Here is a 57,671-nt window from a genome sequence, read left to right on the forward strand (position 1 = left end):
TGCAGGAAATCATCGAACGCCCAGGCCGACAGGTCCCACAGTTCGTGGTGCATGAACTCTTTCGAAACGATGCCGCGATTGAACACGGTCGGTGCGCCCGGACGATCGCCTTCGCAGTTGGAGACCAGTGGAAAATCCACTTCGATCACTTCGGCACCGGCGGCCTCAAGGGCCTGACGGGCCTGTTTCCACAGATCGATTACCGAGGCGCGGGTGTTGATGCGCTGCCCGGTCGGGCCGCCGATGCCCGGTGCTTCGCTGGTGCCGGCCTCGGGGTCGGCGTTGATGTACATGCGCGGTACGCCCAGACGTTTGCCGGCCAGTGCATCACTTTTCACCGCGAGTTCGAGATAGGAAGCAGGGCGAACCGAGGCGACGCTCGGGATCGGCACCCAGGGTTGCAGGCGCCACAGATCGCCTCGGGTGTCGGTGTCTTCGGCGACCACCACATCGAGCACTTCCAGCAGGTCAGCCATGGTGCGGGCGTACGGCACCACCACGTCCATGGTCGGCGTCAGCGGCCAGTTGCCGCGTACCGAAATCACCCCGCGCGATGGCGTGTAGGCGCACAGGCCATTGTTGGATGCCGGGCCGCGACCGCTCGACCAGGTTTCTTCCGCCAGACCGAATGCCGAGAAGCTTGCAGCGGTGGCGGTACCGGCACCGTTCGACGAGCCGGAAGCGAAGGGAGCCGTCAGGTAGTCGGCGTTGTAAGGGCTTTCGGCACGGCCATAGACCCCGCGCTGCATCCCGCCATTGGCCATCGGCGGCATGTTGGTCTTGCCCAGGCAGATCGCGCCGCCCGCACGCAGGCGTTCGATGGTGAACGCGTCGCGCTGGGCCACCAGATCGGCGAAGGCCGGGCTGCCGGACGCGGCGGTCAGGCCTTTGACCAGATAACTGTCCTTGGCGGTATAAGGGATGCCGTCCAGCGGACCGAGGGTTTCCCCCTTGGCACGACGGTCGTCCGAGGCCTGCGCTTCTTTCAGTGCGTCAGGGTTACGCACGATTACTGCGTTCAGGGCAGTGGCGGTATCCGGGCCGTCAAAGGCGTCGATGCGCGCCAGGTAGGCCTGCACCAGTTCAACCGCCGTGGTCTGGCCGGATTCGAGCGCCGCGCGCAATTGGGCAATGGAAACTTCAGTGACTTCGATCATGCTGTTACCGCCGACAGGTTCGCTAAAGGGTGGTTGATCATTGTTATCGTCGAAAGATGTCAAAGATTCTTGATGGGCGAAACTCTACCCTGAAATTTGCCCAATGGCATGCATAAAGTCGATAAATATCGGTTAATTTCATCGGAAAAACTCACCCGGCGTTTCACCGAACTGTTGGCGAAACGCCGCGATAAACGCTGACGTCGAGTCGTAACCGCAGGCCAAAGCCACGTCGGTGACGCGTTCGCCACGTTCCAGCGGCGTCAGCGCCCTCAACAGACGCAGGCGCTGACGCCAGGTGCGGAAGGTCAAACCGGTGTCGCGCAGGAACAGCCGAGTCAGAGTTTTCTCGGTTACGCCGAATTTTTCGCTCCAGTGCGCCAGGGTGGTCTGCTGTTCCGGATGTTGCTCCAGACTTTGATAGATCTGGCGCAAGCGACTGTCCTGCGGCAATGGCAGCATCAGATCGATGGGCGGGGCATCGGCCAGTTGATCGAGGATCACCTGGGCCAAACGCCCGTGCGGGCCGCTCTGGTCATACTCGACAGGTATCTGACTGAAGGCCCGAATCAGCTCCCGCAAAAGATCACTGACGCCGAGTACATGACAACGCTCGGGCGCCCAGTTGGCGACACTGCAATCAATGTAAAGGCTGCGCATTTCCGTGTGCGGCGAACTGAATACCCGATGCGGCACGCCCGCCGGAATCCACACCGCCCGTTCCGGTGGTGCGACGAAACGACCGACGGCGGTTTGCACTTCGAGCACGCCCTGGATCGCGTAGGACAACTGCACCCACGGATGACTGTGACGGCGGGTCAGCGCGCGATTGGGCAGTGATTCAGTGCGCCCGTACAGCGGACGCGGCAGGCTGGGTAACCCGGGAATGCTGCGTCTGACGCTCTTGTCGTGTCCTTTTGGCGGCATCTGTGGGTTCTTCGGCGTTAGTCGGTAATTTCCAGTCACGTTAGAGTCGCTTCCACGTACTGGCAACCCCCGGATGAACAAACCATGACGCGCCCACGCTTTTTGCCCGACAACTTCACCCTGACCCTGATCGGCGTGGTGCTGCTGGCCAGCTTCCTGCCCGCCAGCGGCCAGGTCGCGACCGGTTTCGGCTGGCTGACCAACATTGCGATTGCGCTGCTGTTTTTCCTGCACGGCGCCAAGCTGTCGCGGGAATCGATCATCTCCGGCGCCGGCCACTGGCGCCTGCATTTGCTGGTGTTCGGTCTGACTTTTGTCCTGTTCCCGCTACTGGGTCTGGCGCTCAAGCCGCTGTTGTCACCGCTGATCGGTGATCAGCTGTACATGGGCATGCTTTACCTGTGTGCGCTGCCGGCCACGGTGCAGTCGGCGATTGCCTTCACTTCGCTGGCGCGGGGTAATATTCCGGCGGCGATCTGCAGTGCGGCGGCGTCCAGTCTGTTCGGGATTTTCCTCACGCCGCTGCTGGTGACGCTGCTGCTCAACGTCCACGGCGACGGCGGCTCGACCCTCGACGCGATCGTGAAAATCAGCGTGCAATTGCTGCTGCCGTTCATCGCCGGTCAGATCGCTCGGCGCTGGATCGGCGCCTGGGTCGGTCGCAACAAGAACTGGCTGAAATTCGTCGATCAGGGCTCGATTCTGCTGGTGGTCTACGGCGCGTTCAGCGAGGCGGTGAACGAGGGTATCTGGCACCAGATTCCGGTGATCGACCTGCTGGGGCTGGTAGTGGTCTGTTGCATTCTGCTGGCGCTGGTGCTGTTGGCGTCCACGCTGCTGGGCAGGGCATTTGGTTTCAGTCAGGAAGACCGCATCACCATCCTGTTCTGCGGCTCGAAGAAAAGCCTGGCCACCGGTGTGCCGATGGCGCAGGTGTTGTTTGCCGGGAGCACGATCGGTGTGCTGATTCTGCCGCTGATGCTGTTCCATCAGATTCAATTGATGGTTTGTGCGGTGCTGGCGCAGCGCTATGCGAAACGCCAGGAATCGGTGCCTGAACTGATGGCCCAGGTCGATCCTTGATCCAGGCTTCTGACGCTAACCCGTTCCGGAATACTTGACTGCCGCCGCTGCCCGCGACGGCACGTTGAGCACCCGCAACAACGACGAAACATGAATCCGCACCGTGAACGGCGAAATATCCAGTTCACGGGCGATTTCCTTGTTGGTTTTGCCCTGGGCGATCAGCCTTAATACCTCTTGCTGACGCGGGGTGAGGGGGGTGCCGGTGTCCAGCGGCAGCAGGCCGGACGGGGCGAATTTCACCAGAACCTCACCTTCACGAATCGCCCGGATTGCCTGACCGATCTCGTCGGGGGCGATGTTCTTGCCGATAAAACCATCGATACCGGCGGCCATGACTTCGCCGATCAGCACTTCGTCATCGACCATCGACACCACGATCAGCGTGGTTCTCGGCAGGCGCCGACGCAGTTCCGCGAGCTGGCTGACACAGGTCAGTCCGGGAAAACGCAGGTCGAGGATCAAGGTGTCGGGCTCATCGCCGGCCGGCAGCAGGGCGAGCACGGTGTCGAGGTCGCCGGCTTCTTCGATCAGGGCGTCGGGCAGCAAACGCTGGACAGTGCGCAGCAGCGCTTCGCGAAACAACGGGTGATCGTCGGCTATGATGATTCGGCACGCCATGGCAAAACCCTCCCTGGGTCAGCATTTCTCACGGCATGCACCTTAGCACCGGGCGAAGGGTTTGCCTGTTGATTCGTGTTGTTTATGACGACTGCCGCACAAGGACGTTCCGCCATGAAGTTCGAAAAGAACACCGAGCTCGACCAGGCCAATCTGCGCATCATCATCGCCAGCATCGCGCTGGTTTACATGGCCGTGCTCGGTTTCCTGCCGGGCCAGCGCTTCGATACTTACCTGCCGGTGGTCACCTACATTGCCCTGTTTTTGCTGGCCTCCGTTGTGCTGCGCCAGGCCATCGTGCGCTGGCCGGGGCATTATCCGGCGCGGCGGATTTTCGGCATGCTCCACGATTACACCGGCACCAGTTTCGGGCTGGTGGTCGGCGGCGAGGCGGCGCTGCCCATCTACGCCGTCATGGTCTGGGTCAATCTCGGCAACGGCATGCGCTACGGCTCGCGCTACCTGGCAATCGCCACGGTGCTGGCGTTGGTGGCGCTGTTGGCGGTCTATCGATTGACGCCGTACTGGCAAGCGCAACCGTTCATGGTGTTGATGCTGATGATCACCAGCACGGTGATTCCGGTGTATGCGCACCTGCTGCTGGAGCGCACGCGCAAGGCATCGGAAGAGGCGGTGGCTGCCAATCTGGAAAAATCGCGTTTCCTGGCCCAGGCCAGTCATGACCTGCGTCAGCCGATCCACTCCATCGGGTTGTTTACCGCGTGTCTGCGTGAGTCGCGGCTGGGCGAAGAGGAGCGGCGGCTGGTGGACAGCATCGACCGTTCGCTGCTCAACGTGTCGCAGCTGTTTCGCTCGATTCTCGATCTCTACACCCTCGATAACGGGCGGATTCTGCCCCGCCTGCAGACGCTTGAACTGGGCGAGTGGCTGGCGGATCTGATCCGCCAGAACGCCGAAGCCGCACGTTGGGCGGGTGTGGAGTTACGCTTGCGGCGCTGTGAACATTGGGTGCGTACCGATCCGGCGTTGCTCGCGACCATGGTCCAGAATGTGCTCTCCAACTGCTTCAAATACGGTGCACACCGGCCGGTGCTGATCGGTGTGCGCAAGCGCGGCGCGGGACTGGCCATCTCGATCTATGACCGCGGCAACGGGATCGCCGAAGAGCATTTGCCCAAGGTGTTCGAAGAGTTTTATCGGGTTCGCCAGCTGCGTGACAAAGACGTTGAAGGCGTGGGCCTGGGGCTGTCGATTGTCCGGCGTCTGGGGCAGTTGATCGGTGTCGATGTCGCGATCCGCTCACGGCTGGGGCATGGCACGGCGGTGACCTTGCATGGGCTGCCGCTGGCGCCGCCGCAGATGCCGGTCAATCGAGAGGAGCCTCGGCAAATCGGGTTGCTGACGGGGTTGAAGGTGTGTCTGGTGGAGGATGATCGCAACGTTCTGCTGGCGACTTCAGCGTTGCTCGAGCGTTGGGGTTGCGTCGTGCAGGCCGAGCTGAGCGGGCAGGGTCTGGTCACGGACTGCGACATCATCGTTGCCGACTATGACCTCGGCTCCCACAGCACCGGCATCGAGTGCATTGATGAGGTTCGTCGTCAGCGGGGTCATGCGGTACCGGCCATGATCATCACCGGGCATGACATCGAAAAAATCCAGGCGGCTCTGCATGATCGGCAGATCGCCATTCTGTCCAAGCCGGTACGCCCGGCCGAGCTGCGCGCGACCTTGCGTGCGCTGCGCGACCGGCAGACCGAAGCTGTCAGCGCTTACACAGATAGTCCTGCGTGATGGTGGTTTGCAGGCAGTTGTACTGGCCCATGGTGCGGCAGATGTTTTTCTCCGAGCCTGATACTTCGGCGCTCTTGTAGCCCCAGACCTTGCAACGGCCTTCAGCTGCGGCCAACCCTTGAGCGGCGGAGGTTTGCCCGCTTTCGAACTGGCCCAGTTCATAGGAAACCTGGACAACGCCATCGGTCTTGCTGCCGCCGGTGGCTTCCCATTGTTTGGGGGTGGCGCAGCCAGTGAGCGCTACGGCCGCGAGGGTGAGGGTGGCGATGAGTGTTTTCATGATCGAGCGGAATCCTTTACCGGGTGAGAGGAGGCACTAAGACGGTTTTTCTGCGCCGGATTACTGGTACGGAATCGGCGACGCACCTTTGGGCAGGCAGGACAGCGGAGGCGTCATGATGCCCATGCTGGCCACCGCGATGATCGCGCCGCTGGGCAGCTCGCAGTTGTATTCGCCGGCGGCGGTGTAGGCGGTGTAGTAGGTCAGCGTGCTGTCATTGCGGATGTTGCCGATCCTGGTGACCGGTTGGCCGATGACGGTCTGGGCGCGTTCGCGCATGCTGTCTTCGGTGGGTTTGGCGGTCTGGCAACCGCTGGCGCCGAGAAGCAGGGTAGCGAGGACTGTGATCCTGGCGAGGCTGGCGTGTAGTTTCATGGTGTTTCTTCCTTGGTGTTGTTGTTTTTCCAGGCACAACGATCCCGCGCACTGCGCAGCGGCAATGTTGGGGAGTGTCGGGGGTTGCGAGGGAATATAACGCCAGGGAACGGGGTGGTCGATTAGCACAAATGTGCTAGTGCGGCGCAACCAGCGGCAGGCTGGTTGCGCCGATAGCGGTTATTGAGGGCTGTTGAACTGGTCGGAATAGCTGCCGCTCATGAGGGCGGAAGCCACCTGGTCCGAACCGACGCCTGCGCGGGAGTAGGCGAGTCGGCTGGCACCGACCTTGTCTGCGCCATCGGCGGCGAGCGCACCTGCGTCGACGTGGTCCGCGCCGTCAGAAGCAACGGCGCCAGCGCCAACGTGATCTGCGCCGTCAGAAGCAACGGCACCTGCGCCGACGTGATCCGCGCCGTCAGAAGCAACGGCACCTGCGCCGACGTGGTCCGCGCCGTCAGAGGCAACGGCACCTGCGCCGACGTGGTCCGCGCCGTCAGAGGCAACGGCACCTGCACCGACATGATCCGCGCCATCAGAAGCAACGGCACCCGCGCCGACATGATCCGCGCCGTCAGAAGCAACGGCACCCGCGCCGACATGATCCGCGCCGTCAGAAGCAACGGCACCTGCGCCAACATGATCCGCTCCGTCAGAGGCAACGGCACCTGCGCCGACGTGATCCGCGCCGTCAGAAGCAACGGCGCCCGCGCCGACGTGATCGGAACCATCAGAGGCAACGGCACCTGCGCCAACATGATCCGATCCATCGGAAGCCACCGCTCGCGCACCCACATGATCCGCCCCATCCGACGCCAATGCCTGCGCCTTCGCAGCCCAGACATTGGGCACTGCCACCGTTGCCGCAACTGCCAGGACGAGGCCCGGCCAAAGCGTGTGCTTCATGATTTTCTCCACGCCCCATCAGCCACACAGCAACCGAGCTTTATCCGTCATTCGATCTTTGATCATTGACGGAAGGCTCGTCGGCCCGGGGTCAACCAGATTGGTGAGTGGCACAGGGCACCGCAGGGTGCACGGGTGTCGATGGTTTACAGGAAATCTGGACAGCCAGCTGAAAAGTATAGTTCGCCCTTGGCGGGAGGCAGGCTTACGGGCCGTGAAAGCGATAGTCGGTTAACTTCCTTGCAGGGCAGCGCTAGAAAACAATCAGTCTAAAAACCGCGTAGCGCAATGCAGCGTGTTTGCTAGGCTTAAGCATGTAGGCGAAGACGCAGACTGATGCGCAAGCGGATAGCGAGGAAGCGTTGGGCGCGTTCCGAAGGGTACACGGTTAGAAAGAACCCCGCGCTGGGTTCCAGCCCTTATGCCGTGTGAAGCAGCAGAGCACATTGCCTGTACTGTGGGAGTCCTGAGAAACCTCGTAAGCCAGAGACCAGCACTGGCCGCCTACTCGAACACCAAAGCCCGCCTCATGCGGGCTTTGACGTTTTCGGGCTTTAGATGCTGGCCAGCGCCTGCGCCAGATCCGCACGCAGGTCCTCGATATCCTCGACGCCCACCGACAGACGCACCAGGCTGTCACCGATGCCAAGCTTGGCACGGGTTTCGGCCGGAATGGTCGCGTGAGTCATGATCGCCGGGTGCTCAATCAGGCTTTCCACGCCGCCAAGGCTTTCGGCCAACGCAAAGATCTGCACGTTCTCCAGGAAGCGCCGCGCGCCCGCCAGATCACTGTTCAGATCCAGTGAAATCATTCCGCCGAAACCACGCATCTGACGCTTGGCCAGTTCATGCTGCGGGTGAGATTCCAGGCCCGGGTAGTAGACGCGTTTGACCTGCGGCTGTTGCTCCAGCCAGCGCGCCAGTTCCAGTGCGTTGCTGCAATGACGCTCCATACGCAGTGCCAGGGTCTTCACGCCGCGCAGAGTAAGGAACGCGTCGAACGGGCCGGAGATGGCGCCAACGGCGTTCTGCAGGAAGCCCAGGCGTTCGGCCAGCGCAGGATTGTCACCGACCACCGCGATCCCGCCGATCACATCGGAGTGACCGTTCAGGTATTTGGTGGTCGAGTGCAGCACGATGTCGAAACCCAGTTCCAGCGGACGCTGGATCCATGGACTGGCGAAGGTGTTGTCGGCCACGCAGATGATCCCGCGCGCCTTGCAGATGCGCGCGATGGCGGCGAGGTCGGACAGGCTCAGCAGCGGGTTGGTCGGGGTCTCGACCATGACCATGCGCGTGTCGTCCTGCAGCGAGGTTTCGAACGCCGACAGATCGGCCAGATCGACGTAGCTGAAACGATGCCCCGCACTGCGCTGGCGCACCTTGTCGAACAGGCGGAACGTGCCGCCATACAGGTCATTGCCGGAGACGATGTGCGAGCCGGCGTCGATCAGTTCGAGTACGGTGGAAATCGTCGCCAGCCCGGAAGCGAAGGCAAACGCCTGGGTGCCACCCTCCAGATCCGCCACGCAACGCTCCAGAGCAAAACGCGTCGGGTTGTGCGAGCGGCCGTAGTCGAAACCCTTGTGCACGCCGGGGCTGTCTTGCAGGTAGGTGGAGTTGGCGTAGATCGGCGGCATCAGCGCGCCAGTGGTCGGGTCCGGCGTTTGCCCGGCGTGGATCACGCGGGTGGCGAAGCCTTGTTGACGGGCGTTCTTGTCGTGCTGGCTCATGCCAGGGATCTCCGTAATTGATTGAGCATGTCGACGCGAGTGATCAGGCCGTGGAAGCCTGAAGCGTCGGCGATGATGGCCACCAGGCCGCTGCTGAGCACGGTTTCCAGTTCAGCCAGCGTGGCGCCGGGGGCGAGGGTTTGCAACTTGTCCGTCATCGCGCTGGAAACGGGTTTGCTGAAGAGCGAGGCGTCTTCGTGCACGCGCACCAGAATGTCCGATTCATCGATCACGCCGACCAGTTGCTTGCCATCTACCAACACCGGCAGTTGCGAAACGTCTGCCAGGCGCATGCGCTGGAACGCGGTCATCAGCGTATCGTCCGGTCCGACGCTGACGACCTTGCCGTCTTCGAAGCGACGGGCAATCAGGTCGCGCAGGTCGCCGTAGCGTTTGCGCTGCAACAGGCCCTGATCGGTCATCCACTGGTCGTTGTAGACCTTCGACAGGTAGCGGGTGCCGGTGTCGCAAACGAAGCTGACCACGCGTTTCGGCTCGGTCTGCTCGCGGCAGTAACGCAGCGCGGCGGCGAGCAGGGTGCCGGTGGACGAGCCGCCGAGAATGCCTTCGGCCTTCAACAGCTGGCGCGCGTGATCGAAGCTTTCTTCGTCGCTGATCGAGTAGGCGCTGCGCACGCTCGACAGATCGGTGATCGAAGGGATGAAGTCCTCGCCGATGCCTTCCACCGCCCAGGATCCGGCGGTGCCCAAGTGCTTGCTGCGGCTGTATTCGGCCATTACCGAACCGACCGGATCGGCCAGGACCATTTCCAGATCAGGTTGTACGCGTTTGAAAAAACGGGTCAGGCCGGTCAGCGTGCCGGCCGAACCGACACCGACCACGACGGCGTCCAGGTCATGCTCGGTCTGGGCCCAGATTTCCGGCCCGGTGCTGCACTCGTGGGCCAGCGGGTTGGCGGGGTTGTTGAACTGGTCGGCGAAGAAGGCGCCGGGAATGTCTTTGGCCAGACGCGCGGCGACATCCTGGTAATACTCGGGATGGCCTTTGCCGACATCGGAGCGAGTGATGTGCACTTCGGCGCCCATGGCCTTGAGGTGCAGGACTTTTTCGGTGGACATTTTGTCCGGCACCACCAGCACGACGCGGTAGCCTTTGGCGCGTCCGACCAGGGCCAGGCCCAGACCGGTGTTACCGGCGGTGGCCTCGACAATCGTGCCGCCGGGTTGCAGGCGACCGTCGCGTTCAGCGGCGTCGATCATGGCCAGGCCGATGCGGTCCTTGATCGAGCCGCCGGGGTTCTGTGATTCGAGTTTGAGAAACAGGGTGCAGGGACCGGTATCGAAGCGGGTGACTTTTACCAGCGGCGTATTGCCGATCAGCCCAAGTACGGCAGGGCGTGAATCCTTTGACATCTCTTCACCTCTTTGTGGTGTTGATCGCGTTCCATTCGCGGGGAAAAAGCTCGCGTGCAACATAGGCCCAGACCTGAGCTGTCGCAACCTTTAAACGGCCGTAAATGCTGCCATTTCGATCTAACGATAGAACGAAATCAGCGAGGGGAAGGAAGTGACTTGCAGGGTTTATACGCAGGCGTCATCGAGTATTGAAAGGGCGTCTTCAGCGTTCAACAAACGCAGAGACAAGCGCAACAGGCCGGTGACCACCGCGCGCGACCGGACACCAACGTTTGCAATGCCGGTCGATACGCGATTAATATACGATCCATATACAATTCGTATCGGATATTGCCATGGGCATCGTAAAGATTTCAGAGGACATGCACGAGAATCTGCGCATCTCCAGCAACGCACTCAGCCGTTCGATCAACGCGCAGGCTGAACACTGGATGCGCATCGGCATGCTCGCCGAGCTGTATCCCGACCTGGATCACCATGCCATTTGCCGGTTGCTGATTCGCGCCGAACAGTCGGGCGGTCTGGATCTGCAGCAAGTCTGCGCATTGGCCGATGCCGCGCAGAATGCCTCGGTCAAAGAGGCGGCCAAGGCATGAGAAACCCGATCAAGATCAACACCCAGGCCGAAATCGCCCAATCCCGGGTGGCTGCGCAGTTGGCTGCTGAAGTACTGGCGATGCTGGTGCCGCACGTCAAGGCTGGCGTCACCACCGATCAGCTCGACCAGTTGTGCAACGACTACATCGTCAATGTGCAGAAGGCGATTCCGGCCAACGTCGGTTATCACGGCTTTCCGAAAACCGTCTGCGCGTCAGTCAACGAAGTGGTCTGCCACGGCATTCCGTCGAAGCGCGTGTTGAAGGACGGCGACATCGTCAATCTCGACATCGCGGTGATCAAGGACGGTTGGTTTGGCGACACCAGCCGCATGTACGTGGTCGGTGAGCCGACGCCCGAGGCGCGGCATCTGATCAAGACCACTTACGACGCCATGTGCGCGGGCATCCGCGTCGTGCGGCCGGGCGCCACGTTGGGTGACATCGGTCATGCGATCCAGACGCTGGCGGAAAAAGAAGGGTTCAGCGTGGTGCGCGAATATTGCGGGCACGGGATCGGCAAGGTTTATCACGATGAACCGCAGGTGCTGCATTACGGTTACCCGGAGCAGGGGCTGAAATTGAAGGCGGGGATGATTTTCACCATCGAGCCGATGCTCAATGCCGGCAAGCGGCATGTGAAGAGCCTGGCGGATGGCTGGACAGTGGTGACGAAGGATCAGTCGTTGTCGGCGCAGTGGGAGCACATGGTGGCGGTGACGGAAGACGGGTTTGAGGTGTTGACAGCCTGGCCCGATCAGATCGAAGGGTATCCGCCAATTAACTGACTGGTGCAAGACTTGTGGGAGCGAGCTTGCTCGCGAAGGCGTCAGCATATTCAGTATTGATGTTGAATGTGCCGGCCTATTCGCGGGCAAGTCGAATCGTCGCACCGCCGCTCCCACAGGATTGCGTTGTTTTCTGAAGACCTTAGTGGGATCCGGCGGCCTTGTTGAGGTCGCTTTCGGCCCATTCGGTGTAGACACATGCATCCGCCGTCGCCCAGCGAACCCGCACCGGATCGCCAGCCTTCAACGGCATTCCGGCTGCCGATAGCGCCTTGACCGTCATGGACGTGCCACCCGATGTGACCACGCTGCAAGTCTGACTTTCACCCAGAAACAACACCTCGACCACCTTCGCCGAAACCTCATTCCAACCCGCCGCCAGTGGCTCGTCATTCGCTTGCTGCACGCTCAACGCCAACGCCTTTTCCGGGCGCACCATCAGCAAAACATCCTGCCCGGTCTGCAATCCGGCCGTCAGGCGAATCGAAAGCGACTGCCCCTCGAAACTCGCCGCCGCATTACCCTGCGCCTTGAGCTTGAGAAAGTTCGAGTTGCCCAGAAACGACGCCACAAACGCATTCGGCGGGTTCTGATAAAGGTCATAACCGCTGCCGAGCCCGACAATCTTGCCGTGACTGAAAATTGCGATGCGCTGGGACAGGCGCATGGCTTCTTCCTGGTCGTGGGTCACGTAAACGATGGTGATGCCGAGGCGACGGTGCAACTGACGCAGTTCATCCTGCAAGTCCTCACGCAGCTTCTTGTCCAGCGCACCGAGCGGTTCGTCCATCAACAGAATACGTGGCTCGTAAACCAGCGCCCGTGCAATGGCGACCCGCTGCTGCTGGCCGCCGGACAGTTGCGAAGGGCGGCGATGGGCGAATTGTTCCAGTTGTACCAGTTTCAACATCGCATCGACGCGCTTGTCACGCTCGGCAGCCGCGAGTTTGCGGATCGTGAGAGGAAACGCGATGTTGTCGCGTACCGACAGATGCGGGAACAGCGAATAGCGCTGGAACACCATGCCGATGTCGCGCTTGTGCGGCGGCACGTTCACCAGCGACTGGCCGTTGACCAGGATCTCGCCGCTGCTCGGGGTTTCGAAGCCGGCGAGCATCGACAGCGTGGTGCTTTTGCCCGAGCCGCTGGAGCCGAGGAAGGTCAGGAACTCGCCGTCCCTGATGTCCAGCGAGATGTTGTCCACGGCCGCAAAATCGCCGTAGTGCTTGTTCAGGTTGCGCAGGCTGACCAGGGGTTTGTCGTTCTGCTGGGATGCGTCTTTGATCACGGCACTCATGTCGTACTCCTGGCGCTCAGGCGCTGATTTCGTTGCGCCGGCGCAAAGCGGCGGCGATCACCATGACCAATACCGACAGGCCGATCAGCAGCGTCGAGGCGACGGCGATCACGGGCGTCAGGTCCTGGCGCAGGGTGGTCCACATTTTCACGGGAAGGGTTTGCAGGGTCGGGCTGGCCATCATCACGCTGAGCACCACCTCGTCCCACGAAACCAGGAAGGCAAAGAGGGCGCCGGCGACCATGCCCGGACGAATCGCCGGGAAAGTCACCTTGAACACCGCTTGCAGGCGTGACGCGCCGCAGATTACCGCCGCGTCTTCAATCGACTGATCGAACAGCTTCAGCGAGTTGATGATCGAGATGATGGTGAACGGCAGCGCGACGATCACATGGCTGACGACGAAGGCGAACATCGTCCCGGTGTAGCCGAGCTTGAGGAACAGCGCGTACACCGCCACGGCGATGATCACCAGCGGCACGATCATCGGCAGGGTGAACAGGCCGTAGAGCATTTCCCGGCCGGGGAAGCGTCCACGGACCAGCGCAAAGGCAGTCGGCAAACCGAGGGCGACGGCGCAGATCGTGGTCAGCACGGCGACCTTGAGGCTGGCCAGCGCTGCGCTCATCCAGTCGGCATTGGAGAAGAACTGCACGTACCATTTCAGCGTCCAGCCCGGCGGCGGGAACACCAGCCACTGCGACGAACCGAACGACAGCAGGACGATGAACACGATCGGCAACAGCAGGAACAGGCCGATCAGCCCGGTGGTGAAATACAGGCCGAAGCGCATCCGGCGACTCATGGCATTGGGCGTCAGGAGCATGTCGGTTTACCTCGCGTGACTGGCGCCAACCGGGGATTCCGGCTGCAGCTTCAGGTAGACGTAAAACAGCACCAGCGTGATGACGATCAGCAATGCGGCGCCGGCGCTGGCCAGGCCCCAGTTGAGGAACGACTGCACCTGCTGAATGATGAACTCCGGCAGCATCATGTTCTGCGCCCCGCCCAGCAGTGCCGGGGTGACGTAGTAACCGAGCGACATCACGAACACCATCAACCCGCCGGACGCCAGGCCCGGCCGGCACAGCGGCAGGAACACCCGGAAGAAGTTGGTCCAGGGGCTCGCGCCGCAGATCGAGCCGGCCTGCAGGATCATCGGGTCGATGGCCTGCATGGTCGCCTGCAACGGCAGCACGATGAACGGGATCATGATGTAGCTCATGCCGATCACCACGCCGGTCAGGTTGTGCACCATTTCCAGCGGCTGATCGATGATGCCCAGCGCCATCAGCGCCTTGTTGATGACGCCCGAGGCCTGCAACAACACCAGCCAGGAATAGGTGCGGGCGAGGAGGCTGGTCCACATCGACAGCAGCACGATGTTGAGAATCCAGCGGCCCCAGCCGCGCGGCACCAGAGTGATTGCCCAGGCCAGCGGGAATCCAAGTAGCAGGCTGAACACCGTCACCAGTCCTGCCACCGAGAAGGTGTTGAACAGCACCCGTGCGTACGCCGAGTTGGCGAACAGTTGTTCGTAGTTGCCAAGGCCCGGCACCGGTTCCAGCACGCCGCGCAGCAACAAGCCAATCAGCGGGGCGAGAAAGAACAGACCGAGGAACAACAGCGCCGGCGCGAGGTTGCCGGCGCCGCGCCAGCGTTGCTTGAGGGACGGGGCTTGCGCCATGGCACTCGCCTTTTTGCCTTCAGCCTGGCCGGCAGCGCTCGTGGCGCTCCCGGTGGCAGTGGAGGGACGGGACGCGGTGGCCGCCATTTTCATTTGACCAGCCATTCGTTCCACCGTGTCGCGATGGCCGGACCGTTCTTGGCCCAGTACGCGAAATCAAGAGTGATCTGATCCTTAGCGTAGGCAGTCGGCAGGTTCGGGGCCAGCGTCGAGTCCAGACGCTGCACGCTGTCGACGTTGACCGGGGCGTAGGCGGTCAGGTTGGAGAAGTCCGCCTGGCCTTTGGCACTGCTGGCGCTGGCCAGGAACTTCATCGCCGCGTCCTTGTTTTTCGAACCCTTTGGCACGACCAGAATGTCGGCCATGACCAGGTTCTGTTTCCAGCTCACGCCGACCGGTGCGCCGTCTTCTTGCAGAGCGTGAATCCGGCCGTTCCAGAACTGGCCCATGCTCGCTTCACCGGAAGCCAGCAGTTGCTGCGACTGCGCGCCGCCGCCCCACCAGACGATGTCTTTCTTGATGGTGTCGAGTTTCTTGAAGGCGCGATCCAGGTCCAGCGGGTAGAGCTTGTCGGCCGGCACGCCGTCGGCGAGCAGAGCCAGTTCAAGCACGCCGGGGCTCGGCCATTTGTACAGGGCGCGTTTGCCGGGGAAAGTCTTGGTGTCGAACAGCGCGCTCCAGTCCTGCGGCTTGTTGGCGCCGAGTTTGCCCTCGTTATAGCCGAGGACGAAGGAGAAGAAGAACGAGCCGACGCCGTAGTCGCTGACGAAACGCGGGTCGATCTTGTCGCGCTGGATCTGTTTGAAATCGAGGGGTTCGAGCAGGCCTTCGGACGCAGCACGCAGGGCAAAATCGGCTTCGACGTCGACCACATCCCATTGCACGTTGCCGCTTTCGACCATGGCCTTGAGTTTGCCGTAGTCGGTCGGGCCGTCCTGCACGACGGTGATGCCGCTGGCCTTGCTGAACGGATCGGCCCAGGCCTGTTTCTGCGCATCCTGGGTGCTACCGCCCCAGCTGACAAAGTTCACACTCTCGGCGGCCATCGCGGCCTGGCCGGTCACGCTCAGCAGTCCCGCAAGAAAGATCGCGGTTGCAGCTTTGTTCAACACCATTTTTACGCCCTCATTGTTGTGTTTTTGAGCGGGCTTGCGTTGTTGCCCGCCTGTCGGGAGCAGTAGCTGGACGGTTTTTCAGGTCGTCCGGTCTATGGAATATCATATTATGGTATTCCAAACTTTGTGCAAGCACTTTGCCTTACCGGCTATCTGGCAAACGGGATTATTCGGTGAACGGAATGCTCTCGATCACTTCCAGATCGTAGCCGGTCAAACCGGCATATTTGAGCGGCGGGCCCAAGTGGCGCAGCTTGCCGACGCCCAGGTTCTGCAGAATCTGCGCCCCGGTGCCCACCTCGGAATAGATTCGCGATTGCGAACGACTGAACTGCCGTGGCGGTTGAGTCAGTTGCGGAATGCGCTCCAGCAAAGCCTGCGAAGACTCATGATTGGCCAGCACCACCACCACGCCATGCCCTTCGGCCGCGACCCGTTGCAGCGCCGCCCACAATGTCCAGTTCGTCGGCCCGCTGTACTCGGCGCCGACCAGATCCCGCAGCGGATCAATGACATGCACGCGCACCAGCGTCGGCTCTTCGCGGCGCAGCTCACCCATGACCATCGCCATGTGCACGCCGCCCTCGATACGATCTTCGAAAGTGATCAAACGGAACGTGCCATGCACCGTCGGCAGTTCCCGCTCGCCGATGCGCTCGATGGTGTGTTCGGTGCTCAGGCGATAGTGGATCAGGTCGGCGATGGTGCCGATCTTGATCCCGTGCTTGCGCGCGAAGACTTCCAGATCCGGACGGCGGGCCATGGTGCCATCGTCGTTCATCACTTCGACAATCACCGAGGCTGGCGTGAACCCGGCGAGCCGCGCCAGATCACAACCGGCCTCGGTGTGGCCGGCGCGGGTCAGCACGCCACCTTCCTTGGCCCGCAGCGGGAAGATATGACCGGGCTGCACCAGGTCTTCAGCGCGAGCGTTCGGCGCCACCGCAGCAGCCACCGTGCAAGCGCGGTCGGCTGCGGAAATCCCGGTAGTCACGCCGACCGCCGCTTCGATGGAAACCGTGAACGCGGTACTGAACACGCTGCCATTGCTCGGCACCATTTGCTCAAGTCCCAGGCGCTGACAATGATCGTCGGTCAGGGTCAGGCAAATCAGCCCTCGAGCTTCGCGGGCCATGAAACTGATCGCCTCGGGCGTGCAACGATCAGCAGCCAGCAGCAGGTCGCCTTCGTTTTCCCGGTCTTCGTCATCGACCAGCAGCACCATTTTGCCGAGGCGATAATCTTCGATGATTTCTTCGATGCTGTTGAAGGCCATGCTGGACTCTCGATGTGGATGAAATTCGTGGTATACCATAATACAAAATCAACCAAGAGGTCACTATGAAGGCGTACTGGATTGCTCACGTGGACATCACCGATCCCGATCACTACAGCCAATACACCCAGCGCGCGCCGAAGGCGTTTGCGGAGTTCGGCGCGAAGTTCTTAGCCAGAGGCGGGCGCAGCGAAGCGATGGAAGGGCGGACGACACCGCAGCGCAGCGTGGTGATCGAATTCGACAGCTACGAACAGGCCGTGGCGTGTTATCGCTCGGCGGCGTATCAGGAAGCGAAAAGTTACAGGGAGGAATGGGCTAGGGCGGAGATCGTCATCGTTGAAGGCATCGGCCACCTCTGAACTCCACGGTATTGATCGTTCCCACGCTCTGCGTGGGAATGCAGCCCTGGACGCTCCGCGTCCCTGAACCGCCGAACGCGGAGCGTCCGAACAGGCATTCCCACGCGGACGGTTCGACGCCTCGACGTGGGAACGAGCAGAAAAAGGAGGAAGGTGACTGTCAACGCATGAAATGAATCTTGCCGCTGTCGTCATTGCCCATGTACATGCCATACACCCCGGCCTGGCGTTCCTCGATGTAGCGTTCGAGGATCTGCCGGATCGCCGGGTAGTAGATCTGGTCCCACGGAATGTCTTCGGGGGCGAAGAATTTGCAGGCGAGGGTTTCCGGGCCGTACTGGCCGGTGATTTCCAGCGCGAGGGCGCGGAAGATGATGTAGACCTCGCTGATCTTCGGCACGCTGAAGATCGAGTAAGGCGAGACGATTTCCGCGCGTACGCCGCTTTCTTCCCAGACCTCGCGCAGGGCGGCCTGTTCGGTGGTTTCGCCGCTTTCCATGAAACCGGCGGGCAGGGTCCAGGTGCCGGGGCGCGGGGGAATCGCCCGTTGGCACAGGAGGTATTTGCCGTCCTGCTCGATGATGCAGCCGGCGATGATTTTCGGGTTCACATAGTGGATGTAGCCGCAGCCGCGGCACATCAGGCGCTCGTGCGTATCGCCCGGCGGTACTTGCTGACCGAGGTCAGTGCCACCGCATTTCGGGCAAAAGCTCGGGCTGAACATGTCAGTGACCTATGCGCGGTTCTTTCAGCGCGATGGGCAGGGTGATCGCCGGTGTGGCGCCGGTTTCTTCCTGTTTGCGCTTCAGGTAATCGAGGGCCACTGCCGCCGCCGCACGAACGTGATCGACGCAGGCCTGATGCGCTGCGAGTGCGTCACCGCTCTTGATCGCCTCGACCATTTTTTCCATTTCGTGATTACTGGCGCCGCGACGGTTTTCCTGGGATACCGACGTCGCCCGCAGGTAACTGATGCGCGCCTGCAACTGGCGCAACTGGGTGGCCGCCACATGGTTGCCCGAGCCTTCCAGCAGCACGTCGTAGAAACCCTGCACCGAGTCGATCACCTGTTGCAGTTCGCCGTCCTTGAGCGCCTTGCGGTTCTCGTCGAGGGCTTTTTCCAGGGCCTTGATGTCCTTGGCCTTGGCACGCAGGGTGAACAGCTGGACGATCAGGCCTTCAAGCACGCAACGCAGTTCATAAATGTCGACGGCATCGGCGAGGGTGATGATCGCCACGCGCGGGCCCTTGGCGTCGGCGAATTCCACCAGGCCTTCGGATTCCAGGTGACGCAAGGCTTCACGCACCGACGTACGGCTCACGCCCAGGCGATCGCACAGATCGCGCTCCACCAGGCGATCGCCCGGCAGCAGCTGGAAGTTCATGATGGCGCTTCGCAGTTTATCCAGCACGATTTCGCGCAGGGTGACGGGGTTGCGATTGACCTTGAAGCTGTCGTCGAGTGGCAGGCGTTTCATGGGGTCCGCTCTTTAAGTTGGCTGTCCATGCCAGACGGGCATTCAAACAGCCGAGGGGTTAACTGGAGGCCTCGGCGTCGGCTTCGGCGAAGGCTTCACGGGCGAGCCGGAAACTGTCCACGGCTGCCGGGACGCCGCAATAAATACCGACCTGAAGCAGAATTTCGCGTATTTGCTCACGACTCAGGCCGTTACGCAAGGCGCCGCGCACATGCAGTTTCAGTTCGTGCGGGCGGTTGAGCGCCGAGATCATCGCCAGGTTGATCATGCTGCGCTCCTTGAGCGACAGGCCGTCGCGTCCCCAGACGTGGCCCCAGCAGTATTCGGTGACCATTTCCTGCAGCGGACGGGTGAAGTCGTCGGCGTTCTCGATCGAGCGCTGCACATAGGCTTCGCCCAGCACCTGTGTGCGGATCTTCAGGCCCTTTTCATACTTCTCGTTGTTCATCATTACCTCTCACACCACCATTCCCTGTGGGAGCGAGCTTGCTCGCGATAGCGTCAGCACCTGCAACATTGATTTCGACTGACACTACGCCTTCGCGAGCAAGCTCGCTCCCACAGGGTTTCGCGTTATTTTCTCAAGCCAAGGTCGGCAACGCGCCGAGCTTGCCCTTGTGATAAATCATCGGCGTCACCGGTTGCTCCGGCAGGATCAGGTTCTTCACCGCGCCGACGATGATCGCGTGGTCGCCACCATCGTATTCGCGCCATAGTTCGCACTCGATGATCGCCGTGGCCCTGGCGAGGATCGGGTTACCCAGCTCGCTCAAATGCCACTCGATGCCGTTGGCCTTGTCCTTGCCTTTGCCGGCGAAAGCGTAGGCCTCGGTCGTCTGGTCAGCGGACAGCAAATGGATCGCGAAACGCTTGCTGTCGCGCAGCACCGGGTAGGTGTCGGAGGCGTAGTTGGGGCAGAACAGCACCAGCGCCGGATCAATCGACAGCGCACTGAAGGCGCTGGCGGTGATCCCGACGATGCCGCCGTCCGGGTCGAGGGTGGTGACCACCGTGACCCCGGACGGAAACGAGCTCATGACGTCTTTGTAAATGCCGGGTTCGATCATGTCGCAGGACTCCTAACGCATCACAAACGGATCAGGCATCGGTGCCTGGGAGAGGTTGATCCACACCGTTTTCAGTTCGGTGTAGGCCAGCACCGAATCGATGCCGCTTTCGCGTCCATAGCCACTGTTCTTGAAGCCGCCGATCGGTGCCATTGCCGACACCGCGCGGTAGGTATTGACCCAGATGATCCCCGAGCGCACGTCCCGGGCCAGACGGTGGGCGCGGCCCAGATCGCGAGTCCAGATGCCGGCGGCGAGGCCGAACTGCGAGTCGTTGGCAATCGCCAGCGCTTCGGCTTCGTCCTTGAAGCGGATCACCGAGGCCACCGGGCCGAAGACTTCTTCCTGCATGATCTTCATCGAGTTGCGGTCGCACTCGAACAGCGTCGGCTCGTAGAACCAGCCATCGCCCACGCCACTCGGACGCTTGCCGCCCAGACGCAGACGCGCGCCTTCAGCGATGGCGTCGGCCACCAGACCTTCCACCACGGCCAGTTGCTGCGCGGTGGCCATCGGGCCCATTTCGCTGCTGTCGTCCTGCGGGTTGCCGATGCGGATGCGCTGGGCGCGCTCCGCCAGCCGGCTGACGAATTCGTCGTAGATTTCATCCTGCACCAGCAGTCGCGAACCGGAGACGCAGCTCTGCCCGGACGCCGCGTAGATCCCGGCGATGGCGCCGTTGATCGCGCTGTCGAGATCGGCGTCGGCGAAGATGATGTTCGGCGACTTGCCACCCAGCTCCAGCGACAGCTTGGCGAAGTTCTCGGCGCTGCTGCGCACCACATGCCGGGCCGTGGCCGCGCCGCCGGTGAAGGCGATTTTGCGGATCAACGGATGACGGGTGAGGGCGGCGCCCGTGCTCGGGCCGTAACCGGTGACGACGTTGACCACACCCGGCGGAATCCCGGCCTCGAGGGCCAGACGTGCCAGTTCGAGAATAGTCGCCGAGGCGTGTTCGGACGGTTTGATCACAATCGTGTTGCCCGCTGCCAGCGCCGGCGCCAGTTTGATCGCGGTCAGATAAAGCGGGCTGTTCCACGGAATGATCGCGGCAACCACGCCCATGGCTTCGTGCACGGTGTAGGCGAACAGATCGGGCTTATCCAGCGGCAGGGTGCCGCCCTCGAGCTTGTCCGCAAGGCCGGCGGTGTAGTGAAAAAACTCCGGCAGATAACCGACCTGCCCCCGGGTTTCGCGGATCAGCTTGCCGTTGTCGCGGCTTTCCAGCTGCGCCAGTTGTTCCTTGTTCTCGGCGATCAGATCACCGAGACGGCGCAACAGTTTGCCGCGCGCGGTGGCGGTCAAATCACGCCATGCCGGGCTGTCGAAGGCAGTCTGTGCTGCTTGCACGGCGCGTTCGACATCGGCCTCATCGGCGTCGGGCAGTTCGGCCCAGGGCTCGGCGAGCGCCGGGTTGAGGCTTTCGAAAGTCTTGCCGGAGAGGGCGTCGACCCATTCTCCGCCGATGCACATCTGGAAGCGTGCGAGCGTCATGCAACGATCCCCTTTATATGGTTTTGTCGGGCGTGTGCGGTGTCGAGAAATTCCAGCAGCGTCTGGTTCACCAGCCGTGGCGACTCTACCGGCATCATATGCCGTTGCTCCGGCAGCACGGCAACCTTCGCGCCGGGAATGCGCGCGGCCAGTTGCTCGGCCATTTCCGGGGTCGATCCGGGATCCAGTTCGCCGGTGGCGATCAGCGTCGGCGCCTGAATGCTGCCCAGGTCGTCGGCGCGGTACATGTCCTGGGTGGCGAACAGTTCGTAGGTCGTCAGATAGCCTTGCGGATCATTGCCGGCAAGGGTCTGGCGAATCGCGGCGATCTGCGCCGGGTTGGCCGCCTGATATTCGCGGCTGAACCAGCGCGACAGCGCCGCTTCGGCATTCGCGTCCGGCCCGTGCTTGGCGGCTTGCGCGGTACGGGCGATGACGCCGGCGCGTTGCTCTTCGCTGCGGTTGAATACGCTATTGAGCACCACCAGGCTTTTCAGGCGTTCGGGGTAATGCAGGGCAAACGCCCGCGCCACCAGACCGCCCATGGAAAAGCCGATCACCGACGCCTCGGGCAATTGCAGGTGGTCAAGCAACTCCAGCAACTGATCGGCATAGCCGAGCAGGGCAGTGCCGCTGGCCGGTCGCGGGCTGGCACCATGGCCGAGCATGTCGTAGGCGATCACCCGGTATTGCGTGGCCAGGCCAACGATCTGGCCGCCCCACATTTCTTTATTCAGACCCACGCCGTGGATCAACACCACGGGTTGGCCTTGGCCGGTCGCCAGATAACTGGTGCCGGCCGGGGTGAGTTCAGCGGTGAGCCGAATCATGGAGCGCTCCTGCAATGCCTTTTTTTATTGTGATTACTGGGCTTTTTCGGCGGCCAGTTCTTCCAGATCGATGTAACGGTTGCCGATGCGCGGGTGCAGGCGACCACCGTCGGCGCAACCGAGCACCACGACAATTTCGTCGGCGCGCGGGGCGTCTTCGATCTGCATTTCCAGAGTGATGTAGTGCGAGCGCAGGCCTTCGTCGTCCTTGTGCATCATCGGGATCTGGATCGAAGTGCCCGGACCGCCACGCTTGTTGGTGAAGCTCAGATAACTCTTGGCCTTGACCGCTTCGCGGTAGTGATTGCCGAAGCGCAGGGTGTGGATCACCGCCGACGCGTGCTCGATTTCACCATCGGCGCCGACCACAGCCGCTTTGCCATAAGCCTCGATCTTCTCGGCACCGCCGATGATGCCCACCAGACGCTTGACCATCATCGCGCCGAGGTCGGAGCAATTGGCGCGGATCTGCGGCTTGAGGTCTTCGACAAAGCCATTGCCGACCCACGGGTTCTTCATGACGACGGCCAGGCCGACCATGGTCACCGGGGTGTCGGACGCCTTGCCGCCTTCGATGAAGGTCTCTTCGACATAGCTGACGATCTTGCGAATTTCGAAACTCATGAGCTGCTCCGTAGGGGATAAAGAGTGTCTGTGCGTCTGATGGTATACCATAATACCGATCGTGCAAGTCCCTCTCGCAAGAATCCCTGCCATCAGTCGGACGAATGCCCGCGCATTCAGCTGCTGCTGTAGTCCCTTTCGGTTAACAAAAGATAACGTTGCGCCGATTGTCAGACGTTTCGAATGCCCGATAGGATGAGCCAGCTTCCGAAGGGGCTCTGGATGGCGGGTTTCAGGACTATGCTTGTGACCAGGCAGTCACCGTGAGCACCCTTGCGGCGCCCTTTAAGGTCCATGACCAACAATAATAAACAGGGGAAGGTCTATGAGTCGTTGCCGCCCGCCGGCGTTACGCAACACCGCGTTGCTGGCCACAGCACTCTCTCTGCTGGGCTTTGCCACCTTGTCGGCGCCTGTCCTGGCGGCCGAAGCGCCAGCCGATGTGGTCTATTCCACCGAATCGGCCAAGGCCTCGAAAAGCCTGATGCTCGATGTCGTTCACGCCGGAACCCGGCTGGTGGCGGTCGGGGATCGCGGGCACATTCTCTATTCCGACGATCAGGGCAAGACCTGGACCCAGGCCAAAGTGCCGAGCCGCCAGTTGCTGACCGCCGTGTATTTCGTCGATGACAAGCATGGCTGGGCCGTCGGCCACGACGCACAGATCCTTGCCAGCGAAGACGGCGGCCTGACCTGGACCAAACAGTTCGAAGACCTCAAACGCGAATCACCGCTGCTCGACGTCTGGTTCAAGGACGTCAACAGTGGCCTGGCCGTGGGTGCCTACGGCGCGCTGCTGGAAACCACCGACGGCGGCAAGCACTGGGAAGACGTCAGCGATCGCCTCGACAACGAAGACCAGTTCCACCTCAACGCCATCGGCGCCGTAAAAGACGCCGGCCTGTTCATCGTCGGCGAGTCGGGCAGCATGTTCCGCTCCGCCGACTGGGGTCAGACCTGGGAAAAACTCGAAGGCCCGTACGAAGGTTCGCTGTTCGGCGTGATCGGCACGGCGCAACCGCAAACCCTGCTGGCCTACGGTCTGCGCGGCAATCTTTACCGGTCCACCGATTTCGGCAGCACTTGGGAGCAGGTTGAACTGAAAGCCGCGCGCGGTTCGCTGGAGTTCGGCCTGTCCGGCGCCACACTGCTCGACGACGGCTCCATCGTCATCGTCGGCAACGGCGGCTCGGTGGTCAGCAGCAGTGACAACGGCGAAACCTTCAGCGTGTTCAACCGTCCGGATCGCATCTCGCTGTCGTCGGTCACCGCCGCCGGCAACGGCAATCTGATCCTGAGCGGGCAGGGTGGCGTTCGGGTGACAACCGCGAACGGCGCCGAGCTGGGCAAATGAGCCGAATCAATAATAAGAAGGCGGGGCTATGACTTCCTTGAGCACTCATCATCAGGACAAGGCGACGTTTCTCGAGCGCCTGATCTTCAACAACCGCCCGGCAGTGATCGTGATCTGCCTGCTGGTCAGCATTTTCCTGTTCTGGCAGGCCACGCTGATCCGCCCGTCCACCAGTTTCGAAAAGATGATCCCGCTCAAGCATCCGTTCATTGAAAAGATGATGGAGCATCGCAACGATCTGGCGAACCTGGGCAACACCGTGCGCATTTCGGTGGAAGCGAAGGATGGCGACATCTTCTCCAAGGAGTACATGGAGACCCTGCGTCAGATCAACGACGAGGTGTTCTACATCTCCGGCGTCGACCGTTCAGGTCTGAAGTCGCTGTGGAGCCCGAGCGTGCGCTGGACCGAAGTGACCGAGGAAGGTTTTGCCGGCGGCGAAGTGATCCCGCAAAGCTACAACGGCTCCCAGGACAGCCTCGATCTGCTGCGCAACAACGTGCTCAAGTCCGGCCAGGTCGGGCGTCTGGTGGCCAACGACTTCAAGTCGAGCATCGTCGACATCCCGTTGCTGGAGTCCTACCCGGACCCGCAGGACCAGGGCAAGTTGCTGGCGCTGGACTATCGCCAGTTCTCCCATGAGCTCGAAGACAAGATCCGCAACAAGTTCGAAGCGCAGAACCCCAACGTCAAGATTCACATCGTCGGCTTCGCCAAGAAGGTCGGTGACCTGATCGATGGTCTGGTGATGGTGGTGATGTTCTTCGGCATCGCCTTCGTCATCACCCTGATCCTGCTGCTGTGGTTCACCAACTGCCTGCGCAGCACCGTGGCAGTATTGAGCACCACGCTGGTGGCGGTGATCTGGCAACTAGGGTTGATGCACTTCTTCGGGTTCGGCCTCGACCCGTATTCGATGCTGGTACCGTTCCTGATCTTCGCCATCGGCATTTCCCACGGCGTGCAGAAAATCAACGGTATCGCCCTGCAATCCGGTGAGGCCGATAACGCGTTGACGGCGGCACGGCGGACCTTCCGTCAGCTGTTCCTGCCGGGGATGATCGCGATTCTGGCGGACGCGGTCGGCTTCATTACGCTGCTGATCATCGACATCGGCGTGATTCGCGAACTGGCCATCGGTGCGTCCATCGGTGTGGCGGTGATCGTGTTCACCAACCTGATCCTGCTGCCGGTGGCGATTTCCTATGTCGGCATCAGCAAGCGCGCCATTGCCAAGAGCAAGAAGGATGCGCACCGCGAACATCCGTTCTGGCGCCTGCTGTCGAACTTCGCCAACCCTAAAGTCGCCCCGATTTCCATCGCCCTGGCGCTGGTCGCCTTCGGTGGCGGTCTCTGGTACAGCCAGAACCTGAAGATCGGCGACCTCGACCAGGGCGCGCCGGAGCTTCGTCCGGATTCGCGCTACAACAAGGACAACAACTTCATCATCAGCAACTACTCCACCAGTTCCGACGTGCTGGTAGTGATGGTCAAGACCAAGTCCGAAGGCTGCTCGCGCTATGAAGCCATGGCGCCGATCGACGAGCTGATGTGGAAGATGCAGAACACCGAGGGCGTGCAGTCGGCGATCTCACTGGTGACGGTGTCCAAGCAGATGATCAAGGGCATGAACGAGGGCAACCTGAAATGGGAAACCCTGTCGCGCAACCCGGACGTGCTGAACAACTCCATCGCCCGGGCCGACGGCCTGTACAACAACAGTTGCTCGCTGGCGCCGGTGCTGGTGTTCCTCAACGATCACAAGGCTGAAACCCTGGATCGCGCGGTGCATGCGGTGCAGGAGTTCGCCAAGGAAAACAACAAGGAAGGCCTGGAGTTCATCCTCGCCGCCGGTAACGCCGGGATCGAAGCGGCCACCAACGAGGTGATCAAGAAGTCCGAGCTGACCATCCTGATCCTGGTGTACATCTGCGTGGCGGTCATGTGCATGATCACCTTCCGCTCCTGGGCGGCAACCTTGTGCATTGTGCTGCCGCTGGTGCTGACCTCGGTGCTGGGCAACGCGCTGATGGCGTTCATGGGCATCGGCGTCAAGGTAGCGACACTGCCGGTGGTGGCGCTGGGTGTGGGAATCGGCGTGGACTATGGCATTTACATCTACAGCCGTCTGGAGAGCTTCCTGCGTGCCGGCCTGCCTTTGCAGGAAGCCTATTACCAGACCTTGAAATCCACCGGTAAAGCGGTGCTGTTCACCGGTCTGTGCCTGGCCATCGGCGTCTGCACCTGGATCTTCTCGGCGATCAAGTTCCAGGCTGACATGGGCCTGATGCTGACCTTCATGCTGCTGTGGAACATGTTCGGTGCGCTGTGGCTGCTGCCAGCACTGGCGAAGTTCCTGATCAAGCCGGAGAAGCTGGCGGGGCAGAAGGGTAATTCCCTGTTTGCTCACTGATCGGCGAGCCTGAAACGAAAAAGCCGCAACCCTGGGGTTGCGGCTTTTTTATGTCGCGAAGTTCACGATTAACCCTGTGGGAGCTGGTTATCCAGCTCCCACAGGGTTTAGTTGTGTTCAGGAGAGTTCGGTGCCGAGCACAACGCTCAAGGCACTCCGTGCATCGTCCAGTTGCACCAGCGTCGCATGCCGCGCGCCTAACGCATCCCGGTTCTCGATCGCCGTCAGAATCGCCTTGTGCCGAGGCAACGCCAGTTCATGCAGATTCGGTCGCTGGTTCGAATGCTTCAACGCCTCGGCAATCGCCACCGACAGCATGTTGCACAGGTTCGCCAACAAATCGTTGTGAGTCGCGTCGGCAATCCGGCTGTGAAAATCCAGATCCGGTTGCAGCAAGGCTTCCGGGCTCGGCGCGGCTTCCATGCGCTGGTAAGCCTCGGCAATCGATGCGATATCGGCATCGGTGGCGTGCTGGGCGGCGAGGGCGGCGGCGGCCGGTTCGATGATGCTGCGCACGCTGGTCAGGACATTGAAGAACTCGTTCTGCGGGCTGCTTTGCATCAGCCAGTGCAGCACGTCCGGGTCGAGCATGTGCCATTCGCGGCGTGGCTTGACCACCGTGCCGACCCGTGGTTTCGAATACACCAGGCCCTTGGCGACCAGCACTCGCGTGGCTTCGCGCAACACCGGCCGGCTGACCGCGTATTCCTCGCAGAGCAAGGCTTCGGCGGGCAGCTTGTCGCAGGGCAGAAAGCGTCCGGAAACAATCTGCATGCCCAGTTCCTGGACGATGCGCGAGTGCATGCTTTTACGGTCGGAAGGTTTGCGGTAATCCATGGGGAGCGGCGCGATCCTGAGCGATGGAGATGCCGCGCATCATAGCAGGCACGGCGTAATCTGGACCTACGCAATGATCGTTCCCACGCTCTGCGTGGGAATGCCTCAAGGGACGCTCCGCGTTCCAGCTCTCGAATGGGACGCAGAGCGTCCCGGGCTGCATTCCCACGCGGAGCATGGGAACGATCAGTGGAGAAGGTCAGTGGGAGTGACGCGGAACCTCGGCACCTCGGCAACCTACCAGGAAGTCGAAATCGCAACCCTGATCCGCCTGCAGCACATGGTCGATATACAACTGACGATACCCACCCACCAACAGCTGTTGCGGCGGTTGCAGATCCGCCATGCGCGCCGCCAGTTCGGCGTCCGGAATGTCCAGGTGCAAACGCCCGTTGGCGCAGTCCAGCTCGATCCAGTCGCCTTCCTTCACCGCCGCCAGAGGCCCGCCTGCCGCCGCTTCCGGGGCGACGTGCAACACAACCGTGCCGTAAGCGGTGCCGCTCATCCGCGCGTCGGAGATGCGCACCATGTCGGTCACGCCCTGCGCCAGCAGTTTGGCCGGCAAGCCCATGTTGCCGACTTCGGCCATGCCCGGATAACCCTTCGGCCCGCAGTTTTTCATCACCAGAATCGAGTTCGCATCGACGTCCAGTTCCGGGTCGTTGATTCGCGCCTTGTACATGTCGAAGTTCTCGAACACGACGGCGCGACCACGGTGCTGCATCAGTTCCGGCGTGGCGGCTGACGGCTTGAGCACCGCGCCCAGTGGCGCCAGGTTGCCGCGCAATACACAGATTCCGCCGTCGGCACGGATCGGATTGTCGAGGGTGCGGATCACTTGGTCTTCGCCGTAGATCGGCGCGTCCTTGGTGTTCTCGCCGATGGATTTGCCGTTGACGGTCAGCGCGTTCGGGTTGGGAATCAGATTGGCCTCGCCGAGGCGGCGCAGTACGGCTGGCAAGCCGCCCGCATAGTAGAACTCTTCCATCAGGAAGCGCCCGGACGGTTGCAGGTCGACGATGGTTGGCATGCCGCGACCGATACGGGTCCAGTCGTCCAGATCCAGCTCGACGCCGATGCGTCCGGCGATGGCTTTGAGGTGGATTACCGCGTTGGTCGAACCGCCAATCGCTGCGTTGACCCGGATTGCGTTTTCGAAGGCCTCCTTGGTCAGGATCTTCGACAGTTTCAAGTCTTCACGAACCATCTCCACCGCACGCATGCCGGACATGTGCGCCAACACATAACGCCGCGCATCCACTGCCGGAATCGCCGCGTTGTGCGGCAGCGACGTGCCGAGTGCTTCGGCCATGCAGGCCATGGTCGACGCGGTGCCCATGGTGTTGCAGGTGCCGGCCGAACGGGACATGCCGCCTTCGGCCGCGAGGAAATCGTCAATCGTGATGGTGCCGGCCTTGACCTGCTCGCTGAGCTGCCAGACCACGGTGCCGGAGCCGATGTCCTTGCCCTTGTGCTTGCCGTTGAGCATCGGCCCGCCGGTGACGACGATCGCCGGCACGTCGCAACTGGCCGCGCCCATCAGCAGGGCCGGGGTGGTCTTGTCGCAACCGGTCAGCAGCACCACGCCGTCAATCGGGTTGCCGCGAATCGCTTCCTCGACGTCCATGCTCGCCAGGTTGCGGGTGAGCATGGCGGTCGGGCGCAGGTTCGATTCACCGTTGGAAAACACCGGGAATTCCACCGGGAAGCCGCCGGCTTCGATCACACCGCGTTTGACGTGCTCCGCGATCTGGCGGAAGTGCGCGTTGCACGGGGTCAGCTCCGACCAGGTGTTACAGATGCCGATGATCGGCTTGCCGTGGAACTGATGGTCGGCGATGCCCTGATTCTTCATCCAGCTGCGGTACATGAAGCCGTTTTTGTCGGCCGTGCCAAACCATTGGGCGGAGCGCAGGGTGGGTTTCTTATCAGACATGATCGATTCTCTTATTGTAAGACTATTGTTTGCGAGCCTTGGCTAAACATAAGCTCAAAATCGACGGTTTGGAAGTGTTGTTGCCTAATTAGTATTACTATATAGTCGTTTTCGACGGAGGGATGGCCCTGGCGGCTTTGCGTGAGAGGCGTCCCCCGAGGTTCCATAAAAACAACAATCGGAGACCGATCTCATGAGCCAGGAACTGCGGCTTGTCCGGCGCATCACACTGAAACTGATTCCCTTCCTGATCCTGCTGTACCTGATCGCCTATGTGGATCGCTCCGCTGTCGGCTTCGCCAAGCTGCACATGGGCGCCGACGTGGGTATCGGCGATGCCGCTTACGGCCTCGGTGCCGGGCTGTTCTTCATCGGCTACTTCCTGTTAGAGATTCCCAGCAACCTGATGCTCGAACGCTTTGGTGCGCGGCGCTGGTTCGCGCGGATCATGATCACCTGGGGCGCAATCACCATCGGCATGGCGTTCGTCCAGGGCCCGCACAGTTTCTACGTCATGCGCTTTCTGCTCGGCGCGGCGGAGGCGGGGTTCTTTCCCGGCGTTCTGTACTACATCACCCAATGGTTCCCGGTGCGTCATCGCGGCAAGATCCTCGGGCTGTTCATCCTTTCCCAACCCATCGCGATGATGATCACCGGCCCCGTGTCCGGCGGACTGCTGGGCATGGACGGCATCCTCGGCCTGCACGGCTGGCAGTGGCTGTTCATCGTCATCGGCACCCCGGCGATCCTGCTGACCTGGCCGGTATTGCGCTGGCTGCCGGACGGCCCGCAGCAAGTGAAATGGATGGATCAGGCCGAGAAAGACTGGCTGACCGGCGAGCTGAAAAGAGACCTGCAGGAATACGGCCAGACCCGTCACGGCAATCCGTTGCACGCGCTCAAGGACAAACGCGTATTGCTGCTGGCGCTGTTTTACCTGCCGGTGACCCTGAGCATTTACGGCCTGGGCCTGTGGCTGCCGACCCTGATCAAACAGTTTGGCGGCAGCGATCTGGTGACCGGTTTCGTGTCATCGGTGCCGTACATCTTCGGGATCATCGGCCTGCTGATCATTCCGCGCAGTTCCGACCGTTTGAATGACCGTTACGGTCATCTGGCGGTGCTCTATGTACTGGGCGCGATCGGCCTGTTCCTCAGCGCCTGGCTGTCGTTGCCGGTGGCGCAACTGGCGGCGTTGTGTCTGGTGGCGTTCGCGCTGTTTTCCTGCACGGCGGTGTTCTGGACTTTGCCGGGTCGCTTCTTCGCCGGTGCCAGTGCGGCGGCCGGGATTGCGTTGATCAACTCGGTGGGCAACCTCGGCGGCTATATCGGTCCGTTCGTGATCGGCGCGCTGAAGGAATACACCGGCAACCTCGCTTCGGGCCTGTACTTCCTGTCCGCGGTGATGGTGTGCGGGCTGGTTCTGACGGGCGTCGTCTATCGCTTGCTGGAGCGCAAACATGTGCTGCCGGTCGAGCAGTTTGCAGCGAGTGCCCGAGGCGCCACCCGAACCTGAATGACTATCACCGACCCTGTGGGAGCGAGCTTGCTCCGGGCGGCGATCCGACGAAGTGTTCGGCACATTCAACATTTGTGGTGACTGATGCACCGCCTTCGCGAGCAAGCTCGCTCCCATGGGGATCGGCGGTGTTTTTGAGGGAATAGGAGAGGATTTATGCATCTGGTTCAATTCGAATTGAGTAGCGGCGAGCGCCGTGTCGGGGTGGTCGAAAACGGTCTGGTGTGTGAAGTGCAGGATGCGCGCACCGTTCGTGATCTGGCCCTGGCCGCGATCGAGGCCGGCAGCACCCTCGCGCAGCAAGTGCAAACCCTGGGGCTGGGCACCCGCCACGATTACGCGCAGTTACTGAAAGAGCTGCGCATCCTGCCGCCGCTGGACCACCCGGACCCGGCGCACATGTTGGTCAGCGGCACCGGCCTCACGCATCTTGGCAGCGCGTCTGCCCGGGACAAGATGCACCAGCAGGTCGGCGACGAAGCGGCGATGACCGACACCATGCGCATCTTCAAGTGGGGTGTGGAGGGCGGCAAACCGGCGGCGGGGCAGGCAGGCGTGCAGCCTGAGTGGTTCTACAAGGGCGACGGCAGCATTGTCGTGCGTCCCGGTCAGCCATTCCCGCTGCCGCCGTTTGCCGAAGACGCCGGTGAGGAACCGGAAATGGCCGGTCTCTACATCATCGGCCACGACGGCAAGCCGTATCGCCTCGGTTTTGCGGTGGGCAACGAATTCTCCGATCACGTCATGGAGCGCAAGAATTACCTGTACCTGGCCCATTCGAAGCTGCGCAGTTGCAGCTATGGTCCGGAGCTGCGCGTGGGTGAGTTGCCGCAACACCTGGCCGGCACCAGCCGCATCCTGCGTGACGGCCAAGTGCTGTGGCAGAACGAATTCCTCAGCGGCGAGGCCAACATGTGCCACAGCCTGGCGAACCTCGAATATCACCACTTCAAGTACAGCCAGTTCCTGCGTCCCGGTGATGTGCACATTCACTTCTTCGGCACGGCGACCCTGTCGTTTGCCGACGGCATCCGCACCCAGCCGGGCGATGTGTTCGAGATCAGCCAGGCTGAATTCGGCGCACCGCTGGTCAACGGCATCGCTCCGGTCGCAGCGGTATTCGAACCGGACAGCATCGGCACCCTTTAAGGAGATCCCATGACTCAGATTCTCGGTCACAACTACATCGGCGGCCGTCGCAGTGCGGCAGGCAACGTCAAGCTGCAAAGCGTCGACGCCACCACGGGCGAGGCACTGCCTCACGACTTCATTCAGGCCACGGAAGCGGAAGTGGACGCTGCCGCCAAGGCCGCTGCGGCGGCCTATCCGGCGTATCGCAGCCTCAGCGCTGAACGCCGCGCGCAGTTTCTCGATGCGATTGCCGATGAACTGGATGCGCTGGGCGATGATTTCGTCGCCGTGGTCTGCCGCGAAACTGCATTGCCTGCCGGGCGCATCCAAGGTGAAAGAGGGCGCACCAGCGGCCAGATGCGACTGTTCGCCAAAGTCCTGCGACGCGGTGATTTCTATGGTGCGCGCATCGACTTGCCGTTGCCGGATCGTCAGCCGCTGCCGCGTCCGGATCTGCGCCAGTACCGCATCGGCCTGGGGCCGGTGGCAGTGTTCGGCGCGAGCAACTTTCCACTGGCATTCTCCACTGCCGGCGGCGACACCGCGTCGGCGTTGGCGGCCGGTTGCCCGGTGGTGTTCAAGGCCCACAGCGGCCACATGGCCACCGCTGAACTTGTGGCCGACGCGCTAATCCGTGCAGCAGAAAAAACCGCGATGCCGGCTGGCGTGTTCAACATGATCTACGGTGGGGGCGTCGGTGAATGGTTGGTCAAGCATCCGGCCATTCAGGCTGTGGGTTTCACCGGTTCGCTGCGAGGCGGAAGGGCGCTGTGTGACATGGCCGCCGCACGGCCTCAGCCGATCCCGGTGTTCGCCGAGATGTCGAGCATCAACCCGGTGATCGTGCTGCCCCAGGCGCTGGCCGTGCGTTCGGAAACCGTCGCCCGCGATCTGACCGCGTCGGTGGTGCAGGGCTGCGGTCAGTTCTGTACCAACCCGGGTCTGGTGATCGGTATTCGCTCGCCGCAGTTCAGTGCGTTTGTTGAGCAGGTCGCGGCGCTGATCGGTGATCAACCGGCGCAAACCATGCTCAATGCCGGCACCCTTGGCAGCTACGGCAAGGGCCTGGAAAAACTCTTGGCGCACACCGGTATCGAGCATCTGGCGGGCAATCCGCAGCAAGGCAATCAGGCGCAGCCACAGTTGTTCAAGGCGGACGTCAGCCTGCTGATCGATGGCGATGAAGTGCTGCAGGAAGAAGTGTTCGGGCCGACCACGGTGATTGTCGAAGTGGCCGACAAGGCGCAGTTGAGCGCGGCATTGCAGGGCCTGCACGGACAGCTCACGGCGACAATCATCGGCGAGCAGACGGATTTCGAGCGCTTCCCGGAGCTGACGCCGTTGTTGGAACAGAAGGTCGGGCGGATCCTGCTCAACGGTTATCCGACCGGTGTCGAAGTCTGTGATTCGATGGTCCACGGCGGGCCGTATCCGGCGACCTCCGATGCCCGTGGCACCTCGGTGGGCACTTTGGCGATCGATCGTTTCCTGCGTCCGGTGTGCTTCCAGAACTACCCCGACAGCCTGCTGCCGGAACCGCTGAAAAACGCCAACCCGCTGCGCATTCAGCGGCTGGTCGATGGCAAGCCATCGCGCGAAGCCCTCTAAGCCACCCCGAGATCCCTGTGGGAGCGAGCTTGCTCGCGAAGGCGGTCGTCCAGTCACTTGTTGATTGCCTGACACTCCGTATTCGCGAGCAAGCTCGCTCCCACAGGAGCCCAGCGACAGCTTTGAGCTATCATTGGCCCTTTCCCCCCTGAAAGACATGATTGCCATGACTGCCGTAACCGACACCCTTCTCAACGCCCTCGAACACTGCGGTATGGTCGAAATCGACGGCCTGCACGCTTTCGAATTCGCCCTCGACGAAGACGACAACCTGCACATCGAATGCATCGATGGCCGGGTCGCCAAGCATTGGGAATTCACCCCGGCTCAAGTTGCAGCGGCGACGTTTGATGAAGATCTGCAGAGCTGGCTGATCGTCGGTTTTTCCAGCGACACCAAAACCGTTGGCGAACACCGTCTGGTCTGCCTCGGCGATGTACTGAGCAGCGCCGATGACGAGGATGAAACCGAATGAACATGCGTAAATTCTGGCCATTGCTGATGGCCGGCAGCGTCGGCGCGATGGGCCTTTCCAGTGCCTCGGCCGAAAGCTTCCAGTTTTTGGTGGGCTCCTACACTGCCGGCCCCAGCGAAGGCATCTACCGGATGAGCTTCGACAGTGCCACCGGCCAGATCGCCGCCAAGCCGCTGCAAGTGATCAAGAGCGAAAACCCGTCGTGGCTGACCCTGTCCAAGGATCAGAACCGGTTGTTCGTGGTCAACGAAAACGGTCCGGGCCAGAAAGATCCGGTCGGTCGCGTCAGCAGTTATTCGATCGATCCCAAGACCCACGCCCTGACCCTGATCAATCAGGTCCAGAGCCTGGGCAACGAGCCGACCCATTCGAGCCTCAGCGGCGACGCCAGTCATCTGTTCGTCAGCAACTATTCCGTGGTCGAAGATCCGGGCGGCACCCTCGCGGTATTGCCGGTGGGCAGCGACGGCCAGCTCAAACCGGTGGTGCAGATGAGCGCGCACCCGGCGAGCCGGGTCAATCCGGAGCGTCAGGCCTCGAACCACGTGCACTCGACGGTCTCTTCGCCGGACGGTCGTTATGTGTTCTCCAATGATCTCGGTGCGGATAAAGTCTTCATCTACCAATTCGACCCGAAAGCCAATCCGGACCTGCCGCTGACCCCGGCGAAAACCGCTTCGGTGCAACTGCCACCCGGCAGTGGGCCGCGTCATCTGTTGTTCAGTGCGGACGGCAAGCATGCCTGGCTGACCATGGAAATGAGCGCTCAGGTCGCGGTATTCGACTACAAGGACGGCGTGCTGACCCAGACGCAAATGGTTGATCTGGCGGCCGGCCAGCCGACGTCAGACAAAGCCGCTGCGGCGCTGCATGCGTCCGCCGACGGCAAATTCCTTTACGTCAGTAACCGTGGCACCGCCAATCAGCTGCTGGTATTCGCGATTGACCCGGCCAGCGGCCAGCTAAAGGAATTGCAACGACGTTCGGTGGAAGGCGATCACCCGCGTGAGTTCAGCCTCGATCCAAGCGGTAAATTCCTGCTGATCGCCAACCAGAAGAGCAACCAGATTGTCGTGGTCGAGCGCGACGGCAAGACCGGTCTGCTGGGCAAAACCGTGCAAAAACTGCCGATGGACGCCCCGAGCGACCTCAAGTTTCTCGTGCGTCAATAAGCCGCAGGCCCCGGTCTACGGGGCCTGAAGCTTTGTATTAATCCTGCTGATAACAGGTAATGTTGCAAAGCATTTCAAGCGATTAACCCTTGAGCGTTAAGTTTGCTTCACGGCCCAACCGGGCAAGCAAGCCAACTGAACACGAGGGTTACCGCCATGAACTTCAATCTCTTCTCCGTGATTGCCGCTTCCGCCATCTCCGCCACCGTGGCCCTGCCAGCCAGTGCCAACGTTGAAATCAGCAGCAAAAAATCCCATACCCAGAGCTACACCCAGAAATACCTGCAACAAAGCGCCAACTTCTACGCCGCGCTGGATCACAAAGCCCAACACTGAAATTTCCGTCACGCCCTGGAACTGCCCAAGGCTGCGATCCTTTGATCTTGTTTCTAAAAAAGCAAAATCAAAAGATCGCAGCCTTGGGCAGTTTTTTATCTGCGGTTCGACCGGCGATAGCTATTTTCAAACGGAGAAATAGACCGGCTAAATAATCAACGAAGCTGATGGTTACTATGGCAAACGCTGAGTGGTTACCCCGGCTTTTTTGATCGATTCTGTGGACCTCGAAACATTGTCCACGGAGCACACATCATGGCCAGTTCAATCATCACTTCCGCCAAGCGCGGCGCCTACGTGGCCATCGGTCTGTACCTGGTCATGGTGCTGTTTGTCAGTCTGGCGTCGCAGTCGCAACACAGCTTCGAAGCACCGATCGACGTTGCACATCCCGGCATCCAGTTCGAACTCCGCTCGCAAAACGCGGCGGTGGATTCGACTGAACTCGCGGGAGTCGGCGGAGCATGAAAGGCTACAGACTCTGGGTCATTGCCGGACTGGCGTTCATGACCAACGGCGCCTCGCTTCTGGGATTCGGCCAGGGCTCGGTCGGAGGGCTGGCCCGGGCCATAGAGGCCAACCACAACATCGCGCACAACATCGAACGGGCCAATGCGCTGGGGCTGCTGGCCGGCAATCCGCCGGTGAAAACTTCCAGCGGTTTTCTCGGCCCGTTCGAAGTGGATTGCTCGGCGATCGGCATGTGTGAAGTGCTGGCGTAACGCGCTTACTTTTTCATGATATCGGTGAACAGCTCCGATTCCAGAAACCGCTGCAACCAGGCCTGCAACCGCACGTAAGGCGTCTGCGCAAACCAGTCACGATCAACGTGAGCGAACTGGCGAACGAACGGCAACAGCGCGATATCGGCCAGGCTCGGATGCCCGGCCAGCAAATAATCGCGACCTTCGAGCAGCTCATCGAGCCGCTGCAAAAACAACGCACCTTCCGCGCGATAAACCTCCATCGGTTGTTCCGGATAACGCTCGGCGTACTTGTAGCGATTCAAGTGAACCTTGAACACTTGGTCGTTGGCTTCGATCAACTCGGCAATCCTTGAATCGCCATTCAGCAACCAGTCATCCGGATCATGCTGCGCCAGCGCCCAGCGCATGATCTCCAGGCTTTCATCGATCACCTGACCGTTCGCATCCAGCACCGGCACCGTGCCCTTGGGCGAGATCGCCAGCATCGCGGCCGGTTTGGCCTTGAGGCTGACTTCGACGATGTCCACCGGCACGTCCGAATAACGCAGGGCCATCCGCGCCCGCATCGCGTACGGGCAGCGGCGGAAGGAATACAGCGTGTTCATTTCACCTCCAGTGTGCTCAGACCGTTGCCCTGGCGCTGTACCTGAATCTGCACCGGAATCCGTTCGTGCATTTCCTGCACGTGGGAAATCACCGCCACCTTGCGCCCCTGAGCCTGCAAGCCGTCGAGAGCGTCCATGGCCAGTTGCAGGGATTCCGGATCGAGGCTGCCGAAGCCTTCGTCGATGAACAGCGATTCGATCTTCAACGTGCTCGACGCCATCGAGGCCAGGCCCAGTGCAAGCGCCAGCGAAACCAGGAAGGTTTCGCCGCCGGACAACGAATGCACCGAGCGCAGTTCGTCGCCCATTTCGGTGTCCATCACCAGCAGGCCGAGCATGCTGCCGCCGCGCTTGAGGCGATAGCGCTTGACCAGTTGCCGCAGTTGCACGTTGGCGTGATGCACCAGCAGGTCAAGGTTGTAGGCCTGGGCGATCTTGCGGAACGTGTCGCCGGTGGCCGAGCCGATCAGCGCATTGAGCCGCGCCCAGCGCTGATACTCGGCATAGGCGTCGGCGATCTGCTGCGCCAGCGCCTGATTGGCGTTCTGGCGGCGCTGGTCTTCGGCCTGCTCGGCGCGCAGTTCGGCACATTGCTGTTCGCTGGCCGCGCACTGGTTTTGCAGGTCGGCGAGGGCACTGGCGAGTTGTTCCGCATCGAGGTTGCCATTGTGTTGGGCCTGATGATCGAGCAGGCGCTGATCACGTTCCTGCAACAACACGGTGGCCTGTTCAACGGCTTTTTCGTTGCGCTGCAAGCGCTGGCGCAGTTCGTCGACCTGGGCGTCATCAATCCGCAGCAGGTCTTCAAGGCCGCCGTCATCCAGCTCCGGATGACGGGCGCGCCAGTCGGCAATTTTGCCGGCCAGATCGCGGTCTTCGGTTTCCAGCGCTTGCAGACGCTCTTGCTGCGCTTTGAGTTCGGCGGCGATTTGCACCCTTTGCGTACGCGTTTCCTGGAGCGCCTGAGTCGTGGTGGATTCGGCGTTGCGCGCCAGTTCCACCGCTTGTTCCAGTTGCTGCTGCCAATGCTCGGCGCAGGTGTGATCGCCGAGTAATTGCGCCAGCTTCTGCTGGCTGGCGAGTTGCTGTTCGGTCAGTGCGTTGAGCTGCTGCTCAGCGTTTTGCAATTGCTCGACACGGCCCTGTTGGCGATCCTGTTCCTTCTCGAGCGTTTGCTGGCGTTGTTGCTGTTCGGTCAGTTCTTCCTTTTGCTGTTCGACTTGCGCCAGACGTTCGGCGATCTGCCGGTCAAGTTGCATGAAGGTCGCGGCCGGTTCAGCGCGCAAGGCATCAAGGGTGTCGCTCGGCAACAGCGTGGCGAAGGCTGCCAGCTCTTCGTCCAGGCGCTGGCGGTCAGCGCTCAGTTCGCGTTGCTGATTGCTCAGTTGTTGCGCCGCTTGCTGGTGTGCCGTCTCGGCCTGCCGCAATTGCTGGGTCAGCCGCGCCGCGTCCTGTTGCAGCGTGAGCAGGGCGGACTGGCGCTGCTCGTCCTGGGTGATGCTTTGATTTAGTTGATCGTTCTGGCGGGTGAGCCACGCCGTGCGCTTGTCACTGTCCTGATTCAGCAACGATGCCGCGAGCGGATGCGCTTCGATGCTCGGCGTCAGCGATTGTTGCTGAGCGGCCAGTTGCTCCTGCTGTTGCAGCAGTTCCTTTTGCCGGGCAATCACCCCACCGACATCGGCGCGCAGCTCGGTGAGTTTTTCCTTCAGTTGATCGACGGCTTGCTGCGCGCTGGCCTGCTCGCTTTCATCGTGACGGCCGAGGCTTTGCAACAGGGCTTCCGGCTGGTGATAAGGATGTTCGTTGCTGCCGCAGACCGGGCACGGCTGGTCGTCCTGCAATTGCGCACGCAGCTCTTCGACACTGGCACTGCGGGCCAGACGCTGGCGCTCAAGCAGTTCACGGGTGACGTTAAGGGTCTGTTCGGCGACAGTCAGCTCGGACTTGGTTTTCACCCCGTCCTGGGTCAGGCGCTCGCGCTCCTGTTGCGCATCGAGCTGACGCTGTTGCAGCTCGGCACTGCGCTTGTCCAGATCCTGCTGGCTGGCCCACAGCCGCGTCAGGTCTTCGATGGCGCGCAGTTGTTTGCGGTTGTCCTGCAGCAGAGTACCGAGAATGCCGATCTGCTCGGCGACTGCGTCCGGCTCGGCGCCAGCCTCCTTGAACAGCACTTCCAGCTGCTGCTTCTGCGTGGTGAGCGCTTCGGCGGCGCGGGTGGCGTTTTCCTCGAGAGACGCCAGTTCGCTTTGGCCTTTGTTCAACCGGTTGCCGATCAGCATCAGTTGCTGCAAGCGGTCGCGATAGGCATTCCACGCTTCGCTCAACGGTGCCAAGTGAGCGCTTTGCTCAAGATCGGCGGCAATGCGCTGCAAGCGATCGGCGACCTGTTTTTGCTGATCGAGCAGGGTCTGGATCGCGCTTTGGACCTGAGTGCAGGCCTGTTCTGCGGCTTGCTTCGCTTCGCTGCCCGACGCTACATCCCTGGCGAGGCGGGCGAGGGTGCTTTGCTCATCGAACGCCTGACGCAACAGCGGTGCGCTTTCGCTATGCTGCGTTTGCGCCTGGGTCAGGGCGATCTGCGCGGCGGCGAGATCCTGTTCCAGTCGCGCCTGGCGCTCGGTCAGCTCGCCATGTTGCCGGGTGTGCGCGTGGATCTGGGCAGCGAGTGGCGTCAGCTGTGCATCCAGTTCGGTTTTGCGGGCGAACTGGTGACGTTGCGGGGCAAGTTGTTCCAGACGGGTGAGCTTCAGACGCTCACCGGCCAGCGACTCTCGCTCGTGCTCGGCGCTGCGCAGTTGTTCGGCGGCGGCTTGTTGCGAGTCTTGCAGTCGCAGCAGCTCCTTGAGCCAGTCGTGCTGTTGCTCGATCTGCTTGAGCTGCGCCTGCTGCAACTTGAGTTGTTGTTGGGCGGCGTTGAAGCGTTCGTCGAGTTCCGCGCGTGCCTCCGGGGCCAGCGGGGTCACGCCGGTGGCCTGATCCTGCAATTGCTTGTGGGCTTCGCGGGCCTCTTTGGTCTTGTCGAACGCGCGACGGCCGAGGCGGGTGTAGAGCGCGGTGTCGGTGAGCTTTTCCAGCAGTTCGCTGCGGTCGTTGTCGTCGGCCTTGAGGAAGGCGCTGAACTCGCTCTGGGCCAGCAACACGGCGCGGGTGAACTGTTCGAAGTTCAGGCCCAGCGCGGCTTCGAGCTGAGTCTTGTACTCACCTTTCTGGCTGGCGAGCAGTTGATCCTGATCGATGTCGCGCAGGCTCTGACGGCTGGCCTGCAACTTGCCGCCGGCCTTTTCCCGGGCGCGATTGGCTTCCCAGCGCGCGCGATAGCGACGGCCATCGACGCCGACAAAATCCACTTCGGCAAAGCCTTCACCGGTGCCGCGACGCAGCAGGGTGCGCGGGTCGCCAGTGAGGATTTCGCCGTCGGCGTCCGGCACCTTGGCGTCACGCCCGGTGTTGTTCAGACGCGGCACGGCGCCGAACAGTGCCAGGCACAGTGCATCGAGCAGGGTGCTTTTGCCGGCGCCGGTCGGGCCGGTGATTGCGAACAGACCGGCGCTGGCTAGCGGTTCGGCGGTGAAGTCGATCTCGAACGGGCCGGCCAGCGAGGCGAGGTTCTTCAAGCGAATGGCGAGAATCTTCATGGCTGCTCGCCCTCCATCTGTACGTCTTGCAGTAGCTCGGCGAAGTCCTTGAGGGTTTGCTCGTCGACCTCGCTGCCGTAGTTGTCGAGCCAGGCGCGACTGAACAATTCCTGTGGTGTGAGCTGGTCCAGTTCGATCAGCGCGCTGCCGTCCTCGGCGCCGTCAGCGCCACGGTTACCGGCGTATTCGGCGGCGATCCGCACCAGTCGCACAGCCTTGCCTTGCAGGGCGCTTTCGACTTGATGGCGCAAGTCTGGTTGTGGCTCGTCGAGGCGCACCCGCACTTCCAGCCAAGGCTGACGCTGGGTTTCGGCCAGCAGGTCGATGTTCGGCAGGTCCGCCAGTTGCAGCAGGATTTCCGCCAGTGGCGCAGGGCCGAGGCGTTGCAGGTTGACGGAGCGGGGGATCAGCATTGGCTCGACGCTGACCAGGGTTTCGCCGTCCAGAACGACGTCGAGCACCTGATGCTGATAACTGATTTCGGAAAACGACAACGGGATCGGCGAGCCGCTGTAGCGAATCCGTTCTTCACCATTGACCTTCTGCGGCTTGTGCAAATGGCCGAGGGCGACGTAGCTGATGCTCGGCCCGAACAGACTGGCAGGCAGGGCTTCGGCGTTGCCGATAATCAGGCTGCGCTCGGAGTCTTCCGACACCGAGCCGCCGGCCATGTGCGCGTGGCTGATGGCGACCAGTGCCTGGCCCGGCTGGCGCTTGGCGTTCGCCGCTTCGATCAGCCATTCATGCACTTGGCCGATGCCGCGCAAATAGTTATCGCCCAGGTGCGCGCCGGTCACTTCGGCAGGCCGCAGGAACGGCAACGCCAGGCACCACGCGGCGATCTCGCCGGACGCATTCGGCAGCGGCAGCAGCAGACGTTCCGCATCCAGTTGCCCGTCATCCAGCCACAACACGCGGCCCAGTGCATGGGTGCGCAAACGCCGCATCAACGGCGCGGGCAGTTCGATCCGCGAACCGGAATCGTGGTTGCCGGCGATCATCACGATGGTCAGCGACGGCTGCTGTTCGTGGGCGCTGACGATGAAATCGTAGAGGCGTTCCTGGGCTTTGACCGGCGGGTTGACCGTGTCGAAGATGTCGCCGGCAATCAGCAGCACGTCCGGCTGCGCCAGCTTCAATTGGCGCAGCAGCCACTCGAGAAAACAGGCGTGCTCGAAATCGCGCTCCTGGCCGTGCAGGTTCTGCCCAAGGTGCCAGTCGGAGGTGTGAAACAGACGCAAGGCTGACTCCGCAATATAAAGAGGTGATGGCCGCCGGGATGAGAGGGCGGCGAAAGAGGGGAGAGTTTACAGATTATTGCGAGAGGCGGGCCGGAAGGGAATTTAGAAACCATCGTCAGAAAGGTATGACTGTATTGCTACCGTTCGTCGGCAACGCTGCACCCGTTCATACATTTATTGACGCCAAAATAGTGGCCATCTAATATCGCGCCACTATTGTGACATCAGTGTGCTGCTATGAGGGAGCTGGCAGATGTGTTGCGGCCTGCTCCGTGACCGATCCCGCTATATCCAGGTTGCCCCGGCAATTTTCCTCTTACCCACTTCTCGGTCGACCGGCGTCGTGTGAATGCCCGTCGGGAAGTGCTGCGCCTGAGGTCTGCCTGCTCATTTATGTTTGTTGCATAGAGACTTCAACATGGACGTTCGCCAGTACGCCTTCCTCGCTCGCCTGCCATCTGCGGCCGTAGAACGCCGCGATACCTTTCTGGGCATGCCCAAGCGCGGGATCGCTTTTCTGCTGGCCAACGTCATGTTCTGGCAACCGATGTGGGCCCAGGCCGACGGCATTGTGGTGGCCAACCCCGGCACCACCCTTGATCGCGCCGGCAACGGCGTGCAGATCATCAACATCGCCACGCCCAACGGCAGCGGGCTGTCGCACAACCAGTTCCATGAGTACAACGTCAGCGCGCAGGGCGTCATCCTCAACAACGGCGCCAACCAGGCTTCGTCCACTCAACTGGGCGGCTACATCATTGACAACCCGCACCTGAAAAACAGTGGTTCGGCACAGGCGATCCTCAACGAAGTCATCGGCGGCAGCCCGAGCCAGTTGCGCGGTTACACCGAAGTGGCGGGGCAGTCGGCACGGGTGATCGTCGCCAACCCGTACGGCATCAGTTGCAACGGTTGCGGTTTCATCAACACGCCCCGCGTCACCCTCACCACCGGCAAACCGGTGCTGGATGGCAGCGGTCGGCTGGACCGTTTCCAGGTCGATCAGGGCAGCGTCGCCATTGAGGGCGCCGGGCTCAACGCAACCAACGTCGACCGCTTCGAAATCATCACCCGCAGCGCGAAGATCAACGCCGAGATCCAGGCGAAAAACCTGACCATCGTTGCCGGGCGCAACGACGTCAACGCTGAAACCCTGAACGCCACCGCCCGCGCCGACGACGGCAGCGCCAAGCCGCAACTGGCCATCGACTCCTCGGCGCTGGGCGGGATGTACGCCGGTGCGATCAAACTGGTCGGCACCGAAGCCGGGGTCGGGGTGAAGCTGGACGGCAAACTGATCGCCAGCGGCGGTGACATCCAGCTCGATGCCAACGGCCAGTTGAGACTGGCCGAGACCTCCGCTACTGGCGCGGTCAACGTCAAGGCCGCGAGCCTGGAAACCCGAGCGGCGGTCTACGCCGGCACCTCGCTGAACGTACAGACCCAGGGCGACCTGACCAACCGGCAGACGCTTGCGGCGCGGGATAGCATCAGCCTCAGTGCGGGCGGTCAGCTCACAAACGCCGGGACTATTGAAGCCGGGGTCAACGCTGACGGCGGTCGTAATGCCAATGGCGATCTGAGCCTGAGTGCGCAAAACATCGACAACCGTGGCAAGAGCCTGGTGGCGAGCCGCAATCTGGCGGTGAATGCCGCGCAGGTGCTGAGTAACCAGGGCGGCACGCTGAGTGCTGCGCAGATCGCAAGCATCGTTGCAGGGACACTGGACAACCAGAATGACGGGCGTGTGCTGAGCAAAGGCGCGCTGAACGTGACCGCCAATCAAGTGCACAACAGCCAAGGCTTGATCGACGCAAAGGGCAGCCTGACGGCCACGATCGGTCAGTTGAACAACAGCAACGGTCAGATTTCGAGTTCCGGTATCACTCGACTCAGCGGGACGTCCGTCAACAACCTCGGAGGCCAGATTCTGGGCGATCTGGGGCTCAACATTGATCTCAGCGCGGCGCTGGACAATCGCGACGGCATGCTCGGTTCCGGCGTTGCTCTCGACCTCAAGGCCGGCAGTCTCGATAACCGTGACGCCGGGGTCGTGGTCAGCGATGGCGGTCTTGTAGTGCGGGTCAGTGGTCTGCTCGACAACCGCAACAAGGGCGAAATCACTGCCAGAGGCGCCATCGATGTGCGGGCCGATCATCTCGACAATCGTGACGGCAAGGTCATCGGCAAAGGCACACTGGCCTTGCGAAGTGATTCGGCAGACAACCGTGGCGGCGCGCTGCAAGGCGACGGACAACTGACGCTGAATGTTGATCGACTGGATAACCGCGACAACGGTCTGATCATCGGCAAGGCCGGCGTTACCTACGCGGGCACGCGACTGGACAACAGCAATGGCCTGGTCAGCGCTGTTGGCGCTGTCGGTATCAAGGCCGGCGAGGTGCAGAACGCCAAAGGGCGGATCTCCAGCCAGGGCGACTTGACCGCGACCATCGGTCTGCTGCAACAGCAGGGCGGCGCACTGGTCGCACAGGGCAATCTGAGCCTGACCGGCACCACACTCGACAACCGTAACGGCGGGCTGATCGGCACCAAAAAAGCGCTGACTCTCGCGGTCGATGACATCGATAACCGAGCGGGCGAGCTATCTGGCAACCTGTTGCTCAACATCAAGGGCCAGCGTCTGGACAACAGCGACGGAGGCAAGATTCTCGCGGCCAGCGATCTGGAGCTTGCTGTTACCCGATTGATCAACCAGAACAAAGGCATGATCGTCGCCAGTGGTGCGACGAAACTGACCGGCAGCACGCTGGATAACACCGGTGGCTCGTTCGATAGCTTTAAAGGCCTGGTCATCACACTGGACGATGCACTGCTCAACGGCCAGGGGCTCATCAGCAGCGAAGGCACGTTGACCCTCAATGCCGGCCGTGTCGATAACAATGCCGGCAACCTGACCAGCGCCGGTGCCCTGGCGTTGACCAGCCTTGGCGCGCTGCTCAATCAGGGTGGCTCCATCAGCACCGACAGCACTCTGAAACTCAAGAGCGCCAGTCTCGACAATAGTCAGAAAGGCCTGATCTCCGGCAAGGACAACAGCCGGATCGACAGCGGCGATGTCGACAATAGCCAGGGCGGGCGCCTGATCAGTGGTGGAACGCTGGACTTCACGGCGGGACAGGTCAACAACGCTGCAGGCCGCATCGCCAGTCAGCAAGCCATGACCATGTCGGTCACCGGCCTCGATCAGCAGGGCGGTGAACTGTTCAGCAAGACCAGCCTGAGTCTTGATTTGAACAACGGCCAGTTGAACAACCAGAACGGTTTGATCAATGCGCCCGGCGAATTGCTGCTCAAGCAACTCAGTGGCGTGAACAACCAGGGCGGTGAAATCTCCAGCCAGCAAGCTTTCGCACTGACCGCCCATGACCTGGACAACAGCAACGGTAAACTGCTGAGTCAGCAAGGCTTGACCGTACGCATTGCGCAGGCGCTGAACAACACCAAAGGCGTTATTTCCGGTACATCACTGGACAGTCACAGCGCCAGCCTCGACAACAATGAAGGCTTGATCAGCAGCCGTGGCCCGCTGACGCTGACGACCGACAACACCCTGGATAACCAGCTTGGTACGGTGATTGCCGACGGCAAACTCGAACTGACGGCGCAGACGCTGGACAACCGTGGCGGCAGCATCGCCGGCAAGTCGGATGCCACCGTGCAGGCGAAAAAGCTCGATAACCAGGACGGCCAGTTGATCGCCACCGGCGTCCTCAAACTCGATGCCGACCTGCTCGACAACCGTCAGGGCGGACTGCTCGGCTCGACCAGAACCATGACTCTTAACGTTTGGGATCTGGATAACCGCGGCGGTGAAATCAGCACCAATAGCGATCTGCAGGTGACCGGCAAAAAACTCGACAACAGTGACGCCGGCAAAATCTTCACCGGCCAGTCGTTGACGCTCACTGTCGAGCAATTGATCAACCGCAACAAGGGGCTGATCAATGCCAGCACCTCGTTCGATCTGCACGGCAAATCGCTGGACAACAGTGGTGGTGAACTGCTGAGCCAGCAGGCCATGGGGCTGACGCTGGGCGGTGCATTCGACAACAGCCAGGGCAAGGTCAGTAGCGAAAGCGCCCTGACGGTCAATACCTCGCAACTGACCAACATGAAAGGCAGCCTTTCCAGCGCGGCGGACCTGACAATCGAGAGTCGCGGCAGCGTTGATAACCAGGGCGGTGCGGTGGTCACCGATGGGGCGCTGGTGCTCGACAGCACCCGCCTCGACAACCGCCAGGCAGGCATACTCAGCGCCAAGGGCGCGGCCAGCGTCACCACTGGCGACTACGACAACAGCACCGGCAAGCTCAGCAGCGCCGATACCCTGAACCTCGTCGCGGGGAAGGTCACCAACCGCGATGGCGGGCAGATTGGCAGCCAGGGCGCTTTGATGGCGTCGGTCACGGGGCTAGAGCAACAGGGCGGCAAGCTGTTCAGCAACACTCGCCTGAGCCTGGACATGAACAATGGCCAGCTTAATAACCAGAATGGTTTGATCAATGCCCCCGGTACGCTGCTGCTCAAGCAGCTCAATGGCGTGAATAACCAGGGCGGAGAAATTTCCAGCGGTGAAGCCTTTACCGTGGCGGCGCAAAATCTGGACAACGGCAATGGCAAATTGCTGAGCACTCAGAGCCTGACGCTGCGAATCGCCCAGGCTCTGGACAACGTCAAAGGCATGATCGGTGCAGCATCGATCGATGCCCGGGCCGGCAGTCTTAACAACAGTGGCGGCAGCCTGATCAGCCATGCCGACCTTGACCTGACCGCAGATGGATTGCTGCGCAATGATAGCGACGGCCTTGTGAGTGCGGCGCAAGCGCTGCGCATTCGCAGTACCGACCTGAACAATCAGGGCGGTGTATTGCAGGGTGTCAGTGCCGTCACGCTCAACGCGATGGCGCTGAACAATCGCGAGAAAGGTTTGATTAGCAGTGAGGGCAACCTGTCGCTCACCGCGACATCGCTGGACTCCAGCAACAGCGGTGAAGTCTCCGCCGGCGGTGACATCGACCTGACCTTGACCTCCCTGACCCAGAACGGCGGGCGTCTGCTGGGCGACAAAGCTGTCACCGTGGATCTTGCCAATGGCGACCTCGACAACACCAATGGTTTATTGACGGCCAAGGGGCCGTTGACCCTCAAGCGCTTGCGCGACCTGAACAACCAGAGCGGTGAAATCTCCAGCAGCCTGGGGTTCGACGTCATTGCCCGGGCGTTGAACAACAATGCCGGCAAGATCATCAGCGGCGAGAAACTGAAGCTCAGCGGTACGACCCTGACCAACCAGAACGGCTTGCTCTCGGGCTGGCAGCAGTTGAGCGTCAGTGGCGACAGTCTGGACAACCGCGCCAACGGCACGCTCTCAAGCCGCAACGGCGATGTGTCGGTCGATTTCAAGGGCGCTCTGCTCAACAGCGGTAACGGCGCTCTGGTTTCGCAAGGCAATCTGACCGTCAATGCCGCCAGCCTCGACAACAGCGACAAAGGCATCCTCAGCAGTGCGGCAGGGCAGACCCTCACGCTCAAAGGCGCACTCAACAACAATCAGGGCGGCCTGATCGACAGTGGCGCCGCACTGGACATCACCAGCACTGCACTGACCAACGCAGGCGGTTCTATCAACGCGCTCCAGGCGCTCACTGCCAACGCTTCGAGCCTGGATAACAACGGGGGCAAACTCGCGGCCAACGGCGCGATCACCCTGAACCTGGCGGGGCAACTGAACAACAACGCCGGCAAACTGGCGGGCACCGGTCCGGTCGTGATCAAAGGCGTCAGCGATCTGAGCAACCGCAACGGCCAGCTCGCCAGTCAAGGCTCGCTGCAACTGCTGACCGGCTCGCTGGACAACGGTAGCAAAGGCACCATTGCGGCCAAGGATGACTTGCAGATTACCGCCAGCGCCGCCGTGCGTAACGATGCCGACGGCTTGATCTACAGCCAGACCGGCAGCCTGCAACTCAAGGCGGCAAGCCTGGCCAACGGCAAAGGTTCGATCCAGAGCCAGACCGGCCTGACACTCGACGTTACTGGCGATCTCGATAACCAGAGCGGAAAAATCATCGCTCAGGAAGGCGACGTGACGATCGGCGCAGCCAGCATCGATAACCGCGGCGGAATTCTGGCCAGCATCAAGGGCGCGCTTGAGGCGCGTACCGTCGGTGTCCTGCGCAATGGCTTCGACCTGAACAACAATCGCCAGGTCGGCGTCATTCAGGCTCAGGGCCTGAAGCTTTCGGCACTGGCCGGTCTGGACAACAACGGTGGGCGCATCTCGGCGCAAGGCTCCGATGCGAATATCACCACCGCTGCATTCGATAACCGCAACGGCGTGATCTACGCCAAAGGGGTGGCTGGCGTAAGCGGCTCGAGCCTGGACAACGTCGCCGGGCAGATCGCCGCCGAGCGCATCGACTTTGGCTTGAGTGGTGCGCTGAGCAACAGCGCGGGTGTCATTGAAAGCAACACCCGACTGACCGTCAAAGCGGCCAGCGTCAATAACCAGAATGGCCGACTGCGTTCGCTGGGCACCTCTGGCAAGACCGAGTTCCAGATCGGTGGCCTGCTGGACAACCGCAATGGCGTGCTGGAAACCGCGAACACCGACATGACCCTGGCCGTCGGCAGCTTCCTCAACGGTGGCGGGCAGCTCAACCACGTCGGCCGTGGCCGATTCGATCTCTCCACGGCCAACGTGATCGGCGCCGGCGGCAGCATTACCACCGGTGGCCTGCTGGACCTGACGGCCGACACCTGGAACAACTCCAGCGTGATTCAGGCCGGGCGATTGAACGTGAATGTCCGCCAGTTCAGCCAGAGCGCCAGCGGCAAGCTGCTGGCCTCCGATCTTCTGCAGATACGTGGGGGCAACTGGACCAACGACGGTCTGCTCGCCAGTGATGGCCTGATCGACATGCAACTGACCGGTGCCTATGGCGGCAATGGGCGGATGTCGAGTCAGCGTGGTCTGAACCTGAGTGCAGCGCAAGTCAACATCGGTAGTGCCGGCAGCATCGCCGCTGACGGATCGTCGACGATCAGTACCGGTGGATCGCTCGTCAACTCGGGCCGCATCACCTCCAGTGAAGATCTGACCGTGAACGCCGGCAGTGTCGCCAACTACGGCACGTTGGGTGCGGCGCAGAACCTGAACATCAACACCCCTTCATTGCTCAATGACCGCGGGCTGATCTTCAGCGGCAAGGACATGACGCTGAATGTCGGCAACCTGACCAACCAGCACGGTGATTTCTACGGATTAGGGAACGTGACCATCAATGGTTACGGCGGTGCCGCGCGGGCGGCGGGTGTCTACAACATCTCCGGCTCAATGGAGAGCGGTAGTGGGTTCACTATCAACGCCGATGTTTTCGAGAACCGTACGGAAGGTCCGGTGATGTCGGGTGACCGCAAATTGGTGTCGGGTTATATCGCCAATATTTGCAATGACTGCCAGGGTGACAATTACGTCTTCACGCTGATGGCCAAAGAGTTTTATCAAAGTACGGACGCTGATCGCAGCCCCTCGGCAGTGCTTAATGTCGGCAAGGATTTTGTTTTCCAGGGAGGTACGTTTCTCAATAGTAAAAGCACCGTCGCTGCTGGCGGCAATATCAATATCACCGCAGACAGTCTCAAAAACATCGGGGCGAAAAGCGGCACCATCGAACGCACAAGTACTTACGTACTCAGCATGACCGACGGTGGTACCAAGCGGTTCTTTGACAGTGTCGTGTTGCCTTACAACCAGCGCAATAACCCTGATTTTCCATTTGTTTATTACATCGGAGCGGGAGGCAGCATACGTAAGGCCATTCCCAAGTCCACGCGTATGAGAGAAGGGGGGCGCGACGGCGAGTGGTTTGAAGTTGTAACACTCAAGGACAGCGAAACTGGCGCGGTCGTCAGTAAGCTGCGTGGATGGGGCAACGCGATACCAGACGTGAACTACGGCTTTGAAACCACAACCCCCTCCCTGTATGACCCGAACAACCTGGTCGAACTTCCTGGCCAGTTGACCCAGTACAAACCGGAGTCTGTCACTGAGGTCGCCGTTGACAGCACCGGTGCCGCCAGCACCAACACGGGTCGCAATGCCGTCATCCAGGCGGGTGGCAACGTCTCGATCATTGCCGCCCAGAATCTGGAAAACAGCGTTATCCATCAGGACTACGGTTCGACGGGAGGTACCAACAAGGTCGGTAACACCAACGTCGGCAATTCCGGCACAGCCGTCATCAGGATCAACAGCCAGCTGCCTCCGGAACTGGCGCAACAGCAAGTCAACCCGCTGACCTTGCCCGGCTTTTCTCTGCCAACCGGCGACAAGGGCCTGTTCCGTCTGAGTACTCAAGGCGCCAGTAATCTTTCCCCGGTCGTCGCTACAGGTCCGTCGCCCACCTGGACAATGACCGGCGAGTCGGTCAAGGCCGAGCAGCATCTGGTCGCAGGCACCAGCGGCGGTCCGCGCAATTTGCTGGTCGATGCTCCTGCACCGGTCTCTGACAGCACGCGCGCAGTCGATACCTTTCGGCGCGACCCTACCGTGGTCAAAGCGGTCGCCAGCACGCTCGATGTGAACGTTCCGGTGAATCCGGCCGGTCCCGGCAGGGGCGGACGTGGCAATGACGCCCGGGAGTCGATCGACAGTCGCCCGGTCACCCGCGTGACGGGCCTGCCAGACACCAAGGCCCCGGCGAACGGCCACAAATACCTGATCGAAACCAACCCGGCGCTGACCGATCTCAAGTCCTTCATGAGTTCGGACTACCTGCTCGGCAAACTCGGTTATGACCCGGACCAGAGCGCCAAGCGCCTGGGTGACGGCCTCTTTGAACAGCGTCTGGTACAGCAAGCCGTGACCGCGCGTACCGGCCAGGCCTTCATCGATGGCCGCAGCAACAACGAGGACATGTTCCGCTACCTGATGGACAACGCCATCGCCAGCAAGGACGCCCTCAACCTGTCGATCGGCGTGGGTCTCACGGCCGAACAAGTGGCGGCGCTGACCCACGACATCGTCTGGCTCGAAGAGCACGAAGTGAACGGCGAAAAAGTGCTGGTGCCGGTGCTGTACCTGGCCCAGGCCAACGGCCGCCTCGGCCCGACCGGTGCGCTGATTGCCGGTAACGATGTGACGCTGATTGCCGGCGGCAATCTGGATAACGTCGGGACGTTGAAGGCGACGAATAATCTGTCGGCGACGGCGGGCAAGGACATCGTCAACAGCGGCCTGATCGAGGCGGGTAACCGTCTGGATCTGCTGGCGACCAACGACATCGTCAACAATTCCGGCGGCATCATCACCGGGCGCGATGTGAACCTGACCACGCTCAAAGGCGATGTGGTCAACGAGCGGACAATCACTTCCTCCGACAACAGCACCCGGTTTGGCACCCAGCATCATGACTACGCCGACAACGCGGCAAGGATCGAAGCGGCCAATGACCTGACCGTCAAAGCGGCCAAAGACATCAACATCGCCGGTGGCGTGATGAAAAGCGGCCAGGACATGGTCGTGAATGCCGGGCGTGACATCAACGTCTCATCCGCTCAGGTCACCAACAGCGTTTACCAAGACGCCAGGCACAACAGCAGTGACATCACCCAGCTGGGTGCGGAAATCGACGCTGGTCGTGACTTCAAGGCTGACGCCAAGCGCGATATCAACGTCATCGCAAGCCAGATCGATGCAAAACGTGACGTTGCGATCAAGGCAACCGGAGACGTGGTCATCACGTCTGGGGCGGATGAAACCCACTCCCTGTCCAAGAGCAAGAAACTCACCGTTCAGGAGGACCATGTCAGCCAGGTCATGTCCGGCATTTCGGCAGGCGGCGACGTCAGACTGGATGCGGGTAAAGACCTCAGTGTGATTTCCAGCCGTATCACTGCCGGCGACGAGGCCTATCTGGTTGCGGGTGAGAACCTCGATATTCTTGCTGCGCAGGATTCCGATTACTCGCTCTACGACAAGAAGAAAAAGGGCAGTTTCGGCAAGCTCAAGTTGAAGCGCGATGAGGTGACCGACATCAAGCATGTCGGCTCTGAAATCAAGGCGGGCGGTGATTTGACGCTGTCCAGCAAGGGCGATCAGCTTTATCAGGTTGCCAAACTGGAAAGCGGAAACAACATCACGCTGGACAGTGGTGGCGCGATCACGTTTGAAGGGGTCAAGGACTTTCATGACGAAAGCCATACCAAGACCAATAACAGCGCAGCATGGGTATCTTCCAAAGGTCGAGGCAATACCGACGAGACCCTGCGTCAGACCCAGATGATTGCCAAGGGCAACGTGGTGATCAAAGCCGTTGATGGGCTGAAGATCGATATCAAGGACGTTAACCAGGAGTCCGTCAGCCAGACCATCGACGCTATGGTCAAGGCAGATCCGCAGTTGGCCTGGCTGAAAGATGCCGAGTCTCGTGGAGACGTCGATTGGCGACGCGTCAAGGAAATCCACGAGTCGTTCAAGTATGAAAACTCTGGTGTGGGCCCGGCAGCACAAATAGCCATCGCGATCATGATGTCGTTTGTCATGGGGCCCGGAGGATTGGCATTGACCAGTGGTGGCTTCGGCGGCGCAATTGCCACCTCTTTGGCCACCACTGCTGTGACCAGCACCATCAGCAACAAGGGCAACCTGGGAGCTGCTTTAAAGGACACCTTCAGCGCCGACAGCCTCAAGAGCGCGGCCATCGCCGGGTTTACCGCAGGCGTGCTGAACTATGCGGACTCAAACTGGTTTGCGGGTGGAACCAGCAAAACTGCAAACGTCCTGACGAGCAGCAACTTTACCGACGTCGCTATCCGGACGACTGGCCGGGCGATCATCACCAGTGGGATTTCGACCGCCATTGGCGGCGGCAGCTTTGGTGACAACTTTGGCGCGGCACTGGTGGGGCAGGCGGGTAGCGTCGCCATGGCAACCGGGTTCAATTGGGTTGGTGACACCATCAAGTTTCCAGAGGGCAGTCTTGAAAAGACTGTCGCGCATGCGCTGATGGGAGGCTTACTGTCACAGGCCATGGGCGGAGATTTTGCCACCGGAGCGGCGGCTGCCGGCCTGAACGAAGCGGCGATGAACGTTCTGGCTGACTTCGTCGGCACTAACAAAGATATGCATCAAATGCTTTCTCAACTTACCGGGATGATAGGGGCAGCAGCGGTAGGTGATGACCTGCAACTGGGTGCAGGCATTGCCGGGAATGCTACGACCTACAATCATGATTTTCACATGCCTCCGGGGTTGACGGAGTATGCCAACGCATCAACGACCTTGACGGAGTACATGCAAAGCATAGGGGCATCAGCAGAGGACATTGCCCAAGTACAACGAGCACTCGGTGAAGGGCAAGGTTTTGAGGGTGTGCAGCCTGCCACCGAGTTCGTCAAAGCGTGGGGCCAGTTCATGGCTGGCGAGCTCTCCTTTTTAGGGCTGGCTGCCGTAATAGGTCGGGTAAGCTCGGGGTTTGCGAAAAGCGTCATTGGGGTGGAAAAAATTGAGCCACCCATCCCGAAAATCGATGTTACCAATGCGTTTGATAGATTGCCTACCGTCAATGGGATTACTACGTGGAAATACGGCAATCCTGATGGAATAGCGGGATTGATTGTCCGAGTGAATGACGAAGGAGTTCTGGCGTTTGAAATTCGCGCGGCGAAGGACCATCCTTATTTCGAGGCTTCGGGTACGGATATGTTCGCTAGCGCGATGCGGCGAATCGGCAGTGAAGGTGTCCAGGTCAATAAAATCCGTGGCTCTTGGGAGAAGGATGCTGGCAGTGTGAATACTGCTCAATATCGTCAGAATATCGCCAATGGGATGTCACCAGAAAATGCTGCTTTGAACACGTGGACCGGAAAAATATCCCAAAAGTACGGCTTCACGAAGGTCGAGAAAATTGAAGATGACGGATACACCACTTATGTCACTTTCGGAAAATAGGCGTCTATTTGCAAAAATATTGGATGGAGAGTTGCCGAGCACAGTGTTTAATATGATGCTGGAAACTGTTCATGATCTGGATAAGTATGTTTTGGCAGAAGCTTTTTTGGAGGAGTATGATCGTTTGGATGATAAGGTTATTTCTGTGATTTGGCATTGGAAAAGTGTCAAGTCGATGAGAGGTACTTCTGATCAGCAACTTGATGAGACGCTTTTAAGGAAGATGAGAGAGGCAGGTTATAAGGTGTGAAAAATTGAAAGAAAAAAAGGGGACAGATTTATTTGATTAAATAGATCTGTCCCCTTTTGGGATTGTCCCCTTTTGGGATTAAGGCGAGCAAGTGCGGACGAAGTTCAACTATTGATGGCCAAACCCATGAGAGGTGATCGTCAGTTGTCGTGAGTAATCAGACGCTGACGATTACTTGAACTACTTCGGATAAAGCGGCGGCAACCCACTATCCCCAACCGGATCCTGCACCCGCTCCGCCGTCGGAATCGTCCTAATCGCCCGCCACAAATCCTCTCCCTGCCAATGCTGCCCGGTCTCGCTGTACAGCGCGCCGTTCAGCCCATCAAGCGCATCCGACAGCGGCACAAATCGCGCCGCCATGTCCGCCAGTGTTTCCGGCTGCTGACGGGCCCAGGCGTCGAGGGCCTGGCGGGTGGCGTGGGGGTCGTTGGCCTGGCTGGCGCGTTTGATGTCGTCGAGCAGGGTGCGGGGGCTCGGGCCGGTTTGTGCGGCGCGCAGGATTGCCGGTTGCCAGCGGGCACGCCACCAGAGGCCGAAGCCGAGCAGGGTGGTGCAGGCGAAAACGAACGTGCTGAGCTTCCACCACCACAAGGCTTCGCTGTCGGCGGCGCTGAGCGGTTGGGCGTTGCCCGCCGGGGTGTCGACTTGCAGGCTCGGGTTGTTCGCCACCTGCAGGGTGCGCGCCGGCAGGCTGGTGTGTTCCAGGTGATCTTCGAAGGTGTTCCACCAGACCACGTCTACTGTTGGCAACTCGATCGAGCCGCTGCGGCTCGGCACCAGCGCTTCACGTTCTTCGCGGCTGCCGATCAGGCCGCGGTCGCTGCTCTGGTTGTTCAGCACCGGTTGATCCGGGTAGCGGCGCAGGCCGTTGGCTTCGGTGGCGGGCAGGGCGGGCAGTTGCGAGCTGGCCAGGCCTTCGACCTTGAGGGTCAGGCTGCGGGTCAGGGAGTCGCCGACCTGGGTGTGCTCCGGCTCCGGGTTCCAGCTTTCGCTCAGGCTCAGGCTGCGGGCCGGCAGCCACGGCGCATCGCTGGGGTAGGTCATCGGTTTGGGTTTGACCGTCAGCGAAGTCGCGGCGGAGCTGATGTGCATCAGTTTGCCCGGCTTCGGCCCCTGCGTCGTGGCGTCCTGCGAGGGCTGGGTATCGACCAGTGTGGCGCTGAACGTTTGCGGGGCGATGCTCAGCAATCCACTGTGCTGCGGATAGATCGCATAGCGCATCTCGATCACGCCGTGGCGCACACCGTTGATGTCTTTTTCGTAGGTGCGCATGTCGCCCAGTTGCTCGATGCGCGCGTCGGCGATCTGCAATGGCGTCAGGCTGCTGTCGTCGTACAGCGACACCGAATGGTAGATGCGCAACGTGAGGATGGCCTGGGCCTGCACGTAGACACTGGTCTGGTCGAGGCTGGCCTCGATGAACACCGGTTCGCGGGCATTGTTTTCTTCGCGGGTGTCGCTCTCGATCACTTGCACGGTGATCGGCTGGCTCTCGACGTCGCCCAGTTTCAGCGGCGGGATTTCAACGCTGCCGTTCTCCTTGGGCAGCAACGTGATGATCCAGCGCGTGGTGGCGCGGTTGTCACCGTTGAGCGTGTTCAATTGGTTGACCTGACGCGTGCCGCGCACTTCGAACAGCGGCTCCAGCGGGCTCAGGTCCGGTTTGCCGAACTGCGTGACATCGTTGGATTCGAGGGTGAGTTCCACCGTCTCGCCGGAGTTCAGGCGACTGCGATCCACACTGGCCGTCAGCTCGGCCGCCTGGGCGGTGGCCGTGCAAATCAGCAGGGGCAGCAAGAGAGCGGTGAAACGGGTCATCGAATGTTTTCCTGATCCTGATGTTGTTGCTGTTCGTACCAGAATTTGCGTCGCAGCAGTTCGCCCGGGTCATCCGGGATCTTGCCCAGCCATTGTTCCAGCGCCTGCTGTTGTTCGCCTTCGAGGTTGTCCTCATTGGGGCGCAGCAGCGGCGGTGTGTTCTGTTCCTCGCCCGGTTCGCTGTCCGGCAACTCGTTGGCGCCCGGTAGCGGCGGGGTAGTCGGCGGCGGCTCGCTGGCGGACTCGCCGGTTTGCGGCTCGCTGTGGGTTTCGCTCTTGACCGCTGGCGGCAGAGCGGTCGGTGGCGGTGGTTCGTCGCCCGGTAGGTTTGGCTGCGCCGGTTTGTCTTGCGGTTCGGCCGGCGGCGGGGCGTTTTTCTGTTTCAGCAGGTTTTCCACCAGCGCCTTGTTGGTCAGCGCCGGACGCAGATCCGGCTGACGTTCCAGAGCCTGTTCATAGGCGTCCAGCGCCGCTTCCAGCTCGCCGCTTTTGGCCAGTGCGTTGCCACGATTGTAGTGGGCGTGGGCGTCATTGCCCTCGGCGAAACGCTGAGCGGCGCCACTGTAGTCGCCGGCTTCGTACAACGCCACCCCTTGCCATTGCGGATCTTCGAAATGCTTCGCTGCCTCGGCCGGACGCTTCTGTTTGAGCAGATGCAGGCCTTGCTGATCGGGACGCAGCCACAGGTCTTCGAAGTCGAAGGCGTAGCTCGGTTGCGGCAATGCCAGCAGCAACGGCAGGCAGAACAGCCAGCCACGCCGCCCGGCGCACGCGGCGAGGAACAGCAGTGGCAACAGCAGCCAGTAACCCTGATCGGCCCAGGTGTCGAGACGCACGGTCTGGCCATCGCTGCGCAGGCTGCGCGGGCCGTCGAGCAGGCCGAGGTCGCCCAGATCGAATTCATCCAGGCGTGCGCTGCGGTACTCGCCGCCGACCGCGTTGAGGAACGCGCCAAGGCCAGGGCTGTCGAGTTGCGGTACGCGGATCGCGCCCTGAGCGTCCTTGAGGAAACTGCCGTCCTCCTGAGCAATCGGCGCGCCCTCGGCGGTGCCGACACCGAGCATCAACAACTGCGCCGATTGGCCGCTCAGCGCATGACGAATGCCTTGGCGTTCTTCTTCGGAAAGCGAAGAACCAATCAGCAGAATCCGCCCCTGACCCAACGCACCCTGCTTGAGCAGCGCCAATGCCTTGCTCACCGCCAGATCGGCGCGGTGGCCGCTTTCCGGCATCAGCGAAGGCTTGAGCGCGTCGAGCAGATTGCGACTGGTCGCCAGGTCATCCGACAACGGCACCAGCGTATGGGCGCTGCCGGCGTAAACGACGATGGCGGTCTGCGCATCGCTGCGCACCTGCAACAGGTCGAACAGCTTGCGCCGGGCCTGTTCCAGTCGCGTTGGCGGCGAGTCGGTGGCGAGCATTTCCGGGGTCAGTTCCAGCACCACCACCAACGGGTCGGCGGGTTTCTGGCTGGTCTGTTCGACCCGTTCCCAGCTTGGCCCGAGCAACGCCAGAATCGTCAGCAGCCAGGCCATGCTCAGGGCGACCCACGGCAACTTGCTGTCGCGACCGCTGCCGCCACTGAGCAGCGTGGCGTGGAAGGCCGGCGGCAGAATCATTTGCCAACGACCGGCGCGTTTCTGCCGGTGCCAGAGCTGCCAGATCAGCCAGCCGAGCACCGGCAGCAGCAACAGCCACCAGGGGCGGAACCAGTGCGGCCACAGGGCGATCATCGGCGCCTCCGCAAACGCAGGCGTTTGAGGCGGTCGCGCCAGTCAGGCAAGGGGCTTTGCAGATACAACTCCTTGGTGAAAAAACGCTGCAGCA

At 61.2% G+C, this 57,671-nt stretch carries 45 protein-coding genes (2 of these 45 only partly in view); 17 read left to right on the top strand and 28 right to left on the bottom strand.

Translation table 11 applies throughout. From position 1 onward, the window contains the following. Positions 1–1,157: the 5' portion of an amidase gene (locus MKZ87_RS01075; RefSeq protein ID WP_266200079.1), read on the bottom strand. The gene continues 556 nt to the left of window position 1, outside the view; only the first 1,157 of its 1,713 coding nucleotides appear in the window; its start codon is at positions 1,155–1,157; the stop codon falls past the left edge of the window. 138 nt (positions 1,158–1,295) lie between these two features. After that, positions 1,296–2,084 carry an AraC family transcriptional regulator gene (locus MKZ87_RS01080; RefSeq protein ID WP_085698295.1) on the bottom strand — a complete coding sequence of 263 codons (789 nt, stop codon included), beginning with the start codon at positions 2,082–2,084 and terminating at the stop codon, positions 1,296–1,298. An 84-nt stretch (positions 2,085–2,168) separates the two neighbouring features. Between MKZ87_RS01080 and MKZ87_RS01085 the strand changes: the two genes are divergently transcribed. After that, positions 2,169–3,167 (top strand): bile acid:sodium symporter family protein, encoded by a 999-nt coding sequence (locus tag MKZ87_RS01085; RefSeq protein WP_266200080.1) that lies wholly within the window; start codon positions 2,169–2,171, stop codon positions 3,165–3,167. Between the two features lie 15 nt (positions 3,168–3,182). Here the strand turns inward: MKZ87_RS01085 and MKZ87_RS01090 are convergent, their stop codons facing one another. Continuing rightward, positions 3,183–3,788, bottom strand: coding sequence for a LuxR C-terminal-related transcriptional regulator (locus MKZ87_RS01090; RefSeq protein ID WP_266200081.1), 606 nt, complete (start codon positions 3,786–3,788; stop codon positions 3,183–3,185). A gap of 114 nt (positions 3,789–3,902) precedes the next feature. On the opposite strand from MKZ87_RS01090, the gene MKZ87_RS01095 reads away from it, so the two are divergent. Further along, positions 3,903–5,540 (top strand): hybrid sensor histidine kinase/response regulator, encoded by a 1,638-nt coding sequence (locus MKZ87_RS01095; RefSeq protein WP_234205538.1) that lies wholly within the window; start codon positions 3,903–3,905, stop codon positions 5,538–5,540. Here the strand turns inward: MKZ87_RS01095 and yecR are convergent. From yecR to MKZ87_RS01120, 5 genes are all read right to left on the bottom strand, one after another. Further along, a complete protein-coding gene (gene yecR / locus MKZ87_RS01100) occupies positions 5,512–5,820 on the bottom strand; it encodes a YecR family lipoprotein (protein WP_234205536.1) in 309 nt (102 codons plus the stop codon). The two genes, MKZ87_RS01095 and yecR, sit on opposite strands and share 29 nt — an antisense overlap. Positions 5,821–5,880: 60 nt before the next feature. After that, the gene (locus MKZ87_RS01105; protein WP_234205534.1) at positions 5,881–6,195 is read right to left on the bottom strand and encodes a hypothetical protein; all 315 of its coding nucleotides are present in this window, start codon (positions 6,193–6,195) and stop codon (positions 5,881–5,883) included. A gap of 218 nt (positions 6,196–6,413) precedes the next feature. Continuing rightward, complete coding sequence (locus tag MKZ87_RS01110) at positions 6,414–6,953, bottom strand: hypothetical protein (protein WP_266200082.1); 540 nt, start codon at positions 6,951–6,953, stop codon at positions 6,414–6,416. Positions 6,954–7,655: 702 nt separating this feature from the next. Continuing rightward, complete coding sequence (locus tag MKZ87_RS01115; RefSeq protein WP_266200083.1) at positions 7,656–8,834, bottom strand: cystathionine gamma-synthase; 1,179 nt, start codon at positions 8,832–8,834, stop codon at positions 7,656–7,658. After that, positions 8,831–10,207 carry a pyridoxal-phosphate dependent enzyme gene (locus MKZ87_RS01120; RefSeq protein ID WP_085698302.1) on the bottom strand — a complete coding sequence of 459 codons (1,377 nt, stop codon included), beginning with the start codon at positions 10,205–10,207 and terminating at the stop codon, positions 8,831–8,833. Before MKZ87_RS01120 ends, MKZ87_RS01115 begins: the two co-directional genes overlap by 4 nt. A 338-nt stretch (positions 10,208–10,545) precedes the next feature. Between MKZ87_RS01120 and MKZ87_RS01125 the strand changes: the two genes are divergently transcribed. Further along, positions 10,546–10,806, top strand: coding sequence for a ParD-like family protein (locus MKZ87_RS01125; protein ID WP_011334623.1), 261 nt, complete (start codon positions 10,546–10,548; stop codon positions 10,804–10,806). Continuing rightward, positions 10,803–11,594, top strand: a complete 792-nt coding sequence (gene map, locus MKZ87_RS01130) for a type I methionyl aminopeptidase (protein WP_085698304.1) — start codon at positions 10,803–10,805, stop codon at positions 11,592–11,594. The genes MKZ87_RS01125 and map overlap by 4 nt, the downstream gene beginning before the upstream one ends. A 142-nt stretch (positions 11,595–11,736) precedes the next feature. On the opposite strand, the gene MKZ87_RS01135 is transcribed toward map, so the two are convergent. The 5 genes from MKZ87_RS01135 to ribBA all read right to left on the bottom strand — a co-directional run bounded on the left by MKZ87_RS01135 (position 11,737) and on the right by ribBA (position 16,969). Next, positions 11,737–12,891, bottom strand: a complete 1,155-nt coding sequence (locus MKZ87_RS01135; protein WP_266200084.1) for an ABC transporter ATP-binding protein — start codon at positions 12,889–12,891, stop codon at positions 11,737–11,739. A 16-nt stretch (positions 12,892–12,907) separates the two neighbouring features. Beyond that, positions 12,908–13,717 carry an ABC transporter permease gene (locus MKZ87_RS01140; protein WP_007957396.1) on the bottom strand — a complete coding sequence of 270 codons (810 nt, stop codon included), beginning with the start codon at positions 13,715–13,717 and terminating at the stop codon, positions 12,908–12,910. A gap of 6 nt (positions 13,718–13,723) precedes the next feature. Next, positions 13,724–14,671, bottom strand: a complete 948-nt coding sequence (locus MKZ87_RS01145; RefSeq protein ID WP_227235608.1) for an ABC transporter permease — start codon at positions 14,669–14,671, stop codon at positions 13,724–13,726. Then, positions 14,668–15,693 carry an ABC transporter substrate-binding protein gene (locus tag MKZ87_RS01150; protein ID WP_085703580.1) on the bottom strand — a complete coding sequence of 342 codons (1,026 nt, stop codon included), beginning with the start codon at positions 15,691–15,693 and terminating at the stop codon, positions 14,668–14,670. Before MKZ87_RS01150 ends, MKZ87_RS01145 begins: the two co-directional genes overlap by 4 nt. 166 nt (positions 15,694–15,859) lie before the next feature. Beyond that, positions 15,860–16,969 (bottom strand): bifunctional 3,4-dihydroxy-2-butanone-4-phosphate synthase/GTP cyclohydrolase II, encoded by a 1,110-nt coding sequence (gene ribBA, locus MKZ87_RS01155; RefSeq protein ID WP_227232815.1) that lies wholly within the window; start codon positions 16,967–16,969, stop codon positions 15,860–15,862. Positions 16,970–17,034: 65 nt separating this feature from the next. On the opposite strand from ribBA, the gene MKZ87_RS01160 reads away from it, so the two are divergent. Further along, positions 17,035–17,331, top strand: coding sequence for a DUF1330 domain-containing protein (locus MKZ87_RS01160; RefSeq protein ID WP_085698308.1), 297 nt, complete (start codon positions 17,035–17,037; stop codon positions 17,329–17,331). Positions 17,332–17,491: 160 nt separating this feature from the next. Here the strand turns inward: MKZ87_RS01160 and MKZ87_RS01165 are convergent, their stop codons facing one another. The 7 genes from MKZ87_RS01165 to MKZ87_RS01195 all read right to left on the bottom strand — a co-directional run bounded on the left by MKZ87_RS01165 (position 17,492) and on the right by MKZ87_RS01195 (position 22,824). Further along, entirely contained in the window at positions 17,492–18,055 is a 564-nt protein-coding gene (locus MKZ87_RS01165) for an NUDIX hydrolase (RefSeq protein ID WP_085698309.1), read from the bottom strand. A 1-nt stretch (position 18,056) separates the two neighbouring features. After that, positions 18,057–18,809 carry a GntR family transcriptional regulator gene (locus MKZ87_RS01170; protein WP_085690311.1) on the bottom strand — a complete coding sequence of 251 codons (753 nt, stop codon included), beginning with the start codon at positions 18,807–18,809 and terminating at the stop codon, positions 18,057–18,059. A gap of 58 nt (positions 18,810–18,867) precedes the next feature. After that, positions 18,868–19,257, bottom strand: a complete 390-nt coding sequence (locus MKZ87_RS01175) for a carboxymuconolactone decarboxylase family protein (protein ID WP_236196997.1) — start codon at positions 19,255–19,257, stop codon at positions 18,868–18,870. Between the two features lie 133 nt (positions 19,258–19,390). Then, entirely contained in the window at positions 19,391–19,876 is a 486-nt protein-coding gene (locus MKZ87_RS01180) for a flavin reductase family protein (protein WP_266200085.1), read from the bottom strand. Positions 19,877–19,888: 12 nt separating this feature from the next. Next, complete coding sequence (locus MKZ87_RS01185) at positions 19,889–21,370, bottom strand: aldehyde dehydrogenase (RefSeq protein WP_085703579.1); 1,482 nt, start codon at positions 21,368–21,370, stop codon at positions 19,889–19,891. After that, positions 21,367–22,200 carry an alpha/beta fold hydrolase gene (locus MKZ87_RS01190; protein WP_085698311.1) on the bottom strand — a complete coding sequence of 278 codons (834 nt, stop codon included), beginning with the start codon at positions 22,198–22,200 and terminating at the stop codon, positions 21,367–21,369. Before MKZ87_RS01190 ends, MKZ87_RS01185 begins: the two co-directional genes overlap by 4 nt. A gap of 33 nt (positions 22,201–22,233) precedes the next feature. Beyond that, positions 22,234–22,824 (bottom strand): amino acid synthesis family protein, encoded by a 591-nt coding sequence (locus tag MKZ87_RS01195; RefSeq protein WP_266200086.1) that lies wholly within the window; start codon positions 22,822–22,824, stop codon positions 22,234–22,236. 325 nt (positions 22,825–23,149) lie between these two features. On the opposite strand from MKZ87_RS01195, the gene MKZ87_RS01200 reads away from it, so the two are divergent. After that, the gene (locus MKZ87_RS01200) at positions 23,150–24,178 is read left to right on the top strand and encodes a WD40/YVTN/BNR-like repeat-containing protein (protein ID WP_266200087.1); all 1,029 of its coding nucleotides are present in this window, start codon (positions 23,150–23,152) and stop codon (positions 24,176–24,178) included. A gap of 28 nt (positions 24,179–24,206) precedes the next feature. Next, on the top strand, positions 24,207–26,591 hold the full coding sequence (locus tag MKZ87_RS01205; RefSeq protein WP_234205526.1) for an efflux RND transporter permease subunit: 2,385 nt from the start codon (positions 24,207–24,209) through the stop codon (positions 26,589–26,591). Between the two features lie 117 nt (positions 26,592–26,708). Here the strand turns inward: MKZ87_RS01205 and MKZ87_RS01210 are convergent, their stop codons facing one another. Further along, a complete protein-coding gene (locus MKZ87_RS01210) occupies positions 26,709–27,428 on the bottom strand; it encodes a FadR/GntR family transcriptional regulator (protein WP_085698314.1) in 720 nt (239 codons plus the stop codon). A 199-nt stretch (positions 27,429–27,627) separates the two neighbouring features. Beyond that, complete coding sequence (locus MKZ87_RS01215; protein ID WP_266200088.1) at positions 27,628–29,364, bottom strand: IlvD/Edd family dehydratase; 1,737 nt, start codon at positions 29,362–29,364, stop codon at positions 27,628–27,630. Between the two features lie 193 nt (positions 29,365–29,557). Here MKZ87_RS01215 and MKZ87_RS01220 point away from each other — a divergent pair, with 193 nt between their 5' ends. The 8 genes from MKZ87_RS01220 (at position 29,558) to MKZ87_RS01255 (ending at position 36,327) form a co-directional block, all read left to right on the top strand. Then, positions 29,558–30,880, top strand: a complete 1,323-nt coding sequence (locus MKZ87_RS01220; protein ID WP_266200089.1) for an MFS transporter — start codon at positions 29,558–29,560, stop codon at positions 30,878–30,880. Positions 30,881–31,039: 159 nt separating this feature from the next. Then, complete coding sequence (gene araD1, locus MKZ87_RS01225; RefSeq protein ID WP_266200090.1) at positions 31,040–32,032, top strand: AraD1 family protein; 993 nt, start codon at positions 31,040–31,042, stop codon at positions 32,030–32,032. Between the two features lie 9 nt (positions 32,033–32,041). After that, entirely contained in the window at positions 32,042–33,622 is a 1,581-nt protein-coding gene (locus MKZ87_RS01230; RefSeq protein ID WP_266200091.1) for an aldehyde dehydrogenase (NADP(+)), read from the top strand. Between the two features lie 166 nt (positions 33,623–33,788). Continuing rightward, positions 33,789–34,097 carry a DUF5629 family protein gene (locus MKZ87_RS01235; protein WP_085698353.1) on the top strand — a complete coding sequence of 103 codons (309 nt, stop codon included), beginning with the start codon at positions 33,789–33,791 and terminating at the stop codon, positions 34,095–34,097. Then, complete coding sequence (locus MKZ87_RS01240; protein ID WP_085698318.1) at positions 34,094–35,269, top strand: lactonase family protein; 1,176 nt, start codon at positions 34,094–34,096, stop codon at positions 35,267–35,269. Before MKZ87_RS01235 ends, MKZ87_RS01240 begins: the two co-directional genes overlap by 4 nt. 156 nt (positions 35,270–35,425) lie before the next feature. Further along, positions 35,426–35,605, top strand: coding sequence for a hypothetical protein (locus MKZ87_RS01245; protein ID WP_085703571.1), 180 nt, complete (start codon positions 35,426–35,428; stop codon positions 35,603–35,605). Positions 35,606–35,860: 255 nt separating this feature from the next. Further along, positions 35,861–36,073, top strand: a complete 213-nt coding sequence (locus tag MKZ87_RS01250) for a hypothetical protein (protein WP_085690322.1) — start codon at positions 35,861–35,863, stop codon at positions 36,071–36,073. Then, positions 36,070–36,327, top strand: a complete 258-nt coding sequence (locus MKZ87_RS01255; RefSeq protein ID WP_085698320.1) for a hypothetical protein — start codon at positions 36,070–36,072, stop codon at positions 36,325–36,327. The genes MKZ87_RS01250 and MKZ87_RS01255 overlap by 4 nt, the downstream gene beginning before the upstream one ends. Before the next feature lie 5 nt (positions 36,328–36,332). Here the strand turns inward: MKZ87_RS01255 and MKZ87_RS01260 are convergent, their stop codons facing one another. Genes MKZ87_RS01260 through MKZ87_RS01270 form a run of 3 tightly spaced genes read right to left on the bottom strand, consistent with a single transcriptional unit; the run spans position 36,333 to position 41,796 of the window. Further along, on the bottom strand, positions 36,333–36,917 hold the full coding sequence (locus MKZ87_RS01260; RefSeq protein WP_085703570.1) for a glutathione S-transferase: 585 nt from the start codon (positions 36,915–36,917) through the stop codon (positions 36,333–36,335). After that, on the bottom strand, positions 36,914–40,555 hold the full coding sequence (locus MKZ87_RS01265; protein WP_266200092.1) for an AAA family ATPase: 3,642 nt from the start codon (positions 40,553–40,555) through the stop codon (positions 36,914–36,916). The genes MKZ87_RS01260 and MKZ87_RS01265 overlap by 4 nt, the downstream gene beginning before the upstream one ends. Further along, complete coding sequence (locus tag MKZ87_RS01270) at positions 40,552–41,796, bottom strand: exonuclease SbcCD subunit D C-terminal domain-containing protein (RefSeq protein ID WP_085703568.1); 1,245 nt, start codon at positions 41,794–41,796, stop codon at positions 40,552–40,554. Before MKZ87_RS01270 ends, MKZ87_RS01265 begins: the two co-directional genes overlap by 4 nt. A gap of 418 nt (positions 41,797–42,214) precedes the next feature. Here MKZ87_RS01270 and MKZ87_RS01275 point away from each other — a divergent pair, with 418 nt between their 5' ends. Both MKZ87_RS01275 and MKZ87_RS01280 read left to right on the top strand, forming a co-directional pair. After that, a complete protein-coding gene (locus MKZ87_RS01275) occupies positions 42,215–53,773 on the top strand; it encodes a filamentous hemagglutinin N-terminal domain-containing protein (protein ID WP_266200093.1) in 11,559 nt (3,852 codons plus the stop codon). Beyond that, positions 53,754–54,023: a hypothetical protein gene (locus MKZ87_RS01280; RefSeq protein ID WP_085698325.1), complete on the top strand. Its 270-nt coding sequence runs from the start codon at positions 53,754–53,756 to the stop codon at positions 54,021–54,023. Before MKZ87_RS01275 ends, MKZ87_RS01280 begins: the two co-directional genes overlap by 20 nt. Before the next feature lie 180 nt (positions 54,024–54,203). Here MKZ87_RS01280 and MKZ87_RS01285 read toward each other — a convergent pair whose 3' ends face one another. The 3 genes in view from MKZ87_RS01285 to MKZ87_RS01295 are tightly spaced (each overlapping or abutting the next) and all read right to left on the bottom strand, a layout consistent with a single transcriptional unit that may run on beyond the window. Next, a complete protein-coding gene (locus MKZ87_RS01285; protein ID WP_266200094.1) occupies positions 54,204–55,844 on the bottom strand; it encodes a BatD family protein in 1,641 nt (546 codons plus the stop codon). Further along, positions 55,841–57,577 (bottom strand): vWA domain-containing protein, encoded by a 1,737-nt coding sequence (locus MKZ87_RS01290; RefSeq protein WP_266200095.1) that lies wholly within the window; start codon positions 57,575–57,577, stop codon positions 55,841–55,843. The genes MKZ87_RS01285 and MKZ87_RS01290 overlap by 4 nt, the downstream gene beginning before the upstream one ends. Then, a protein-coding gene (locus tag MKZ87_RS01295; protein WP_085698328.1) for a vWA domain-containing protein crosses the window boundary here: on the bottom strand, positions 57,574–57,671 show its 3' end. It continues 982 nt past the right edge of the window; the window shows 98 of its 1,080 coding nt (coding positions 983–1,080); its start codon lies off the right edge, out of view — the gene reads right to left on this strand; the stop codon is at positions 57,574–57,576. Before MKZ87_RS01295 ends, MKZ87_RS01290 begins: the two co-directional genes overlap by 4 nt.

Origin of the sequence: Pseudomonas sp. MCal1 (genome assembly GCF_026341415.1) — a bacterium.
Classification (GTDB): domain Bacteria; phylum Pseudomonadota; class Gammaproteobacteria; order Pseudomonadales; family Pseudomonadaceae; genus Aquipseudomonas.

Bases quoted from the DNA above. Each gene is read 5' to 3' on its own strand.
- MKZ87_RS01285 (WP_266200094.1), bottom strand. From the start codon at position 55,844: ATGACCCGTTTCACCGCTCTCTTGCTGCCCCTGCTGATTTGCACGGCC.
- MKZ87_RS01265 (WP_266200092.1), bottom strand. From the start codon at position 40,555: ATGAAGATTCTCGCCATTCGCTTGAAGAACCTCGCCTCGCTGGCCGGC.
- MKZ87_RS01180 (WP_266200085.1), bottom strand. From the start codon at position 19,876: ATGATCGAACCCGGCATTTACAAAGACGTCATGAGCTCGTTTCCGTCC.
- araD1 (WP_266200090.1), top strand. From the start codon at position 31,040: ATGCATCTGGTTCAATTCGAATTGAGTAGCGGCGAGCGCCGTGTCGGG.
- MKZ87_RS01120 (WP_085698302.1), bottom strand. From the start codon at position 10,207: ATGTCAAAGGATTCACGCCCTGCCGTACTTGGGCTGATCGGCAATACG.
- MKZ87_RS01245 (WP_085703571.1), top strand. From the start codon at position 35,426: ATGAACTTCAATCTCTTCTCCGTGATTGCCGCTTCCGCCATCTCCGCC.
- MKZ87_RS01220 (WP_266200089.1), top strand. From the start codon at position 29,558: ATGAGCCAGGAACTGCGGCTTGTCCGGCGCATCACACTGAAACTGATT.
- MKZ87_RS01115 (WP_266200083.1), bottom strand. From the start codon at position 8,834: ATGAGCCAGCACGACAAGAACGCCCGTCAACAAGGCTTCGCCACCCGC.
- MKZ87_RS01165 (WP_085698309.1), bottom strand. From the start codon at position 18,055: ATGTTCAGCCCGAGCTTTTGCCCGAAATGCGGTGGCACTGACCTCGGT.
- MKZ87_RS01085 (WP_266200080.1), top strand. From the start codon at position 2,169: ATGACGCGCCCACGCTTTTTGCCCGACAACTTCACCCTGACCCTGATC.
- MKZ87_RS01280 (WP_085698325.1), top strand. From the start codon at position 53,754: ATGTCACTTTCGGAAAATAGGCGTCTATTTGCAAAAATATTGGATGGA.
- map (WP_085698304.1), top strand. From the start codon at position 10,803: ATGAGAAACCCGATCAAGATCAACACCCAGGCCGAAATCGCCCAATCC.
- MKZ87_RS01150 (WP_085703580.1), bottom strand. From the start codon at position 15,693: ATGGTGTTGAACAAAGCTGCAACCGCGATCTTTCTTGCGGGACTGCTG.
- MKZ87_RS01235 (WP_085698353.1), top strand. From the start codon at position 33,789: ATGACTGCCGTAACCGACACCCTTCTCAACGCCCTCGAACACTGCGGT.
- MKZ87_RS01160 (WP_085698308.1), top strand. From the start codon at position 17,035: ATGAAGGCGTACTGGATTGCTCACGTGGACATCACCGATCCCGATCAC.
- yecR (WP_234205536.1), bottom strand. From the start codon at position 5,820: ATGAAAACACTCATCGCCACCCTCACCCTCGCGGCCGTAGCGCTCACT.
- MKZ87_RS01250 (WP_085690322.1), top strand. From the start codon at position 35,861: ATGGCCAGTTCAATCATCACTTCCGCCAAGCGCGGCGCCTACGTGGCC.
- MKZ87_RS01135 (WP_266200084.1), bottom strand. From the start codon at position 12,891: ATGAGTGCCGTGATCAAAGACGCATCCCAGCAGAACGACAAACCCCTG.
- MKZ87_RS01170 (WP_085690311.1), bottom strand. From the start codon at position 18,809: ATGAAACGCCTGCCACTCGACGACAGCTTCAAGGTCAATCGCAACCCC.
- MKZ87_RS01105 (WP_234205534.1), bottom strand. From the start codon at position 6,195: ATGAAACTACACGCCAGCCTCGCCAGGATCACAGTCCTCGCTACCCTG.
- MKZ87_RS01110 (WP_266200082.1), bottom strand. From the start codon at position 6,953: ATGTTGGCGCAGGTGCCGTTGCCTCTGATGGTTCCGATCACGTCGGCG.
- MKZ87_RS01205 (WP_234205526.1), top strand. From the start codon at position 24,207: ATGACTTCCTTGAGCACTCATCATCAGGACAAGGCGACGTTTCTCGAG.
- MKZ87_RS01215 (WP_266200088.1), bottom strand. From the start codon at position 29,364: ATGTCTGATAAGAAACCCACCCTGCGCTCCGCCCAATGGTTTGGCACG.
- MKZ87_RS01210 (WP_085698314.1), bottom strand. From the start codon at position 27,428: ATGGATTACCGCAAACCTTCCGACCGTAAAAGCATGCACTCGCGCATC.
- MKZ87_RS01200 (WP_266200087.1), top strand. From the start codon at position 23,150: ATGAGTCGTTGCCGCCCGCCGGCGTTACGCAACACCGCGTTGCTGGCC.
- MKZ87_RS01175 (WP_236196997.1), bottom strand. From the start codon at position 19,257: ATGAACAACGAGAAGTATGAAAAGGGCCTGAAGATCCGCACACAGGTG.
- MKZ87_RS01255 (WP_085698320.1), top strand. From the start codon at position 36,070: ATGAAAGGCTACAGACTCTGGGTCATTGCCGGACTGGCGTTCATGACC.
- MKZ87_RS01125 (WP_011334623.1), top strand. From the start codon at position 10,546: ATGGGCATCGTAAAGATTTCAGAGGACATGCACGAGAATCTGCGCATC.
- ribBA (WP_227232815.1), bottom strand. From the start codon at position 16,969: ATGGCCTTCAACAGCATCGAAGAAATCATCGAAGATTATCGCCTCGGC.
- MKZ87_RS01260 (WP_085703570.1), bottom strand. From the start codon at position 36,917: ATGAACACGCTGTATTCCTTCCGCCGCTGCCCGTACGCGATGCGGGCG.
- MKZ87_RS01240 (WP_085698318.1), top strand. From the start codon at position 34,094: ATGAACATGCGTAAATTCTGGCCATTGCTGATGGCCGGCAGCGTCGGC.
- MKZ87_RS01140 (WP_007957396.1), bottom strand. From the start codon at position 13,717: ATGCTCCTGACGCCCAATGCCATGAGTCGCCGGATGCGCTTCGGCCTG.
- MKZ87_RS01230 (WP_266200091.1), top strand. From the start codon at position 32,042: ATGACTCAGATTCTCGGTCACAACTACATCGGCGGCCGTCGCAGTGCG.
- MKZ87_RS01190 (WP_085698311.1), bottom strand. From the start codon at position 22,200: ATGATTCGGCTCACCGCTGAACTCACCCCGGCCGGCACCAGTTATCTG.
- MKZ87_RS01195 (WP_266200086.1), bottom strand. From the start codon at position 22,824: ATGAGTTTCGAAATTCGCAAGATCGTCAGCTATGTCGAAGAGACCTTC.
- MKZ87_RS01145 (WP_227235608.1), bottom strand. From the start codon at position 14,671: ATGAAAATGGCGGCCACCGCGTCCCGTCCCTCCACTGCCACCGGGAGC.
- MKZ87_RS01080 (WP_085698295.1), bottom strand. From the start codon at position 2,084: ATGCCGCCAAAAGGACACGACAAGAGCGTCAGACGCAGCATTCCCGGG.
- MKZ87_RS01090 (WP_266200081.1), bottom strand. From the start codon at position 3,788: ATGGCGTGCCGAATCATCATAGCCGACGATCACCCGTTGTTTCGCGAA.
- MKZ87_RS01095 (WP_234205538.1), top strand. From the start codon at position 3,903: ATGAAGTTCGAAAAGAACACCGAGCTCGACCAGGCCAATCTGCGCATC.
- MKZ87_RS01185 (WP_085703579.1), bottom strand. From the start codon at position 21,370: ATGACGCTCGCACGCTTCCAGATGTGCATCGGCGGAGAATGGGTCGAC.
- MKZ87_RS01275 (WP_266200093.1), top strand. From the start codon at position 42,215: ATGGACGTTCGCCAGTACGCCTTCCTCGCTCGCCTGCCATCTGCGGCC.
- MKZ87_RS01290 (WP_266200095.1), bottom strand. From the start codon at position 57,577: ATGATCGCCCTGTGGCCGCACTGGTTCCGCCCCTGGTGGCTGTTGCTG.